Raw genomic sequence first — 56702 nt, 5'->3', positions numbered from 1 at the left:
GGTCCTTTTCGCTAAGCAGGATGCCGTCGATGTTGTAGGACAGCAGATTGATGATCTGTTCCTCTTCCACCTGCTTATCGTAGTTGTAGTTAGCGATCAGCGTCTGATAGCGCCCCTCTTTGGTCGCCGCTTCAATACCGCTGAGCAGGTCGGCGAATATCTGGTTTTTAAACGAGGGGATCAGCACGCCCAGCGTGTAGCTCTTCGCGTTGAGCAGCATCTCCGGCGCGCGGTTGGGAATGTAGTTAATCTCTTCAATGATCTGGGCAATTTTCGCCCGGGTTTCCGGCGCAACGCGTTCTGGCGTCCGCAGATAGCGGCTTACCGTCATCCGGGTTACGCCAGCCAGCGTGGCGATGTCCTGTAACGATATGCGGTGCGATCTCATAGGCTTCCATGGAATCAGATAAAAGTAAAAAGGGCCAGGCAAGCCTGGCCCTTACGGGGCGACGACGGAAGTCACCGGCCGTCTGACAGATTAGTGAATAATGGCGTTCAGAATCAAGACGCCCGCCAGGCCGAGGAAGGAAATCAGCGTTTCCATCACCGTCCAGGTCTTCAGCGTTTCAATCACGCTGAGGTTGAAGTAGCCCTTGAACAGCCAGAAGCCAGGGTCGTTAACGTGTGACGCTATCACACTACCGGAACCCACTGCCAGCACCATCAGCGCCGGGTCAGCGTGGGTGATAGCAATAATTGGCGTAACGATACCAGCGGTGGTGATTGCCGCAACGGTCGCAGAACCCAGCGCGATACGCAGCATGGCTGCCACGGTCCAGCACATCAGCAGCGGAGACAGCGATGAGCCTTTCATCATATTCGCGATGTAGTCACCCACGCCGCTGTCCACCAGCACCTGCTTAAAGGCACCGCCACCGGCGATAATGAACACGATCATCGCAATCGCGCCGATGGAGGAGCTGCACATCTCCATCACCTCGTCCATCTTACGGCCGTTGCGCAGGCCCAGGGTGAACACCGCAATCACTACCGAGATAAACAGCGCCACCGCCGGGTTACCGACAAATTCAAAGAACTGACGCAGCACATTTTCTTTCGGCGTGGTCAGCTCAAATACCGCCGCCACCGCCATCAGGATCACCGGGATAACCGCCGCGAAAATACTGGTCCAGAAGCCCGGCATTTCATGGTCTTCAAACACTTTCGGGTTATAGAGCCCTTCCGGCGGTGATTTTTCGAAGTTTTTCAGGAATTTCGAGAACACCGGCCCGGCAATAATGACCGTCGGGATAGTGATGATCATGCCGTACAGCAGCGTAGTTCCGAGGTTAGCACCAAAGATAATGGCGATAGCGGTCGGGCCCGGGTGCGGCGGCAGGAAGCAGTGGGTCACCGACAGCGCGGCCACCATCGGCACGCCGACGTACAGCAGCGGCAGGCGAGCGGCGGCCACTACAGTAAACACCAGCGGCAGCAGCAGCACGAAGCCGATTTCATAGAACATCGCCAGGCCAACAACCAGACCGGTGACCATCAGCGCCCACTGCACACGCTGTTTACCGAAGGCGGCAATCAGCGTGGTGGCTACGCGCTGCGCGGCCCCGGTGTCGGACACCAGCTTGCCGAGCATGGCACCGAAGCCGAGGATTAGCGCCAGCCCACCGAGCGTGCCGCCAACCCCTTTCTGGATCGAAGCGATAACCGCCAGCGGCGTCATCCCTTCGGCCACGCCGACCACGGCAGAGACAAAAATCAGAGCGATGAAGCCGTTGACCTTAAATACGATCATCAGCACCAGAAGCAGAATGACCCCAAAGGCTATTATTGTAATGGGCATAGAAATTCCTGTGTTTTAAAAGGTCCGGTGTCTTAAGGTGTAGCCGCTTACACTGCTACGCGCATCCCGCCGTCGACAAAAAGCAGGTGCCCGTTCACAAAATCAGAGGCTTTTGAAGCAAGGAACACCGCAGCACCGATCAGCTCTTCCGGGTTGCCCCAGCGCGCGGCCGGTGTGCGTTTACACAACCATGAGGTGAAGGCTTCATCATCCGCCAGCGCCTGGGTCATTTCGGTTTTAAAGTAGCCCGGCGCAATGCCGTTTACCTGAATGTTGTAGCGCGCCAGCTCAACGCACATGCCGCGCGTCAGCATGGTCACCGCGCCTTTTGACGCAGCGTATGGGGTGATGGTGTCGCGGCCCAGCTCGCTCTGCATCGAGCCGATATTGATGATTTTACCCTGCTTGCGGGTCACCATCTGGCGTGCCACCGCCTGAGAAACCAGGAATACCGCAGTCTGGTTAACGGCGATAACGTCGTTCCAGTCCTGCTCCGGGAACTCCAGGAACGGGCGACGGCGTTGAATACCGGCGTTGTTCACCAGCACGTCGATCGGCCCGATCTCGCTCTCAATTTTTTCCACTGCCGCATTCACTGCCGCTGACTGAGTAACGTCAAACGCTACCGCGTGTGCCTTAAAGCCCTGCTGCTGCAGCGCAGCGGCGGCTTTATCCGCACCTTCCTGCGTGGTGGCGTTGATGATCACTTCGGCACCGGCCTCGGCCAGCCCTTTCGCCATCAGAAAACCAATACCGCGGCCGGAACCGGTGATCAGTACACGTTTGTTAGCGAGTGAGAAAAGCGTTGTCATGATTTGTCCTTAAAAAGTCAGCTGCACTTTGGCGGCTTTTTGTTTATCACCGGCAAACACCAGTGCAGCATCGATATTCTGATAGTCGTATTCACCGCTGAACAGCGGCAGCGGGTTCACCGTACCGTTACCCAGCCACTCCACCGCCGTATTGAACTCGGTGGTAAAGCGGAAGGAACCGACCAGTTTTATTTCTTTGGCGATCAGCATCATGATCGGGAAGCCCGGCACGTCGCCGCCCATACCTACCTGCACCAGCGTGCCTTTTGCACGGGTCACTTCCAGGCAGCGGGTCAGAGAAGAAGGATGACCGGAGGCTTCAAACGACACGTCGAAGTAGCCTTTCTCCGCCAGATAAGGGGTGAAGTCGCCGTTGGCCGCGTGAATGGTGTCGGTTGCACCCATCGCCACTGCCATCGCCAGCGAGCGCTCGCTGATATCGGCACAGACCACTTCCGCCGCGCCCTTGGCTTTAGCCGCCGCCGCGATCAGGCAGCCGATAGGACCCACGCCGGAGATAAAGACTTTTTTGCCCTGAAGATCGCCGCCCTGATTGGCCGCGTGGATGCACACCGCCAGCGGTTCGGCAAATACCATCACCTTCTCATCGGCCTGGTTGTCGAAAGGAATACACTGGCTGCTGTCGACCACTTTGTACTGAGTGAAGCCGCCGTCAACGTGTGGGAAGTACATCGCGCTGCCGAAGAAACGCATGCCGGTACACTGGTTCTCTTCCTGCGCTTCGCAGTACTTGCAGTGGCCGCAGGGCTTGGACGGGTTCACCGCCACTTTTTGATTCTCTTTCAGCGCCGGGTTATCACTTTTCACCACGTAGCCAATCACTTCATGACCGAGGATCATCGGCATTTTCACCGCAAAGTTGCCGACTTTGCCGTGCTGATAGTAGTGCAGATCGGAACCGCAAATGCCGCCGCGCGTGATGCGCACCAGCGTGCCTTCGCCCTGGTAATCCACCTGCTGGCTGACAACCTCGACCTGCTCTTTACCGTTGATCATGCAGGACTGCGTGGTAGTACTCATGAGAAACCTCTAATACGTATTCATTGAGGCGCCTATGAGAACGATTTTACAGATGCAAAACTGTGAACAAGATCACTAAAAATCATGTTACTAAACTCATGTTACGCATAACGTGACGCTGCTACCCTTTCGGAGAAACCTTAATCAGTGGCATACATCACAAAGCCAATAACTGTACTTTCGTCGCGGTCATATGATCGCTACAGTTAACTCATCCGACCACTTCCGGGATTTACGATGAGCGTGTCACTGTTCTCTCCGCTGGACCTGGGTTTTACCCAGCTCAAAAACCGTTTTCTGATGGGTTCCATGCATACCGGGCTGGAAGAGCATCCGCAGGGTGCCGAACGGCTGGCGGCGTTTTACGCCGAGCGCGCGCGGGCCGGAGTGGCGCTGATTGTCACCGGCGGCATCGCCCCCACGCCGGAGGGCGTGGTCAGCCCCGGTGCTTCGGTGCTGAACGATGAGTCGCAGCTGGCACACCACCGCCGGGTCACCGACGCCGTGCATCAGGCAGGCGGCAAAATTGCCATGCAGATCCTGCACACCGGCCGCTATAGCTATCAGCCCGGCCTGGTTGCCCCTTCGGCGATTCAGGCTCCCATCAATCCCTTTACCCCACGTGCGCTCAGCCACGAAGAGATCCTGGCGCTGATCGCCGCCTATGCCCGCTGCGCGCGTCTGGCACAGCAGGCCGGTTACGACGGCGTAGAGATCATGGCGTCCGAAGGCTATCTGATTAACCAGTTTCTGGTGACCCACGCCAATCAGCGCGACGATGAATGGGGTGGCGATGACGTGCGCCGCCGCCGCTTTGCGCTGGATATTCTGCGCGCGGTACGGGCGGCGGTAGGCGACGAATTCATTATTATTTTCCGCCTGTCGATGCTGGACCTGGTGGACCAGGGCGGCACGCTGGAGCAAACCATCACTCTGGCGAAAGAGGTGGAACAGGCCGGTGCCACGCTGATCAATACCGGTATTGGCTGGCACGAGGCGCGTATTCCGACCATTGCCACCGCCGTGCCGCGTGCCGCTTTCGCCTGGGTGACGCAGGCGCTGAAGCAGCATCTGCGCATCCCACTGATCGCCACCAATCGCATCAATCACCCGGATGTGGCGCAGGCGGTGCTGGATGACGGCTGTGCCGATATGGTGTCGATGGCGCGGCCGTTCCTGGCCGATGCCGAATTTGTGCTGAAGGCGCAGCAGGGGCGCAGCGATGAGATCAACACCTGCATCGGCTGCAATCAGGCCTGTCTGGATCAGATTTTTGTCGGCAAGCTCACCTCCTGCCTGGTCAATCCCCGCGCCTGCCACGAAACCACTCTGCCGCTGATCCCCGCAGCCGTGCGGAAAAACCTCGCGGTGGTCGGTGCCGGGCCAGCCGGTCTGGCGTTCGCGGTGAATGCCGCCGCGCGCGGGCATCAGGTGACGCTGTTTGACGCGCTGCCCGAAGTGGGCGGGCAGTTCAATATCGCCCGGCAGATCCCGGGGAAGGCGGAGTTCAGCGAAACCCTGCGCTATTTCCGCCGCCAGCTGGATATCCACGGCGTGACCCTGCGGCTCAATCAGTACGTCAGCGCCGCTCAACTGGCCGACTTTGATGAAGTGGTACTGGCTACCGGCATTGAGCCACGAACACCGGCCATCCCGGGTATCGATCATCCTTCGGTTCTCAGCTATCTGGACGTGATCCGCGATAAAAAACCGGTCGGCCTGCGGGTGGCGATTATCGGCGCGGGCGGCATCGGTTTTGATACCGCAGAATATCTGGTGCAGCCTGAAACCGCCGCGCCGCAGGATATCGCCGACTTCTGCGAAGAATGGGGCATCGACCGCACGCTGACCCGGCCCGGAGGCCTGACGCGCCCGGTCGCGCCTCACAGCGCCCGCCAGGTCTGGCTGCTTCAGCGCAAACCCGGTAAGCCCGGTGCAGGGCTGGCGAAAACCACCGGCTGGATACATCGTGCCAGCCTGCAAATGCACGGCGTGCAGATGTGGGGCAGCGTTGAATATCAGCGAATTGATGATGACGGGCTGCATATTCTGCGCGATGGTGAAGCGCAGCTGCTGGCGGTGGATAATATTATTATCTGCGCCGGACAGGAGCCAAGGCGGGAACTGGAAACGCAGCTCCTCGCCCAGGGCAAGCCGCTGCATATTATCGGTGGCGCAGATATAGCCCAGGAGCTGGATGCCCGCCGGGCTATTGCGCAGGGAACTAAACTGGGGCTGGGGATTTAGCCTCAGCGCCCGGCGGAGGTGGCAAGGCGCTCTTCGGCATCCCGGGCGCGGGTTATGCGGTTACGCAGATCGCGGCGGAATATTTCAATCGTCCACATCCAGAGGATATGGCCGAAGATTTCGGACAGGATTTCATCGCCGGGAAGATCTCCGCCAGCAGTGCGGCAGAATAACGGCGATACGATTTATTGGTCATGCGGTAAAGCTCTCCATGCAAAAAAATCCTTTAAATTCCCGGAAATACCGTTCCGGTGATGCAGCATAACCTTTTTTGTACCCGGAAGAGTGTTATTGCAGGCGGCAAGGTAAACCCGCAGCATCAATCCAGGCACGGCCAGCGAAAATATTTTGGCAAAATGTCGTAAAACGTTAGCCTCGAAGGCGTATAAAAAATCTGTCGCCCGTCCCTTAAGGAGCATTTTGATGTCGTATTCCTGGCGTTCCTCGCTACTTTCCCGCTTCGACTGGCTCGATCACGCCTTTTTACCCGCCGGAGAACGGCCCCCGGTAGAGACGATTTACAACCAGCAGCGGCACAGCGCCCGCGTGGTGCCGAGCGCAACGGCGCTACCGGTAAAAAGCGTGGAGGCCGACGGGCTAATCGCCAGCGATAACCGCCCCGTTGCGGTCTACACCGCGGACTGTCTGCCGATCCTGCTGGTAGACGCTAAACAACACCAGGCGGCGGCGGTACACGGTGGGCTGAAGGGTATTCTCGGTGGCGTGCTGGCTAATGCCATCCGCCAGCTGTGCCAGAACGGCAGCGCGCCGGCGGATCTGTTTATCGCCATCGGCCCGTCGATTGGCCCCTGCTGCTACGAGCTGGGAAAGGACTTAATTGCTCGCGCGGAGCAGGACGACCCGCACCACCTGGCACCGTTAATGGCATGGTCTGAGCAGCCGTCGATAAATCCGGCGGCAGTCCGCCCGCAGGCGCAGGGAACGACCGATGGCGTATGGTTTGATTTGCCGCTGTTGGCAAAACGCATCGCGCTGAGGGAGGGGGTTCCGGAGGGGCAAATTGAGCTCAGCGGGATCTGCACCTACTGCATGGCGGAAGAGCAGGCCAGCTACCGGCGCAACACGCACCGCCAGCACGGCTACCAGCAGCGTTTTTCGTGGATCCGCGTAAAAAATTAACGCGCGTCGGTAAGCCTCGCAGCACATCCATCCCAGCCGCGGAGTGGTATGCACGCGGTGTGCGGCATGGCTGCCGCACCGCTGGCGATCAGCGCATTTTCACCGAGCGCAGGATCACAAACTTCTGATTGGTGGCGACGGTGGTGCAGTTGCCAAACAGCTTCTTCATTTTGTGGTAGTAATCCAGGTGGCGGTTGCCGACGATGCGCAGTTCGCCGCCGTACTGCAGGCAGCGGCGGGCATCGCGAAACATCTGCCAGGCGATATGATCGGTGACCGCGTTCTGCTGATGGAACGGCGGATTGCACAGTACCGCGTGCAGACGGTCGGACGGATAGCCCGCCAGCACGTTATTCACGCGAAACTCGCAGCGCGCTAAGTCGTCCGGGCAGTTTGACTCCACGTTCAGGCGGCTGGATGCCACTGCCATATAGGACTCATCCACAAAGTGAACCTGCGCCAGCGGGTTCTGGCGCAGCGCCGTCAGGCCAATCACGCCGTTGCCGCAGCCCAGGTCAACGATCTCACCGTCAATATCTTCCGGCAGGTGCTGCATAAAGAAGCGTGCGCCGATATCCAGCCCGCCACGGGCGAATACGTTGGCATGGTTGTGAATCAGGTAATCGGTGCCGTCCAGCGGCCACGTGGCGATCACATCGCTGTCCGCCAGCTTCGGAGCGCTGAACGTGGTGTAAATCAACCGTGCCTTTTTCCATGCCAGCGAGGTGGTGGTTGGACCAAGAATTTTCTCAAACAGCTGTAGCGTGGAAGTATGGATATCCTTCGCCTTGCCGGCGGCGATAATCTGCGTCTGCGGCGTGACGACTTTACGCAGCGCACGCAGCTGCTGCTCTAATAGCGCCAGGGTTTTCGGCACCTTGATCAGCACCCGCGTTGGAGCCGCAGGAAGCGGTGCCAGGCTGTCCAGCAGCTGTACATCACACTCGTCCAGCTCGTTCAGCGCCAGGTTCTGCCGGGTCGCCTGCTGGTTAAGCCAGGAATCGCTGATGCTGTAGACGCACTCGCCCGCGACCGCGCAGGCCAGTGCCCCAAAGGTGTCATTGAAAATCAGCGTGGGTCCGCCGGTCACTTCATCGCCGATGTGTTTCAGCAGATATTCATCGGCCGAATCCCAGGCCTGCAACGGGCTTTCTTCGCGCATTTGGGGAAAACGATGCAGCGTCAGCATACGGTTGCTTAGTTCAAGTTGGCTCATGGGAACACCTTAGTGGTAAAATTTCCGCGTTTTATCCCCTAAAATGAGCGAACAGTAAACGTTTTTCTTAAAATTACCCGTAATGGATATCGCGTATCGGGTAATACAGCGAAAATTAATCAGAGAGTTATGACAACATTACGCTATCTCAATGGCTATCCTACTGAACTGATTGCCCGCGTGCAGCAGCTGTCCGATCGCGGCCAGCTGGCAACATGGGTAGAGAAGAAGTATCCCGGCCAGCACAGTATTCAGGACGATAAATCGCTTTATCAGTACGTCGGCGGGCTGAAGCAGCGCTATCTGAAGAACGCCCCAGCGCTATCGAAAGTGATGTTTGATAATAAGCAGAATCCCGTGAAGGGCACGCTGGGCACAAACACCTTTGTTTCCCGCGTGCAGGGCGGCAAGCTGAAAAGTAATAACGAGATCCGCATCGCCACGCTGTTTCGCGACGGGCCGGAAGAGTTTCTCAAAATGATCGTCGTGCACGAGCTGGCGCATCTGAAAGAGAAGGATCACAACAAAGCGTTCTACCAGCTGTGCTGCCATATGGAACCGGACTATCACCAGCTGGAGTTTGATATGCGCATCTGGCTGAACTTCCGCGACCTGAAATAGCCCTGAAGCCCAAACATTGGCTAACCTTTGACCAAAATAGTTAGTTGACGTGATATTTTCACTGATTTATTAAGCGAAATATTGCGAAGCAGATCAAATAAAAATTCCATAAAGCTCCATATCGGAAAATAAATTCTATAAGTTGCATTGACGACTTTACCGATAACATGATCTCTGGAGCTGGCTATGCCTGTATTCATTGTCGCGATAGGAATCGCAATATTACTGATACTCATCATGGCGTTAAAATGGAATACCTTTGTTTCGCTGGTCATCGTCTCGTTTCTGGTGGCGCTATTTCTGGGAATGGACCCGACGCAGATTGCGCTAACGATTGAGAAAGGGATTGGCGCACAGCTGGGCCACCTGGCGCTGGTGTTTGGTTTTGGTGCCATGCTGGGCCGCCTGGTGGCCGATGCCGGAGGCGGCTACCGCATTGCCGCCACGCTGATCGCCGTCTTTGGCAAAAAGAACACTCAGGTGGCCGTGGTGATTGCCTCGTTTACCGTGGGTATCGCGCTGTTCTTCGAAGTGGGTCTGATCCTGCTGCTGCCCATTATTTACGCCATCGCCCGCGAGCTGAAGCTGCCGTTTCTGTATCTTGGCATTCCGATGGCCGCCGCGCTGAACGTCACCCACGGTTTCCTGCCGCCTCATCCGGCCCCCACGGCGATCTCGCTGGCCTACAGCGCCGATATCGGTCACGTGCTGCTGCTCGGTATTGCGGTCGGCATCCCTACCACCATTGTTTGTGGACCGCTGTTTAATAAGGTGCTTTATCGTCTGGCTCCGGCGGTGTACCAGGGGCAGAGCGACCTCAGCGCCTTCGGCGAACAGAAAAGCTATCGTCTGGAAGAGACGCCGGGGTTCCTCTCCAGCGTGCTGACCTCGCTGGCACCGGTGCTGTTTATGGCGCTGGCGACGGTGGTCGATCTGCTGTTCCCCGGCAGTGAATCCGCAGCGGTGAAAGCGGTGAAGTTTGTCGGCACGCCGGCGATGGCAATGCTGATTTCGCTGATTATCGCCTTCTGGACCATGGGCTTTGCTCGCGGCCGCAGCGCGGAAGAGATTGGCAAAACGCTAACCAGCGCCATTGCGCAAATCTCTATGATGCTGCTGATTATCGGCGGCGGCGGTGCCTTTAAGCAGGTGATCGTTGACGGCGGCGTGGGCGACTATGTCGCCGGGCTATTTGCCGCCTCCACCCTGTCACCGCTGATTATCGCCTGGTCGATTGCCGCGATGCTGCGCGTCTGTTTAGGTTCGGCCACCGTTGCAGCATTAACGACCTCCGGCATTGTAGCGCCGATGCTGCCGATGTTTCACATCGATCCAGCGCTGATTGTGCTGGCGACGGGCGCAGGCAGCGTGATTGCCTGCCACGTTAACGATGCCGGATTCTGGATGGTGAAAGAGAGCTTCGGCCTGACCATGAAGCAAACCTTCTGTACCTGGACGGTGCTGACTACCGTGCTGTCGGTTTCCGGGCTGATCTTTATTCTGATTGCGGAAAGGCTGTTCTACTGAGGCAGCCGTTCGTCTGAGGAACATGCTGAGGGGATTGTGCTGCAGGCCAACCGGCCTGCAGCGGGTGCTGAACATCACGGCAGCGCGTAAGCCACCGGGGTGATCGCATTACGGTCGAGGTTTTTACTCAATGCTTTCACGGCGGAACGCATCGGGCACAGCGTACCCACGTCGGTTACCCGGCAGTCCGGCTGACGCCACTCCTCACGCAACAGCGGATGTTTGCCATCCACCTGCTGTAAATTGCGCAGGTCGTCCAGGCTCTGCCCCTGGAAGTAGACATGCAGGAAACGCTCTCCGGTTTTGCTGTCACGCCAGCGCTCCAGCACCAGGCTGCTGCCCGGCGGGATATTGCCGCGCGTGTAGCCGGGCAGCGTCCAGCTGAAATCCATCAGCGTGCGTACCATCGCGATGTTGGTGTCATGCGCCACCAGCAGCAGCCAGCGCGTATCCGGCATGTTATCCGTCGGCTTATTTACGCCCTGCTCAACGCCCTGCAGCATGGCGTTAAGCAGAATGGAACCGCGCTTCTGCGCGGTATAAAGCACGTCGTTGCTGAGATAGTAATTAGCCGTTAACAGCGGTAAAACGGCGGTGATCTGCGCCGATGAGGTGATATTGCCCGATGCAAGTTGGGCAACCGGCAGGTTTTCATTCCAGCCAAGGCGCAGCGTTTCCACCATATTGGCCAGCACGCTCAGGCCATCAACGTAGGCTTTACCGCTTTTACTCTGTTTAATCTGCCAGGGCTTTTCAAAGAAGGTGCAGGAGGCATCGTCCCGGCACACCGCTTTTTTCAGCGCCTGAACCGCAGGCTGTAACGCCTGCTGACGGGCCGCCAGATCGCCCGCCGTCTCTTTGACCTTCACCAGTTGCGTTGCCGGATCGGTGTTGGTCGCCGGGAACGCCTCGGTCTGGAACAGCGGATCGTGGTCACCCTCAACCCGATGAACGGCTACGCCACAGCCGGGAAATGCACCGTCCACCAGCGCAGCGGCGGTTGCCCGGGTGCGCTGTAGCGGGCTGGCCCGCACATAGACGTCCTGCGGCTGCGGGCAGCCCGCAGTGAGCAGCCCCAGCTGCCGATAATGTTCGCCCTGCCAGCGCCCTTTGTTCACCACCGCCGCATAGCCGTGGCCGGTCAGCTCGCCGTCGGCGGTATTCCACTGCGTCCAGGGACGGTTGGTTGCGGCCTCAATATCCGTGCGGTTGCCAGGCGTCGGCGGCCGGATGCCGTGGCGGCTAAGCTCCACCACTTTTTCCAGCTCATAGGTGGCCTCCGCATGTGCCTGAGCGGCGCTGAACCACAGCGTTCCGGCGATAAACAGGCGTGCAGCAGCCTGATGTCTTTTTGCCATCATTGTGTCTTCCTTCTGTTGAGGTAATTAAGATGAAAACAGGGTGCGGCGCTCGCTGGCGTTGCGTCTTGCCACCATCACGGCGGTAACAAAGCACAACAGCGCAGAGATAAGACCGGCTGCCACCCAGAACTGGGACAACGTGTGGAAATCGTAGAGTTTGATGCCATTTTCCATCACCGACGTTTTATCGATGATGATACCCGTCAGGAATTCACCGAATCCGGCCCCGGCGTAGCTGACAATGCCGATGGTCCCGAGCGCCGCCCCGGCCGCTTTCCGCGAGGAGATATCCACCGCCAGCAGGCCACCGAGGAAACAGGTCAGTGCGCCGATAGTCGCGCCGAAGATAACCATCGACAGAATATCGGTGTAGTAATTGCGCGGCAGCCACAGCATCAGCGCGAATCCGGCAGTATTCAGCAGGCTGATAAATCCGGCCATAATGCTGCGATTGCGCGAGAAGAAGCGGTCGGAGAGCATGCCCGCCACGATGGTGCCAACAATCCCGGCAACGGCATTCACGCCGATAATCGCCGAGGCTTCAACCGTGCTGTAGCCCTTCCCCTGCTGCAAAAAGAAGATGCCCCACGAATTTACGCCATAGCGGTCGATGTACATAAACGCCGAGGCCAGCGCCAGCGTCCACAGCGCCGGGTTGCGCAGCGCCATCAGCTGATTGCTAAACACCGATCCTTTGGCCTCTTCTTCTTCCTGCGGTTCGTTGCTGATGTCATGAATCGACGGGAAGCCGCTGCTTTGCGGTGAGTCACGCATAAACAGCAGCATCAGCACCACGCCCGCCGCGCCCAGCGCTGCGGTAGAGAGGTAGCCCATATGCCAGCCGTAGCCCGCAATCACCGCCGCGATCACGATGTAGGTCAGCGCCTCGCCGATGTTATGCGCCGTCGACCAGATGGAGTAGAAAGTGCCGCGCTCTTTGGTGCCGTACCAGCGCGCGAGGGAAACGGCACAAGGCCCTACTCCCATCGACTGCGCCCAGCCGTTGATGCCCCAGAAAATGGCCAGCATCATCGCGTTGGTGGTCATCCCCATCATCAGGTTCATCCCCGCGCTGAGCAGCAGCCCGAGGCTCATAAAGCGCACCACGTTGGCGTGATCGGCCAAAAACCCGTTAACCAGTTTGCCGATGGCGTAGCTGAAAAACAGCGCCGAGCCGATCATCCCCAGCTCAGAGGGAGAAATACCCAGCTCCACCAGCGCGGTTTTCGCCACGGTGAACGAGAGCCGACAGACGTAAAACGTTACGTAGGCCAGCGTCATCGCCAGAAACGTTTGCCAGCGCACGCTGCGGAAGCGCTGTTCATTGAATACGGCGGTAGTTTTCGCCGGGCTGGCCCGGAAAAAACGGATTAATCCAGACATCATCTTGTCTCCGTAGGGCGGAGGCGGTGCTGATTGATTTTGTCTTCGTCCCTGAAGGCTGTTTCCGTGTTATGTAGAGTACGCAATCAGATGCCAGACCCGTGCAGGTTAGTTTAAGGGTTGAACAACCCATTGTTTTAATTGTGGATAGAGCGTTTTACTGGCCAGCAGCACCGGATTGCCTTGCGCAATGCCGTCCGCCGCCAGGTAATCGTTGGTGGCCCCGCCCGCTTCGCGCATCAGCACGATCCCCGGCAGGCCATCCCACGGATTCATATGCGGTTCGTAATAGCCAATCAGGCGGCCGGCGGCGGCCCAGGCGCTCATCAGCGCGCCGGAACCGTTGCGGACAAACATGCCGCCGTGCTGCAACAGCTGGTCGAGAAACGGCAGGAAATCGGCCGCCGTCACGCGATGCGAGGTCCCGACGCCCATAACGCCACCGGCAACCGTTTCTGCCGGATGCGGCGCGATTCTCCGATCGTTGAGCCAGGCCCCTTCCCCTTTCAGGGCATGGAAGAGCTCCTGGTGATTGGGGTCATACACCACGCCAATCACCGGTTCACCGTCAACCACCACCGCCAGCGACAGGCACCAGGTGTACAGGCCGTTGAGGAAACAGCTGGTGCCATCGATCGGGTCAACGACCCACAGCACGCGCTGGTGCGCATCGGACGTGCCGCTCTCCTCGCCCAGAAATCCGTCTTCCGGGAACGCCTCTGCGATGCGTGATTTGACAAAGGACTCCACCTCGCGGTCGGCCAGGCTAACCACATCCTGCGCATCGCTGCCCTTGTGTTCGACCCGCAGGCTGTCGCGCTGCTGATAGAAGCCATAAGCCAGTTTTCCCCCGGACTCAGCAAGACTGCAGGCGAAGCGGTAGCGCGCCAAAAGCGAATCGTTTTCTCGGGTTGTCATAACATCTCCTGAAAATGCACACGTGTGCATTTGTTAACAAAAAATAAGCCCCGTAGGGCAAAAGAGAGTGTGACGGCAGTTCACAGAATAATCTGTGAGCTACCGCATAAAATTAATTTTTCATTACGCGCTCTGGCGAATGATTAATTTCACCGGCACGGCACGATGGCGGGAAGGAAGATCGAACTGGGCAATACGGGTCATCAAAAGATCCACCGCCTGCTGCGCCAGCCCTTCAGTATCCTGTTGAATTGTCGTCAAATGATAGGGGTCCCAGCCCGCCTGGGGAATATCATCAAAGCCCATGACGGCGGGTAGCGGATCGTCGCCGTTGAGCGTTCGCAGGCCGTCGATCGCGCCTAATGCCAGCATATCCGTGGCGCAAAGCAGCACCTGGCAGGAACGTAATTCAAGCGCCGCCGCCTTGCCGGCCGCATAGCCGCCGCCGGGAATAAACCGCGTGGCAATAGTCAGGTCCGGCGCGCAGGCCAGCAGCGCCTGATAGCGATCTTCCGTACTGAAATTACGCCGCTCTTCGCCGATAAACCCAACGTGTTTCCAGCCGCGCTGGCGGCAGTAATCCGCCATCAGCTGCATACCCTGAGCGTTATCGCTGGCGACACGATCGCAGCCTGCCAGATCGGCATCCCGGTTGATTAAGGTCACCGGGATCTTACGCTCCAGATACTCTTCGGCCAGCGACAGCGGCGGCGCGCCGGAGGTGATAATCACCCCGGCCACGTGGTAGCTGAGCAGCTGTTTCAGTGAGGGAGCCAGCTGTTCCGGATCGTCGGCATTCATCAGCAGCGGCATAAAACCGTGCAGCGCCAGCTGATGAACCAGCGGCGACAGCAGCTTGCTGCGGAAGGGGTTATCGAAACCGGCGGTGACGATGCCGATAAAGTTGCTGCTGCCGGTGATCATCGTGCGGGCGATGATATTGACCTGGTAACCCAGCGTTTCCGCTGCGGCGAGGACTTTTTTCCGCGTTTTTTCCGCCACGGAGGCACCCGGGGTAAACGTGCGGGAAACCGCAGAGCGTGATACCCCTGCCAGGCGGGCGACATCTTCGGCATTGACCCAGTTTTTTTTCTTCTCGCTCATGCTCACTCTGCGCAGGTTACGGTGTGCGTGAGCCTATGTTAACCTCCCCGCACCGATCCGCGCCACACCACATCGGCCTGATACACCAGGCTGTCGTGCTGCTGCTCGCTCTGCGGGGTAAAGCCGTTTTCCGCCTGCTCGGTCTGGATCAGCCACTGCACCGCGTCGCGGGCAAAGCGCTCTACCGGCTGGGCAAAAGTGGTCAGATTGAAGGATGACCACCCGGCCTGCACGATATTATCGAATCCTATCAGGCAGATATCCTCCGGCACGCTGACCGCAAAGCGGTGTCGTGCTTCATCCATAAAGCCGCAGGCCACCAGATCGGTGACGCAAAATACCGCATCCGGGCGCTGCTGGCGGGTCAGCAGGCGGTGCGCCAGAATCTGGCCGCTTTCATAGGACGTGGAACCAAAACGCTCAACGGTGACCGCTAATCCGGCCTGCTCCGCCACCGCGACAAACGCGGCTTCGCGCTTCATCAGGCTGGGCGTTCCGGCCAGCGAGTTGGCAAACGCCAGATGCCGACAGCCCGCGCGCTGAAAGGCCATCACCGCCGTTTCGGCCGCCGATTGTGCATCCAGATTAATACTCAGCGAGCCGGGGAGCGACTCATCGCGGTTAATCAGAATAATGCGCTGCCCGTGCTTATAGCACTGCCGGGTGATGGCGCGGTCCGGCATGCCGGAAAGGATAATCGAGGCGTCGGCGCGGAAATTAATCGCCTGCTGCAGCGCCGCCGAGACGCTGTTGTCCGAGCGGTCGGTGTTGATCAGCATCGCCACTTTTCCCACCTCCTGTAGAAACTGGGTCAGCCAGCGCACCAGCATCGCGCGATAGGGGGTAGCGATTTCAGACACCACCAGGCAGACAATGCCGCTGCGGTTGCGCACCAGCCCGCGCGCCAGATGATTGACGTGATAGCCCAGTTCCTCCGCCGCTTTCATCACCCGCGCACGGGTCGTTTCCGACACGCTGGCCCCCGGCGTATAGGTCCGCGACACCGCAGAACGCGAAACCCCTGCGCGGTCGGCCACGTCCTGCGCACTCACTACCGCTTTCTCATTTTGCATGCTGCTCTCCATCAAAATCCCGGCTGAGATTGAGTCTGCCTCAGATTGCAAAGCTGTGCAAACTGACCGACATCACAATTGTTATATTTTTGTGACAAAGGCTGCTAATTCGGCAGCAAGCCATTTGACAGTTTATTTCTTGTTCATTATTACTTTGCACACACGTGCAAAATCAGGTGCCAGTGAAGCACCACCCTACAAACCCAGGAGATCATCATGCGATATACCTCAATGGCCATCGCGCTATCCCTCTGTTGCACTGCTTTACCGTTTGCCGCTTCGGCAGCGGGCAATCTGAATATGGTCTGCTCGGCGGATGTGGTGGTGTGCGAGCATATGACGCGTATTTTTAGCCAGTCTCATCCGGATATCAAAGTCAGCATGGTCCGCCTGTCGGCGGGCGAGGCCTATGCGCGGCTGCGCAGCGAGGCGCGCAATCCGCGCACCGATATCTGGTGGGCGGGCACCGGCGATCCGCATATGCAGGCAGCGGATGAAGGGCTGACCCAGGTGTATAAATCACCGCTGCTGACCGAACAGCAGGACTGGGCACAGAAGCAGGCTGAAAACTCCGGCTATCGCACGGTCGGCATCTACGCCGGCGCGCTCGGCTGGGGTTACAACACCAAACTGCTGGCCGACAAAAAACTGAAGGAGCCGACCTGCTGGGCCGATCTGCTCGATCCGGGCTTCAAGGGTGAGATCCAAATCGCCAACCCGAACTCGTCCGGCACCGCCTACAACACCCTGGCCACGCTGGTGCAAATCATGGGCGAAGATAAAGCCTTCGATTATCTGAAAAAGCTCAACGCCAATGTTTCCCAGTACACCAAGTCCGGTTCCGCACCGGTGAAATCCGCCGCGCGCGGGGAAACCACGGTCGGTATCGTGTTTATGCACGATGCCGTGGCGATGCAGGTGGATGGCTTCCCGATCAAGACCGTTGCACCGTGTGAAGGCACCGGCTACGAAATTGGCTCAATGTCGATCGTCAAAGGCGCGCGTAACCTCGCCAACGCCAAAGTCTGGTACGACTGGGCGCTGAGCGCGGAAGCTCAGTCACATATGAAAGAGGCCAAATCCTTCCAGCTGCCGTCCAACCGCAACGCCGAGATTTCCGAATATGCGCCGCGCTTTGAGAACATCAAGCTGATCGACTACGACTTCAAAACCTACGGCGATTCCGCCAAACGCAAAGCGCTGCTGAGCCGCTGGGACAAAGAGATCGGTGCCAGCGCGCAGTAATCCCCGCCGTTTTGTGATGCTGATACGCGGTGGCTTCGGCCTGATGTCCGCTTCAGCCTGGTTTTCAGGTCGAGGTATGTCATGAATGCAAATAATCGTCGTCTGACCGGCGCGCTGATAATGGGCGCGGCGGCTTTGCTGCTGCTGCCGTGGTACAGCCTTGAGGCCGGTTTCTTTGACGGCGGCTGGCTGATAAGCCTGTGGAGCGATGCCGCGACGGCCCCGGCGCTCTGGCAGCTGGGCGAACATCCGTGGCTGGCAATAGCGGTAGCGCTGTTTGCGCTGTGCGGCGGCTGCGGCCTGCTGCCGTCGGGCGCGCGTAGCCGGTTGCTGCTGCTGTTCAGCACCCTCGGCGTGCTGTTTTTAATCATTGAAGGCCATGCGATTGGCTACAGCGGCTGGAGCTGGCTGTGGCTGGAAAACCGCTTTGGCGCGCTGGAATCCGGCCAGCCGGCGATGGGTGCCGGCGCGCTGCTGCTGCTGACCACCTTTCTGCTGCTGTTCTCCTTCGCGCTGGCCGAACGCGGCGTGATGAAGGGCGATGCCTTTGTGGTGGCCTCGCTGGTGCTGCTGACGGCGCTGGTCAGCATCTTTGTGCTTTATCCGGTGCTGAGCATGTTCGTGGTGTCGGTGCAGGATGTGGACGGCAGCTTCCAGCCCGCGGGCTTAATTAGCAATATTCAGGACCCGGCCATCTGGAGCCTCTCCTGCTTAAACGGCGGCACCTGCGGCACGGCCTGGCGCACGCTGTGGCTGGCGCTGATGACCGCCACGGGATCGACACTGCTGGGGCTGGCGTTTGCCCTTGCCGCCACGCGTACCCCGCTGCCGTGCAAAAAAGCGCTGCGGATGCTGACCATCCTGCCGATCATTACCCCGCCGTTTGTGATCGGCCTGGCGCTGATCCTGCTGTTTGGCCGCTCCGGCGTGGTAACCGAGCATCTGGCGGCGCTGTTTGGCATCGAGCCGGGCCGCTGGCTGTATGGTTTAACCGGCATCTGGATTGCTCAGGTGCTGTCGTTTACACCGATCGCCTTCCTGGTGCTGATTGGTGTGGTAGAGGGCGTCAGCCCTTCGCTGGAGGAAGCTTCGCAGACGCTGCGCGCCAACCGCTGGCGCACCTTCAGCCGCGTGTCGCTACCGCTGATGGCCCCCGGGCTGGCGAACGCCTTCCTGATTAGCTTTATCGAAAGCATGGCCGACTTCGGCAACCCGATGGTGCTCGGCGGCAGCCACGGCGTGCTGTCTACCGAAATCTTCTTCTCGGTGGTCGGGGCGCAAAACGATCCAAGCCGCGCGGCGGTGCTGGCGATGATCCTGCTGTGCTTTACTCTGGCGGCGTTTATTCTGCAGCGGCTGTGGCTGGGCGGCAAGAACTTCGCCACGGTCACCGGTAAAGGCGACGGCGGCCAGCACGGCCAGCTGCCGCGCGCGCTGCGTTTTGGCGTGTACGGCATGGTGATCCCGTGGGGGCTGTTCACCCTGGTGATCTACGGCATGATTGTGGTGGGCGGCTTTGTGCAGTCGTGGGGGCTGGACAGTTCCCTGACCCTCAATCACTACGTCCGTGCCTTCGGCATCAGCTTTAGCGAGGGGCATCTGTTGTGGAGCGGTGTGGCGTGGAACTCGTTCTGGACCACGCTGGAGATCGCACTGATCGCCGCGCCGCTGACGGCGATCGTCGGGCTGCTCACCGCCTGGCTGATCGTGCGGCAGAAGTTTGCCGGTCGCCAGACCTTTGAGTTCCTGCTGATGCTCAGCTTCGCCATTCCCGGCACGGTCATCGGCGTCAGCTACGTGATGGCCTACAACCTGCCGCCGCTGGAGATTACCGGCACCGCGCTGATTCTGGTGGCCTGCTTTGTCTTCCGTAATATGCCGGTAGGCGTTCGCGGCGGCATCGCAGCAATGAGCCAGCTGGATAAAAGCCTGGATGAAGCCTCTCTGACCCTTGGTGCTAACAGCTTCCGCACGCTGCGTAAGGTGGTGCTGCCGCTGCTGAAACCGGCGATCAGCGCCGCACTGGTGTATGCCTTTGTGCGGGCGATCACCTCGATCAGCGCGGTGATCTTCCTTGTGAGCGCGCAGTACAACATGGCGACGTCCTACATCGTCGGACTGGTAGAAAACGGCGAATACGGCGTGGCGATCGCCTACTCCACGGTGCTGATCGTGGTGATGCTGCTGATTATCGGCGTATTCCAGTGGCTGGTCGGGGAACGGCGGCTGCGTCGCGTTGCCCGTCCGGTAGATGTGCCTGCACCGCCCGCTTCCACCTCTTTAACCCAGGAGAATGCCGTATGACAACCCTGAATGCCGGTTCCGTGGTGTTTGAGCACGTTTCAAAACGCTTCGCGGGCTTTAACGCCCTGCCCGACCTGTCGCTGACGGTGGAGCCGGGTACGCTGGTCACGCTGCTTGGCCCATCCGGCTGCGGTAAAACCACCACGCTGCGGCTGCTGGCCGGGCTGGAGCACCCGACATCCGGGCGCATTCTGATTGGCGGTAAAGACGTCACTCACCTGCCGGCCAACGAACGCGATGTGGCGATGGTGTTTCAGTCCTACGCGCTGTTTCCGCATATGAGCGCGCTCGATAATATTATGTACGGCCTGCAATCCTCCGGCATCAGCAAGCGCGAAGCACAGGACCGGGCGCGCGAGGGGCTGAAGCTGGTGGGGTTAGAGAACCAGGGCCAGCGGCTGCCGTCCGAACTTTCCGGCGGCCAGCAGCAGCGTATCGCCGTGGCGCGCGCGCTGGTGCTGGAACCGCAGGTGCTGCTGCTGGACGAGCCGCTGTCCAATCTTGATGAGCGCCTGCGCCGCCGCGTGCGTACCGACATCCGCGACCTGCAACAGCGGCTCGGCTTCACTGCGGTGTATGTCACCCACGATCAGGAAGAAGCGCTGGCGGTGTCCGATAAGATTATCGTGATGAAAGAAGGCAATATCGCCCAGCAGGGCGCGCCGGAAAGCCTCTATCGCGCGCCGAATTCGGTGTTTATCGCCGACTTTATGGGCGAGGCCAATATTCTGCCGTGCGAAGTGGAGCAGATTGAGGGCGCAGAGGCGCTGGTACGGCTCGGCAACCAGCGCTATCGCGTGCGCGGCAACGGCGTGAAAACCGGCGCGGCTCAGCTCTCCGTCAGGCCGCAGTTCATTACCCTGCGCGATGATGGTGTTGGCGCGCTGCCGGGGGAAGTGACGCACAGCACCTGGCTGGGCGATCACATTGAATATGAGGTGGCAACCGAGCTGGGGCCGCTGTTTATTGTCGATGCGCAGATGGAACAGCAGCGGCCGCTGGCTTCACGCGTGGCGATTGATTTTAAACCGCAGGGCCTGGCCCTGATTGCTGGCTAATTTAAGGATAGATAATGAGTGAATCAGTAAACCATGATGCACTGCTGGCGCGGCTGGCGCTGGCGGAAAAAGTGGCGCGTGCCGGGGGAGAAAAGGCGCTGGCGTATTTCCATCAGCGCGACAGCCTGGTGGTGGAAACCAAACATGATTTGCAGGACGTGGTGTCCAAAGCGGATCGCGAAGTTGAGCAGATGATCGACCAGCAGATCCGCGCTCAGTACCCGGACGACGGTTTTCTGGGGGAAGAGTATGGCCTTCAGGCGGGGTCGTCGGGCTATACCTGGGTGGTCGATCCGATCGACGGCACCAGCCCGTTCCTCAACGGCATGCCCAATTGGTGCGTGTCGGTGGCGGTATTGCAGGACGGCGTGCCGGTAATTGGGGTGATTTATGCCCCTTACTATCAGGAGTGCTACGTCGCTGCGCTGGGCCACGGGGCTACGCTGAACGGCAAGCGTTTACAGGTTGATCCTGCCCGCACGCTGCAAAACCACGTCACCGGCTTTGGTGCCAACAGCTACGTCAGCCCGGATGAAGTGGGGAAAATTCTGGCCTCGCTGCTGGATGCGGGCGGCAACTTTATCCGCATCGGTTCCGGCGCGCTGATGCTGGCCTGGGTGGCCGCGGGCCGCGTGGTGGGCTACTACGAACCTTATATGCACGCCTGGGACTGCCTGGCCGGTTATTGCCTGGTAAAAGAGGCGGGCGGCTGGTATCACCCGTTTAATATCGAAGGCGATCGCCTGCTGAAGGGCGCGCAGGTGCTGGCCGTTGCACCGGGTGCGGAAGCGGATCTGCGGCGCATTGCCGGGCTGTAGCTCCGGGCGCAGCGCGGACCTGAAGCGCATTGCCAGACCGTAACGCAGGCGAAAAACCAGCAAGCAACGGACTCTACACCCACTTAGTACAGACCAAACGCCTTACCTGCTTCCAGCGGGTAAGGCCCCTCCTTAGCTATTGTTATGCTGACGAAACTCCTGGTCAGCCACACAGCAGATACCCTCAGTTCACCCATGTTCTCAATGCTGCATGACGAATGTTTTCCGCTTGGCTTTTATCAGATAAAGTCCTTTGCCTTCTGGATCAGGCTGGTTTTGGTCAGCGCACCAACGTATTTGCGCTCCTGCGGATTATTCAGCACCGGCAGGCGCTCCAGCGTGATGCGGGCAAACGCCTCCCAGCCTTCCCGAATGGTCTGGTTTTCAAAGATGGTCGGGAAGCTGGAATCCATCACGCAGCTCACCGGCGAGGTCAGAGTGATCTCCTTATCCAGCACCTTGTGCGAGATATCGTGAATCGAAACCGCGCCGAGGAAGGTGCCTTTATGGTCGATGACGTAAACAAAGCGCTCGCGCTTTAGCGAACTGACCGCCAGCGCTTTACCCACAGAATCCTCCGGCGTCAGCGCCGCGCCGGAGACGATAAACTGCGAGATAATGCCGTTATCAAAATCGAACTTGGCATCAGAACGGCTGAAGTGGCTGTTGACCACCGAATAGGTGCTGCCCGACTGCAGGCGATAGGCCAGCATCGACGCCAGCACGCAGGCGATCATCGTGGGGAACAGCAGGCTGCTGTTGAGCGTCATTTCCAGCACCATCAGCATCGCCATCAGCGGTGCCTGGCTTACCGAGGACAGCACCGCGCCCATGCCGACGGCGGCAAACACTTCGGCGTTGCTGACCGGCACGCCCGCCATGATCGCCACCAGCGCCACCAGCTGCCCCATCAGCGCGCCAATCAGCAGCGCCGGGGTGAACAGGCCGCCTACCGCACTGGAGCCGACCGAGATCGCCGTTGCCAACATTTTTAGCAGCAGCAGGGCCGCCAGCATCGGCAGCAGGAAGCTGCCCGCCATAATGCGCACGATCACTTCATAGCCGTTGCCGAGGATCTGCGTGCTGCCGATCGCCAGCGCGCCCACCAGCACGCCACCCAGCCCCAGCCGCAGCGGCAGGCTGCCGATACGGCCGAACTGCCGCTTGCTCTGACCAATCAGCCAGATCATCGCCCAGCCAAACAGCCCGGCCAGCAGACCAATCCCCACCGTCAGCAGGATGCTGTCCGGCGTCAGCTCAAACTGCGCGTGGGAAAAGGGATAAATCGCCGAGCGATAGCCCAGCGACCACATGGTCAGCACCGCAACGCCGGAGGAGATTATCAGCGGGATCAGCCGCTGCATGGCCGAAATGCCGAAGGCGATTTCCGCCACGAAGATCGCCGACGCCAGCGGCGCATGATAAACCGACGACAGACCGGCGGCAGCGGCCATCGCTACCACGTCGCTGTTTTTCAGCGGCAGGGATTTAAACAGCCAGCGCCCCATCAGGCTGCCGCTCAGCGCAGATAATTGCACCATCGGCCCTTCCCGGCCGATGGAGGCACCGCTGCTGATACTGGCCAGCGAGGAGAGGCCGCGAAACAGCGAGGTGCGGGTCGGCACGCTATCCAGCCGGGCGTTGATCACGTCCAGATAGTCGGTGCGAATAGTCTCCTTTTGTTCTAATGCCGTGGCGTAGCGCAGAAAAAATCCGGCAATCAGCCCGCCGACGCCGACGATTAGCGGCCAAAAATACCAGGGGTAAACGTGCATAGCTTCGGTGATGTCCTGCTCCCCACTGAACACCAGCCCGTCGATCAGCTCGATCAGTTTACGAAAACCCAACGTGACCAGCGACGCCACCAGCCCGACCGGGATCGCTACCAGAATGCTGGTCCAGTTAAGTGCATGTTTAGTGCCAATGGACATCGTTTTACCCCGAAATTCTTTTCTCTATCGTGCGAGAGCCGCTGCGAAAAATCAAATCGTGACCGCTGCGGCGACAGGGCGTTTTTAGCCATTGCGCCAGCGTCATCGCATGTTAATCTGCTTTTTCCCTTTTTGGCCGCTACCGCCCCGGTGCGCCCGGCCATCCCAGAGAACGGACTATACTATGATTCGCTTTGCCGTCGTTGGAACCAACTGGATCACCCGTCAGTTTGTCGATGCCGCTCATGAAACGGGTAAATTTAAGCTGACCGCCGTCTATTCACGTACGCTGGAACAGGCACAGACTTTCGCCAACGATTACCCGGTAGAACAACTTTTTGACTCGCTGGAAGCGATGGCCCAGTCCGATCTGATCGATGCCGTTTATATTGCCAGCCCGAACGCCCTGCACTGCCCGCAGTCGCTGCTGTTCCTGCGTCATCGCAAGCACGTCATCTGCGAAAAACCGCTGGCGTCAAACCTGCGTGAAGTGGAAGAGATGGTCGCCTGTGCGCGGGAACATCAGGTGGTGCTGTTCGAGGCGTTCAAAACCGCCAGCCTGCCGAACTTCCAGGTTTTACAACAGTCGCTGCCGAAGATCGGCGTGCTGCGTAAGGCGCTGATTAATTACTGCCAGTATTCATCCCGCTACCAGCGCTACCTTGACGGTGAAAACCCGAATACCTTTAATCCGCGCTGGTCGAACGGCTCGATTATGGATATTGGCTACTACTGCCTGGGCACCGCAGTCAGCCTGTGGGGTGAGCCGCAGAAGGTCACCGCCAGCGCCACGCGGCTGGAAAGCGGCGTGGATGGTGCAGGCACCGTGCTGCTGGACTACGGCAGCTTTGACGTGACCGTGCAGCATTCCAAAATCAGCCAGTCGGTGATGCCGAGCGAGATCCAGGGGGAGGCTGGTTCACTGGTCATCGAGCACGTTTCTGAATGCCAGAACGTCAGTTTCGTGGCGCGCGGCGCGAAGCCGCAGGACCTCACTCAGCCGCAGCATATCAATACCATGCTGTATGAGGCGGAAACCTTTGCACGCCTGATTGAAACCAATGAGATTAATCACCCCGGCCTGAACTACTCGTTAAGCGTGGCGCGGCTGCTGACGGAAATCCGCCGCCAGACCGGCGTGGTATTCCCGGCCGATGCTCAGGAACCCGCTTCAGACCGCTAATCTTCCCAATTACGTAATGCTGCGGGCCTCTCCTGCCGCAGCACTGCTTTATGCCGACCGATAGCGGCTAATTCCGAATTTTCGCTTCCCCTGACAGAACATTTCCTTATACTTCCCTGCGCAAACACACATAAGCCGCCGCAATGTAGTGCCGTGCGGCAGAACTATAGATAACGACAGTGATTTAAAATTATGAGTAGAGAAAACAGCGGGCGCGGAGTCATCCAGCGCCTGATGCAGGGAAGCCTGGTAACACAAATCATGATCGGACTGCTGGCGGGTATCGCGCTGGCCTGGTTCTCAAAAAGCAATGCGCTGGCCGTGGGCCTGCTGGGCGAGCTGTTCGTTAGCGCCCTGAAAGCCGTTGCGCCTGTTCTGGTTCTGGTGCTGGTGATTGCATCTATCGCCAGCCATCAGCAGGGGCAGAAAACCAATATTCGCCCGATCGTTATGCTGTATCTGCTCAGCACCTTCTGCGCCGCCGTGGTGGCAGTAATCGCCAGCCACCTGCTGCCGCAGAGCCTGACGCTGCGCGCGGCGAGTACCGAAATCACCCCGCCTTCCGGCATTCTGGAAGTGCTCGACGGCCTGCTGATGAGCATGGTGGCCAACCCGATTGAAGCGCTGATGAAAGCCAACTACATCGGCATTCTGGTATGGGGTATCGGCCTGGGCCTGGCGTTCCGCCACAGCAGCGCCACCACCCGCGCCTTCCTCAGCGATGCGTCTGATGCCGTGACCCGCCTGGTACGCGTAGTGATCCGCTTTGCGCCGATCGGTATCTTCGGCCTGGTCGGTTCGATTCTGGCCTCAACCGGCTTTGAAGCGCTGTGGGATTACGCGCATCTGCTGGGCCTGCTGCTGGGCTGTATGCTACTGATGGCGCTGGTATTTAACCCGATTCTGGTGTGGTGGCAGATCCGTCGCAACCCGTATCCGCTGGTGTTTACCTGCCTGCGTGAAAGCGGCGTGACCGCCTTCTTTACCCGCAGCTCGGCGGCGAATATCCCGGTGAATATGGCGCTGGCGAAAAAACTGAATCTGGATGAAGACACCTACTCCGTCTCGATCCCGATCGGGGCCAATATCAGTATGGCCGGGGCATCAATTACCATTACCGTGCTGACGCTGGCGGCGGTGAATACGCTGGGGATTCATGTCGATGTCGGCACGGCCATTCTGCTGAGCCTGGTGGCGTCGATCTGTGCCTGCGGTGCCTCCGGCGTGGCCGGCGGCTCGCTGCTGCTGATCCCGGTGGCCTGTAATATGTTCGGTATTCCGAATGAGGTTGCGATGCAGGTCGTGGCGGTCGGCTTTATTATCGGCGTGCTGCAGGATTCTGCGGAAACCGCTCTTAACTCATCGGCGGATATTCTGTTTACCGCAGCGGCCTGTATGGCGGAAGATCGCCGCGTGGCGAAATCACAGACTCAAGAGTAGTCCTGACTGGCCTGGTTTCCCTCTCAGCGGGAAACCAGGCCGCAACGCCCGCAACAGGCAGCGTACAAGTTTAATCGGCTATCAATGCTGAACTCACCGCAGACCGTCAATGCCTCCTGCCACAGTCCGCAGTATCCCTCCTTCAGCCTTACAGCGTCACACCACTTTTAAAGATTGCCAGCTCGCGGAATTCATTCACTTCATTGCGCGCCGGTCGCCCGTTAGCAATCTCAACGATGGTATCCACAAAGCTCGCCAGCAGTTCCGGCATTTCGGTACCATGAATCAGCTGACCGGCATCGAAGTCGATCCAGTGCGGCTTCTTCTTTGCCAGCTCGCTGTTGGTCGCCAGTTTTACCGTCGGCACAAATCCGCCGTACGGCGTGCCGCGCCCGGTACTGAACAGCACCATATGGCAGCCTGCACCGGCCAGTGCGCTGGTCGCTACCGCATCGTTACCCGGTGCGCTCAGCAGGTTCAGGCCTGGCTCCTTCAGCCGCTCGCCGTACTTCAGCACGTCCACCACCTGGCTCTGCCCGGCTTTTTGCGTGCAGCCCAGCGACTTCTCTTCCAGCGTGGTGATACCGCCCGCTTTGTTGCCCGGTGACGGGTTTTCATAGATCGGCTGGTTGTGGGCGATAAAGTATTTCTTAAAGTCGTTGACCATGCTGACGGTTTTGTCGAAGGTCGCTTCATCGCGGCAGCGGCTCATCAGAATACGTTCCGCACCAAACATTTCCGGTACCTCGGTCAGCACCGTGGTGCCGCCGTTGGCGATCATCTGGTCCGAGAAGCGGCCCAGCAGCGGGTTGGCGGTGATGCCGGACAGGCCGTCCGAGCCGCCGCACTCCAGGCCGAACTTCAGCTCGCTGAGTTTGCCCGGCTGGCGCTGGTCGTGCCGCATCATTTCGTACAGCGCGTGCAGCTGCTCCAGCCCCGCTTCCACTTCATCATCCTGCTGCTGGCAAATCATGTAGCGCACGCGGCTGTCGTCATACGCGCCCAGCGTCTGGCGGAACTCGTCCACCTGGTTATTTTCGCAGCCGAGGCCGATCACCAGCACCGCACCGGCGTTCGGATGGCGCACCATGTTTTGCAGCATGGTTCGGGTGTTTTCATGGTCCTGCCCCAGCTGTGAACATCCAAAGGTATGGCTGAACAGATGCACGCCGTCGATGCCTTCCGCCTGGTTGGTCTCCTTCAGGAATCGCTGCAGGATCTGCCGGGCGATACCGTTGACGCAGCCAACCGTTGGCAGTATCCACAGTTCGTTGCGGATGCCGACATCACCATTATCCCGGCGGAAGATCTGCACCTCGCGGTCCGCAGCCTGCGGCGGCACGGTAGCGAAGTCAGGCAGATATTCATATTCATCCAGATCGCTCAAATTTGTACGCGCGTTCTGTGAGTGGATGATTTCGCCGGGCGCTACGGAGCGGGTAGCGTGCCCGATCGGCAGGCCATACTTCATCACCAAATCGCCGGTTTCCAGCGGCTGAAGGGCAAATTTGTGCCCGCGCCCCACCGGCTGGGCCAGCACGACGGAATGCTGGCCAATAGTGACCTCCTCACCCTCTTCCAGGTCGCGCAGCGCGACGGCAACATTATCCAGATCGTGAATTTTTATCAGACTTTGCATCGCGAATACCTTACTTAATCTGCGCCAGCGCGGCGCGCATACCAACGGTAATAATCTGCTCCAGCTGAGCGGTCACGCTCGCCGTCAGGCCCGGAAGACGATTCAGATCCTGCCCCCAGTGGGCTGCATCGGACAGCACGTCGTTGACCAGCTGGCTGAGGGGAATGTCGTGTGCCTCCGCCAGCTGCCACAGCGTAGCGAAGCGCTCCAGCCAGTGGGCATCGTCCTGCAGCGCGTAGCGGGTGCCGTTGCGCTCGCCGCGGTAGTACGCCAGCAGTGCCGCAAAGGCAAAGCTCAGGCGCGGAGACGGAGCGCCCTGCTGTTCAACCTGCGTCAGCAGCGCGGGCAGCAGTCGGGTGCGGAACTTAGTCATGCCGTTTAACGCTATCGCGCTGAGCTGGTGGCGGATAAACGGGTTACGGAAACGGTTGAGCACCGCATCGGCAAAGGCATTCAGCTCTTCCGGGGACTGCTCCAGCGTTGGGATAATCTCCTGGCGCAGCGTGGCATCAATAAAGGCGGCCACCTCCGCGTCGTCCATTGCTTCACCGACGGTATCCAGTCCGGCGAGAAACGCCACCGGCACCATCGCAGTGTGTGCGCCGTTGAGGATCGCCACTTTGCGCGCCTTATACGGGGCAATATCGTCAACCATGCGAATATTCAGCGGCAGCTGGTCCAGGTGCAATGCCTGGGCCACCCATTCCGGCCCTTCAATAATCAGCTGGTAGTAAACTTCACCCGCCACCAGATAGTCGTCGCGATAGCCCAGCTCAGCGTGCAGATCGGCGGCATTGTCGGGGTAGCCGGTTACGATGCGGTCCACCAGCGTTGAGCAGAAGGTATTGTTCTGCTCAATCCACTGAGTGAACGCCGCCGGCAGCTGCCACTCGCGAGCCAGCCGCAGCACCAGCTCACGCAGCGCGGCACCGTTATCGTCGATCAGTTCGCAGGGCAGGATCACCCAGCCTTTATCGGCCGCACCATCAAAATGCTGCCAGCGCTCCAGCAGCAGTTGGGTCAGCTTGGCCGGGAAGCTGATCGGGGGAGCGCTGTCCCGCGTGTCGGCAGCATCCAGGCTGATGCCCGCTTCGGTGGTATTGGAGAAGACAAACTTCATCTCCGGATTACGCGCCAGCGCCAGGAACTCGTCGTAGTCATCGACCGGATGAATTTCGCGATTAACCGAGCGGATCAGCCGCGCTTCGCTGACCACCTTCCCCTCGTCGTTAATGCCGCGGATCAGCGTGGTATACAGCCCCTGCTGGCCGTTCAGGCTGCGCTTAGCCGCGCTGTTACGCGGCCTGACCACCACCACGCCAGCATCAAGTCCGGTATGCTCGTTTAACAGGTCTAACTGCCAGTCGATAAAGGCGCGAAGAAAATTGCCCTCACCGAACTGGATCACGCGTTCGGCATCCTGGCGGCCGGGAAAATTATCACGGTTCAGCGTCTGCATCTGGTATCCCCTGGAAAGTTCTGTGTTTCAATACCAGCAAAGTTATCATACCAATTGTGCCAGGCGCTGAATAAATAGTGAGAAACAGATCACAAAAAACACTATTAACTGCGGGTGATTAGCGTCTACCAATTACAATTATAAATATAACTACATGTTTTACATGAAAATATAAAAATATTGATGATGACTTCATTCTGAGTATCGCGGTCTTAATCTCAGATAAAAAGGTATAACATCTTTAAAACCCGTTCAGTACCATACAGAGTATTCGGTGGTTCAAGACCTTAACGAGCGTCTGTTTTTTTAACACGGGGAAAGTGGTATAACAGGTTTCAGCAAATCATTGTGTATCGGAGCGTGAACCATGCAACAGATCGACTCACGTCGTCTCTATCAGCAGCTGGCAGCTGAGTTAAAACTGCGCCTTGAACAGGGCCAGTATCAGATTGGCGACAAGCTGCCCGCCGAGCGCTTTATTGCGGAAGAGATGAGCGTCAGCCGGACCGTGGTGCGCGAGGCGATCATCATGCTGGAAGTGGAAGGCTATGTAGAAGTGCGTAAAGGTTCCGGCATACATGTGGTGTCACAGCAGCAAAAGAAAAGCGTAACCACTAATAGCCAGCTGGAGTTTGCCAGCTTCGGTCCCTTTGAGCTGCTGCAGGCCCGTCAGCTGATAGAAAGCAACGTTGCCGAGTTTGCCGCCACCCAGGTGACCCGCCAGGATATCGTGCAACTGATGTCTATTCAGGAGCAGGCGCGGCAGGAAGATCGCTTCCGTGACTCCGAGTGGGATATGAAATTCCACGTGCAGATTGCGCTCTCTACGCAGAACAGCGCGCTGGCGGCAATTGTTGAAAAAATGTGGTTGCATCGATTGTACAACCCGTACTGGCTAAAACTGCATGAACATATCGACGAGCGCTCGATAGAGAGCTGGTGCGAAGATCACGATAACATCCTCAAGGCGCTGATCCGCAAGGACCCGGCAGGGAGCAAGCTGGCAATGTGGCAACACCTGGAGAATACCCGCCAGATGCTGTTCAACGCCACGACAGATGACTTTGAATTTAACGTAGACCGCTACATGTTTGCTGAAAATCCGGTTATCGCTCTGGATAGCATCGCCAACGACGAAAAGTAGGTCTTTCTTAATAGATTGAGTCAGCTTTCGTTCACTTATGTCAGCCAGTGTAAAACTCCTTCACGCCGGACCGCTGCAACGGTAAAACATCCCTGGTCCGGTGTTTCTTCCTGTCCAGACCTGCTTAACTTTGTTACAGTTATCTTCTTTTTTTACCCTTTGTAAAAAGCTTTAAGCTTTCGATGCTTTTTCTGGCCACGCTGTTCAGCCGCCCGCAGCATCTGCATCACTAAAACGATGAATTCAGCATGTAGAATTGCGTTAAATCGGGCCAACTATGATGTTCAGGACTATTGATGGATATTTTTAAAGATTTAATCCACGCCTTATGGCAGCAAGATTACGTCACGCTGGCCGACCCGACGCTGGTCTGGGCGCTTTACTTCATCCTGTTTATGATTCTGTTTCTGGAAAATGGCCTGCTTCCGGCGGCGTTCCTGCCCGGTGACAGCCTGCTGATTCTGGTCGGCGTGCTGATAGCGAAAGGCACGATGAATTTTCCACTCACGCTGTTTATCCTTACCACCGCCGCCAGCCTGGGCTGCTGGGTCAGTTACATTCAGGGCAAGTGGCTCGGCAATACGCCGCTGGTACAAAAATGGCTTTCACATCTTCCCGCTCAGTACCATCAGCGTGCGCACCAGCTGTTTCACCGCCACGGCCTGTCGGCACTACTGATTGGACGCTTTATCGCATTTGTTCGCACGCTGTTACCCACCATCGCCGGGCTTTCCGGCCTCAGCAATGCGCGCTTCCAGTTCTTTAACTGGATGAGCGGTCTGCTGTGGGTGCTGATTCTGACCGTGCTGGGCTTTGCGCTGGGCAAAACGCCGCTGTTCCGTAAATATGAAGATCAGCTGATGTTTTGCCTGATGCTGCTGCCGCTGGTGCTGCTGGTCTTCGGCCTTTGCGGCTCGTTGTATGTACTGTGGCGGAAAAAAACGTCGCAGGGAGGCCAGTAACCATGTCCTCTCTGTTCAAACTTCCGGCCAGACTTTTACGCATCGTGCCCTGGCTGGGGTTGTTGGCCGCTTCTCTGTTGACGCTGACGCTGGTCGTTACGCTGCTGCCCGCGCTGTTTCGCAGTGAAGCCGCACTGCAGATCCGCACTCTGCGCCAGGGCAACAGCCTGCCCGACGGCTTTTATGTCTATCAGTCGCTCACCGCCCAGGGGATTCGCATTAAAAGTATTACCCCAGACCACGATTCACTGGTAATTAGATTCGACTCACAGGAGCAAAGCGACGCGGCGGAAAAAGTGCTCCGCGAGCTGCTGCCGTATGGTTTCGATATTGCCCGTCAGGAAGGCCACGGCGCGGCAAACTGGGTGAATCGCATCAGTCTGCGAACGTAATTGCCCCTCGCCCCTCAGAACGGTGAGGGGAATTTCCCGTTCTGTTTTGAGCTTTTCTCGTTTTCTGTCTATGCTTAAAAATCCCTAAATCACCCTGTGTCCAGGAACCCGACAGCCCAGACGGCTGTCATTGCAAAGGAAGGTCGCCATTCTATGAAATACCGCTTAACACTCGCTCTGGCTCTGATGACTGTGGCCTCACTGGCTCAGGCAGGACCGCTTTGCCAGCAAAAAGAACAGGCTATTCAGAAAGAAATCGATTTCGCCCGCCAGCATAATAACCAGCGCCAGATTAATGGCCTGGAGCGTGCGCTGACCGAAACGCGCGCTAACTGCTCGGATGAAAACGTACGCAAAGCCCATCAGGAAAAGATTCAGCAGCATCAGAAAAAAGTGACCGAGCGGGAACAGGAACTGCAGCAGGAGCGAAACAAGGGTGGCGACAGCAAAAAAATCGCTAAACGGGAAAAGAAACTGGCTGACGCTCAACGTGAGCTGAAGGAAGTGCAGGCTGCGCCCTACTGAGGTCGGCAGTTTGCCATGACATTCAACACAAGTAAGGAGTTCTCCATGTCTAAAGATACCACGTCAGAACATCTGCGCGCTGAGCTGAAAACCCTCGCCGATACGCTGGAAGAAGTGCTGAGTACCTCCAGTGAAAAGTCGAAAACTGAACTGGAAAAACTGCACAGCAAAGCGCAAAGCGCGCTGAAAAATACCCGTGCCCGCCTGGGTGATTCCGGTGAGCGCATTGCACAGACCACCCGTGAAGCAGCGGACCGCGCTGACGTTTACGTCCGTGACAACCCGTGGACCAGCGTGGGTATCGGTGCAGCGGTCGGTGTGGTACTGGGCGTTCTGCTGACCCGTCGCTAATATGGCCGATAATCAGCAAAATCATGGCCCCGGCAAAGGGGTCATTAACATCGGACAGCGCATCATCACCACGCTGGTGGGCATTGTTGAAACCCGCGTGCGGCTGGCGGTGGTTGAGCTGGAAGCGGAAAAAGCCAACCTGATTCAGATGATGATCATGGTCGGCCTGACCCTGCTGTTCACCGCATTTGGCCTGATGAGCCTGATGGTTCTGGTTATCTGGGCGGTTGATGCGCAATACCGTCTGATGGCGATGGCCATCACCACCGGCGTTCTGTTTGCGCTGGCGCTGATTTTCGGCCTGTGGACGCTGGCAAAATCGCGGCGCTCCACTCTGCTCAGCGCCACCCGTAAGGAACTTGCCAGCGATCGCCAGCTGCTGGAGGATGAGTAATGAGCCGTCGCGACCGTGAAAAACGTACCGCCGATTTGTTGCGCCTTATTCAACAGCAGCGTCTGGATTTAAGCGCCGGGCGTAAAGACTGGCTGGAGGCTACCGATCGTTACGATCGGGGCTGGCTGAGCCTGGTTAATGCCAAACGCTATCTGGCGATTGGCAGCGGCGTTTTTGCCATCTGGTCGGTGCGCAACCCGCGCTTTTTGACCCGCTGGGCGAAGCGCGGTATCGGTGCATGGAGCACCTGGCGCATGGTGCGTAACGCCCTGCCAAAACGGTAAATTCTGGCCGCATCGCCCTTTGCGGCCATCCTTTCCAATTTTCTTGAACAACTTCGACAGATTATCTCGCTTACAATAGCCAGACTCCCCGTCTATTATCTCCAGCAACGAACGGCACTGAGCGCTAAAGCAGCGTCAGGCCACGGTAAAACAGGGTCCGCCTGATAGCACGGCCCATAAAATTCTTGTTGGGGATGATTATGAAAAAATTAGAAGATACCGGTTTCTTAGTGGCTCGCATCCTGATGCCAATTCTGTTTATCGTTGCAGGCTGGGGAAAAATCACCGGTTACGCCGGTACGCAGCAGTATATGGAAGCGATGGGCGTGCCGGGCTTCTTCCTGCCGCTGACCATTCTGCTGGAGTTCGGCGGCGGTCTGGCCATTCTTTTCGGCTTCCTGACCCGCTTCACCGCGCTGTTCACTGCCGCCTTTACGCTGCTCACGGCGTTTATCTTCCACACTAACTTTGCGGAAGGCCCGAACTCCATTATGTTTATGAAAAACCTGTCAATCTCCGGCGGCTACCTGCTGCTGGGCCTGGTGGGACCTGGCGCATACAGCATCGACCGTCTGCTGGGTAAAAAGTGGTAATTCCACTACACTTATAACAGTGAAGAATCCGGGGCGAGGAGCATATCCTCGCCCTTTCATTTTTAGGGAGGAACGATGGGACAGCTAATTGATGGCGTATGGCACGATAACTGGTACGACACCAAGTCTACCGGCGGCCGCTTTAAACGTTCAGAAGCGGTATTCCGCAACTGGGTCACGGCCGACGGCAGCGCCGGTCCACACGGTAAAGGTGGCTTCCGCGCCGAAGCCGACCGCTACCATTTATACGTATCCCTCGCCTGCCCGTGGGCACACCGCACGCTGATTATGCGCCAGCTGAAAGGGCTGGAGTCGATGATTTCAGTTTCGGTTGTTCATCCACTGATGCTGGAGAACGGCTGGACGTTTGACGAAGATTTCCCCGATGTCACCGGCGACAGCCTGTATCAGAACGAATATCTCTATCAGCTGTATCTGCATGCCGACCCGACCTACACCGGCCGCGTTACGGTGCCGGTTCTGTGGGACAAACATCAGCACACCATCGTCAGTAATGAATCCGCCGACATTATTCGCATGTTTAACAGCGCGTTCGACGGCGTTGGCGCCCGCGCCGGGGATTATTACCCGGCTGAACTGCGCGATGAGATCGATGAACTGAACGGCTGGATCTACGATACGGTAAACAACGGCGTGTATAAGTCGGGTTTTGCCACCAGTCAGCCGGCCTATGATGAAGCGGTGACGGCGCTTTTCAGCTCGCTGGATCGTCTGGAGCAGATTCTGGGGCAACGGCGCTATCTGACCGGCAATCGTCTGACCGAAGCCGATTTACGCCTGTGGACCACGCTGGTACGCTTCGATCCGGTGTATGTCACGCATTTTAAATGCGATAAGCACCGCATTGGCGACTACCTCAATCTGAGCGGCTTCCTGCGCGAGATTTATCAGCTGCCGGGCATTGCTGACACGGTAAACCTGCCTCACATTCGCCACCACTACTACTGCAGCCATAAAACCATCAACCCGAGTGGGGTGATTTCGATAGGCCCGGCATTTAACTGGGACGAACCGCACGGACGCGACGAACGCTTTCCCTGATCCCGCACATTAACATCCGGGGCGATTTTCTTTTCGCCCCCGATGTTCAACATCCTTTATTGATCTGGAACAAATTCTCCCAATTCGCACTTACGTATCTTTACTGATGTGAACGCAAATGCGGATTAACCGGAAGCCAACTTCCTGGAGTGAAACCATGATCAAGACTCTCTCTTTCTGCCTCGCCGCCGTGATGCTGTGCTATGTTGCCTTCGTGGGTCACTACTACTACGAAACGTTCTCAACATTTAATGGCATTGAGCATTCTCAGGAAAGCTCGGCTACGCCTGCACCGTAAAGGAATACCGTGCCTGCGGACTTTATCCCTGGCGCTTCGCCAGCAGCTTCGGGATTTCCCGCAGGCACCAGGCCTTGGCTTCCCCCATACTGTCGCGCCGCCAGGCCATAATAATATCCACTTCACGGGTATATTCCGGGCTGACCACGCGCAGACGCCCTTCGGCAATATCCTGCTCAACCATGCTGTAAGGCATGGTGCCGACGCCCAGGCCCGCCAGTAAAGCACGGTGTTTATCTTCAATGGTACTGACGGTCAGGCGCTGCTGTTTATCCAGCAGGGTCACGGTTAATACCGGCCTTTCACGCGCGGTATCCGCCACCGCAATACCGCGATATTTCACCCGGGTGGTTTCGGAAAGCGGCTCCGGCTCCTGATGAATCGGATGATCGGGGCTGGCAACGTAGACGCTCATCAGTGAATAAAGCTTGCGGGTGTTGATCTCGGAAGAGGCGCGGAAATGCATATCGGGCGCAATCACAATATCGGCGCGCCCCTGCTCAAGCCGTTCCCACGCCCCGGCCAGCACCTCGGTCATCAGCGAAACCTGAGTGTTGGCTTTATCTGCCAGTTTTTCCACCAGCGGGAATAGCAGCTCGGTGGACACCAGCGCTTCGGTGGCAATCGTCAGATGCGTTTCCCAGCCGCGAGCCAGCGCTTCCGCATCGGTAGTCAGCTTGTCGGCGGCTTCCAGCAGCACGCGCCCGCGTTCAAGCAGCATCCTCCCGACGTTGGTAAATTTGGTGCGATGACCGGACCGGTCAAACAACACCACGTCCAGCTCCTCTTCCAGTTTCTGCATGGTGTAGCTCAACGCAGAGGGGACGCGGCCCAGCTCATCTGCTGCGGCAGCAAAACTGCCGCGGCGATCGATGGCATCCATTACACGTAGCGCTTCAAGCGTCAGAGCACGATCTTTAGCCATAGCTTTTCTCTGTCAGGAAATTTGAATATGCCGAGCAGATTAACTGGCTGGCATTCACCAGTCCAGAAACTTACCATAACCGAATAATAAATGGTCGGGCCAGCCCCGATTTACTAAGGAGAACAGCATGATCGTTAGTCGTACAGCGCAACAGTGTGGCAAAGCCGATTATGGCTGGCTTCAGGCTCGCTATACTTTCTCCTTCGGTCACTATTTCGATCCCAAATTACTGGGGTACGCTTCACTTCGCGTACTCAACCAGGAAGTGCTGGCACCAGGGGCTTCCTTTCAACCCAGAACCTATCCGAAAGTCGACGTGCTGAACCTGATATTGCAGGGTGAAGCCGAATATCGCGACAGCGAAGGCAATCACGAAACAGCGCGTGCCGGTGAGGCGCTGCTGCTGGCCACCCAGCCGGGGATCAGCTACAGCGAGCACAATATTAGCAAAGAGAGCAGCCTGACGCGGCTTCAGCTGTGGCTGGATGCCTGCCCGGAAAGAGAAAATAATCGCGTACAGCGGATTGCAGTACCGGAAGATAAAACCTGCACCCTGCTGGCTTCCCCCGACGGTAGCGAAGGCAGCCTGCAGCTCCGGCAGCAGGTGTGGATTCACCAGGTGGTATTACAGCCGGGTGAAAGCTATCAGGTTCTCCTGCACGGGCCACGCGCCTATTTACAGTCGATCCACGGCGCCTTTACGGCAGTTACCCACTCGCACGAGCAGGAAGCCCTCACCTGCGGGGATGGCGCATTTCTGCGGGAAGAAGAGAGCGTTCTGCTGACGGCAGAAACGCCGCTGCGGGCGCTGGTGATTGATCTACCGATATAAATTCTGTAGAGGGTAAGCAAAAAACCCACCGAAGCGGGTCTTTATCGAATGAGTTGAAGCTGACCGTTAAGCCGGGTTCTGTCGTGGACAGTCATTCATCTAGGCCAGCAATCGCTCACTGGCTCAAGCAGCCTACCCGGGTTCAGTACGGGCCGTACCTTATGAACCCCTATTTGGCCTTGCTCCGGGTGGAGTTTACCGTGCCGCGAACTGTTACCAGCCGCGCGGTGCGCTCTTACCGCACCCTTTCACCCTTACCTGATCCCACTTGCGTGGGCCATCGGCGGTTTGCTCTCTGTTGCACTGGTCGTGGGCTTGCGCCCCCCAGGCGTTACCTGGCACCCTGCCCTATGGAGCCCGGACTTTCCTCCCCTCTGTCTGTCTCCCCCGAGGGGGGACGGCAACAAAGCGGCGACTGTCTGGTCAGCTTCGGCGCGCAGTGTATAGCGTTTTCTATGAGTTGTCACTCACCCTGCTGCTCAAGGGCGTACTTATACAGGGCATTTTTTTTCACCCCGTGAATTTCGGCGGTCAGCGCTGCGGCTTTTTTCAGCGGCAGTTCGGCCTGCAGCAGCGCCAGCGTGCGCAGCGCTTCCGGCGGCAGTGCATCCTCTTCGGCGTGATAACCTTCCACGATCAGCACCATTTCGCCTTTGCGGCGGTTCTCATCTTCCAGCACCCACGCCAGCAGCTCGCCCACCGGCGCGCCCTGAATCGACTCCCAGGTTTTGGTGATTTCACGCGCCAGCACCACATAACGGTCTGGCCCCAGTACCGTCACCATATCCTGCAAACTATCGATTAAACGGTGGGTGGATTCATAAAAAATCAGCGTGCGCGGCTCCTGCTCCAGCGCGCGCAGGGTATCGCAGCGACCTTTGCTTTTGGCGGGCAGAAAACCTTCGTAACAGAATCGATCGGACGGTAACCCCGCCGCACTTAATGCTGTTACCGCAGCACAGGCACCCGGCAGCGGCACCACGCGGATCCCCGCTTCGCGGCATAAACGCACCAGATGATAGCCCGGATCGTTGATCAGCGGCGTGCCGGCATCGGAAACTAAGGCTATGCTTTGTCCCTCACGGAGCTTCGCCAGCAGCGATTCTGCTTTCTGCTGTTCGTTATGGTCGTGCAATGCGAAGAGCCGCGCATTGATGGCGAAATGTTGTAGCAACAGTCCGGTATGACGTGTATCTTCCGCAGCGATCAGATCGACGCTCGCAAGCACCGTCAGTGCCCGCTGGGTGATATCGCCCAGGTTACCAATCGGTGTTGGAACGATATAGAGCGTGCTGGCAGAAATATCTGCCCGATCGTGTTGTTTCATTGTTTGATCCGAATAGCCGATTTAATATTGAGCATCTTGAAAAAAACATCACTGGATACAGTATGCTTCCTTCGAAAGTAGTTCGTAGCAAAGCCGGGCGCAGCCTGCCGCTTCTGCTGGCCGCCCTGATTTTTGCCGGATGTACCGGCCAGGCACCGCAAACGCCACCGGCGAATGTCCAGGGCGCTGCCACCGGCACCTCTGACTATTATCTGCAGCAGATGCAGCAAAGTTCAGATGATAACAAGGTTGGCTGGCAATTACTCGCAATCAGAGCACTGTTGAATGAAGGCAAACTGCCGCAGGCTAATCAGCAGCTCTCCCAGCTGCCGCAGCAGCTTGATGCCACCCAGAGCCAGGAACAGCTGCTGTTGCAGGCGCAGCTGCACGTGATTGAGCAGAATTTCCCGCTGGCGGCCGACAGGCTGAAGCAGGTTGATGTCGCATCGCTCTCGAAAGATCAGCAGGCCCGCTACTACCAGTTACAGATCGCGATTGGCCAGGGCCGCCCGACGCTGGACGTGCTGCGTGCCTATATTGCTCAGGAACCGCTGCTCGCCAACCCGGCTGAGAAGCAGGCAAATATCGATGCCACCTGGCAGGCACTGAGTCAGATGACGCAGGATCAGCTGAACAACGTGACCATCAATGCAAACGAGAACGTGCTGCAAGGGTGGCTGGATCTGCTGGGCGTGTATAAAGCCAACAGCAACGATCCTGATATGCTGAAGGCCGGTATCAGTGACTGGCAGAACCGCTATCCGTACAACCCGGCGGCAAAAATGCTGCCGTCGGCGTTAAGCCAGGTAAAGAACTTCCAGCAGGGGTCGACCGGTAAAATCGCTCTGCTGCTGCCGCTGAGCGGCCAGGCGCAGGTCTTTGCCAACGCCATCCAGCAGGGTTTTAACGACGCGAAGAACGGTACGCTGATGCAGTCCGCTGCGCCTGCGGCGCCGATTCAGGCACCTGATGCCACAGCCAATCCTGACGCTGCGGCGACCGATGCCAATGCGGTGGTCAGTCCGTCAGCCGCACCGACGGACGGCACGACTCAACCGGATGCCGCACAGCCACAGCCGGTGGCGTCCAGCAGCGTGGAAACAGCAGCCCCGTCAGGCAGCACCCAGGTTCAGGTTTATGACACCAGCACCCAGCCGGTGGATCAGCTGCTGACCCAGGCACAGAACGACGGTGCCACGCTGGTTGTGGGTCCGCTGCTGAAAAATCAGGTTGAGCAGGTGGTCGCCAGCCCGACAGCGCTTAACGTGCTGGCGCTTAACGAGCCGGAAACGATCCAGAACCGTCCGAATATTTGCTACTTTGCGCTTTCTCCTGAAGACGAAGCGCGCGATGCCGCGCATCATATGTGGGATCAGGGCAAGCGCTCGCCGCTGCTGCTGGTACCGCGCAGCTCGCTGGGCGACCGCGTCATCAAAGCCTTCGCTACCGAGTGGCAGCAGCTGGGTGGCGGCACTGTACTGCAGCAGCAGTTTGGTTCTACCGCTGAACTGAAACAGGGCATCAACAGCGGCGCGGGTATTCGCCTGAGCGGCACCCCGGTTAACGTGCAGCCAGCCCAGCCTCAGGGCGTGACTATTGCCGGTCTGAACATTCCGGCTCCGGTGAGCGATGCCCCGGCTGCGGATACCGCCAGCTCCGGCGGCAGCGTGGACTCTGTCTATATTATCGCCACGCAGAGCGAGCTGACGCTGATTAAGCCAATGATCGCGATGCGCGTCAGCAGCCGTGATAACGTCAGCCTGTATGCGAGTTCGCGCAGCAACCAGGCCGGTGCCGGCCCGGACTATCGTCTGGAGCTGGACGGCCTGCAATTCAGCGATGTTCCGCTGCTCTCCGGCGCAAACACCGCGCTGATGCAGCAGGCGGCGAAGAAGTTTAACAATGACTACTCACTGGTTCGCCTGTATGCGATGGGCATTGATGCCTGGTCTCTGGCCAACCACTTCAGTGAAATGCGCCAGCTGCCGGGCTTCCAGCTGAAAGGCAATACCGGCAATCTGAGCGCAACACAGGACTGCGTGATTAACAGGAAGTTAGCATGGAGCCAGTATCGTCAGGGGCAAATCGTTCCGGCATCCTGAGTCGACAGCAGCAGGGGGCGATGCGTGAAAAACAGGCGCGCCGCCTGCTGGAAACAGCCGGTCTGCGCTTTGTCGCCGCGAATGTTCGCTACCGATCGGGGGAACTCGATCTGATTATGCGTGACCGGCAAATATGGGTTTTTGTTGAGGTTCGCTATCGCCGTTCTGACCATTTTGGTGGGGCGGTAGCCAGCATCACCCGCAGTAAACAACAAAAACTATTGCGAGCGGCAGCACTTTGGCTGCATAGCCGTGGTCAAAGCTTTGACACGGTCGACTGCCGTTTTGATGTGGTCGCCATTACCGGGGAACGGGTTGAATGGCTGCCCAATGCGTTTACCGCTGAGTAACGGCGCTGAATGACAGGTCGAAGACCGCGAAAACTAACCAGGTGAATGACGTGCTGGAAAGAATTAAAGTCTGTTTTACTGAGAGTATTCAAACACAAATCGCCGCAGCGGAAGCGCTTCCCGATGCGATTTCCCGCGCTGCGATGACCATCGTGCAGTCGCTGTTGAATGGGAACAAAATCCTGAGTTGTGGCAACGGAACCTCCAGTGCCAATGCCCAGCATTTTGCTGCCAGTATGATCAACCGTTTTGAGACCGAACGCCCGAGCCTGCCTGCAATTGCCCTCAGCGCCGATAATGTGCTGCTAACGGCGATTGGTAACGATCGTCTGCACGACGAGATTTACGCCAAGCAGGTTCGTGCACTGGGCCATGCAGGGGACATCCTGCTGGCCATTTCAACCCGCGGCAACAGCCGCGATATCGTGAAAGCAGTAGAAGCCGCGGTAACGCGCGATATGACTATCATCGCGCTTACCGGTTACGATGGCGGAGAGCTCGCCGGTTTACTGGGCCCGCAGGATGTGGAGATCCGTATTCCCTCGCATCGCAGCGCCAGGATTCAGGAGATGCATATGCTGACCGTGAATTGCCTGTGCGATTTGATAGATAACACTTTATTTCCCCACCAGGATGTCTAAAGGAGCTTAAATGAAGGCATTATCTGCAACGGCAGTTATTCTCACCGCATTGATGTTACAGGGCTGCGTCGCCGCAGTCGTGGGTAGCGCCGCCGTCGCGACTAAGAGCGCCACGGACCCGCGTACCGTTGGTACTCAGGTGGATGACGGCACGCTGGAACTGCGCGTCAGCAATGCGCTGTCGAAAGATGAACAGATCAAACAGAACACCCATATCGTAGCCACCGCTTACCAGGGCAAAGTGCTGCTGACCGGCCAGTCGCCAAACGCAGAGCTGGCCACGCGGGCTAAACAGATCGCCGTAGGCGTTGATGGCGCAACCGAGGTCTATAACGAGATCCGTACCGGCAATAAAGTCAGCTTTGGCACCGCTTCTTCCGATACCTGGATCACCACCAAAGTGCGTTCTCAGCTGCTGGGCAGCGACCAGGTAAAATCATCTAACGTGAAGGTGACCACTGAGAACGGCGAGGTGTTCCTGCTGGGTCTGGTGACGAACGAAGAAGCAAAAGCGGCAGCGGATATCGCCAGCCGGGTGAGCGGCGTTAAGCACGTGACCACGGCATTTACGATTCTGAAGTAAAGTCCGTATTGAGAACGTGATTGAAGGCGGGAAGGAACCCGCCGCAGTTTTCATAGCACGACTCTGGAACCCTCCGGGCTCTGCCGTTCAGCGGATTCAGCGTGACAATCTGTCGTTCACCCGCTGGCGGGTGGCAAATTCCTGCCCTTCCCGCTTTTTCTACAAGCGGCTCAAACAGTCCATCGCCACCGCTTTAAAACTGTCAAAATCCTTGCTGTCCCGCAGCCGCGTCATTGCACGTTCACGCATAAACGTCACGAACAGATCGTAGATCGCCATCGCCTCTTCATACTCACTTTTGCTGATCGCCAGCAGGAAAATGACATAGGCGGTTTCATCGCCCCATTTAATCCCCTGTGGAGCCAGCACCGTATAAACGCAGGTCTTCTTCGATAGCAGGCCAAGAGAGTGCGGCAGCGCAATCCCCTCACCCAGCATGGTGCTGACAATCGCCTCACGCTCCTCGACAGACGGGTAAAATGTCTCGTCGACGATCCCTTCATTCTCCAGCCGATCGCACAGCTGGCGGAACAGCTCGGAACGCTCGATCTCACGATCGATAATGCAGAAGTGGCTGGCGTCAAAAAACTTCTCCAGCATGTAAGGACGGGTGCGATCCAGCAGCACCTGCTTGCCCAGCTGTTCGAGCTGAAAATCGGTGGGGAACGGCGACATCACCACCACCGGCTTATCTTTATCGCTGAGCCGTGCGGTGGAAATCACGAAGTCTTCTTCCACGCCTGCCAGCTGCTCGTATTCACGCAGGGAAATGATGCGGCGCACTTCAATCTGCGGGTATTTACGCATCAGCATCGCCTGGATCATCCGTACCGTCGAATTGCCGGTATCGCAGACCAGCAGCACCAGCGGATAGCGCTGATAGCCAACGTTATAGTGGCGCTCCAGCCCGACGCCGATATGCAGCACCAGGAATCCCACTTCGTTTTCGCTGATGGCATAGGGGGTATATTTACCCCAGCTGGAGACCGCCGCCAGCGTGACATCGTACGCCATCGGATAGTGCTGTTTGATATTCGCCAGCAGCGGATTGGGGATATTAATCTGGTAGCGCACCCGGGTAATCATGGTTTTAATATGCGTCAGCAGATCGGCACGCAGCTGCGGGTCGTTTTGCAGATTAAAACCGTAATGGCTGTTGATGTAGTTGAGGATGTAATCCACCAGCGATTCGCCATCGTCCGGGCTGATGGCGCTGGGTGCGGATTCTTCAATGCGCCTGGCGGCAATATGCACCTGTAGCCAGGCCTCTTCCGCCGGAGAGATACTTTTACCGGTAATCGGTCGCATCAGGTTAATAATGTGGCGAGCTGCGTCGCGCACGTCGTCGGCGACGTCTGCGGCAATAAAATCAGACAGCGGATAACCCTCGGCGATGCGGCGCACCGCCACCGCGCAGTAGAGGCGCAGATACAACTCGGCATCGTCGGCCAGGCGAATATTAAAGCGCGACAGGCAATCCAGCAGCATCGGTTGCAGCGTGGTCAGCATACCCCGGTTCAGCGCTTCCAGCTTTAGCAACGGGCTGTCGGCATCCTCCTGCGCCAGCTGATAGAGCAGATCGGTCAGGCAGGTACGCATCGCCGCTTCACTGCCGAACAGCTTCATGCCGTAACGTGGCCGGGTTTCAATCTCCAGGCCGTAACGGCTTAGCCATTCTCTCACCTCTGCCATATCACCTTGCAGCGTGGTGCGGCTGACAAACCATTCATCTGCCAGGTCTTCCAGCTTGAGGGAAAAAGCCGAGGTCAGAAAACGGATTAACAGGTAATGGACCCGTTCCGTTGAGGTTCGCGGCACACGCAGGCTCGATGTTGACTGTTGCAGCAGGCGGTCATAGCGCCCGGCATCATCAATCTTTAACTGGTAGCCTTCGCCGCGACTAAGGACAAAACTGGCGCCGTGGTCGGCCAGCAGTTCATTGAGGGCGGTAACGTCGGTGCGTACAGTGCGGGTGGAAACGGCCAGTCGGCGCGCCAGTTCATCCTGCGGCAGGATTTCATTTTGCAGAAGGTCAAACAGCTGTGCCAGTCGTTGGTTGGGGAATCTCACGGGGTACCATTATCATCAAATTGAAGCGTTTTATGGGTTGTTTTTATACTCAGCCTACCTTTATTCGCGCCGAAAAAATAGCGTAGCAGCCTCTGCCAATTTTCATTTGACAGATATCGCAATTTATTCAAAAAGTGCGAGATTTTGTTTCGGAAAGAATAGATTTTTCCCCGCCGTTGTATGATCAAAACGATCGTCCAACGGCGGGAAATCCGGCTTACGCCATCACTTTGCGGGTGATCGCCATCAGCGTGGCGACATCCGCCGGACGGGTCAGCCCGGTGGCTTTATCAATGATCGAGCTGTAGATGTGCGGAATCACTTTGCTTACCCCGGCATCCAGCGCAATGCGCAGGATCGTCTCGTAGTTGTTCAGATCGATGCCGCCGGTTGGCTCCAGCCAAAAGTCGTTCGCGGCGCAGGCTTCGGCCAGCGCGCGGAACTCGTTAATATCCACCATCTTATCCATCGGGAAGAACTTGACCGAGCTGCCGCCCATATCTTTCAGCATCGCGATCGCCGTAGCGACCGGCACAATGCCGTCTTCCGCTTTGCAGCTCAGCGGACCGGTAGAGATTTTTACCATACCGGGACGCCCGGTTGGCGATGCCAGACCGTTGACCACGGTTTCCGTCTGGCCCAGCAGTGCGCGGCTGGTACCCACGCCGGTGAACACCTGGTTCACGTGCTGCGGCTGAACCTGTGCCGAAATCGCACTAACCATCGCTGACTGGTTCGGATCGCCCGCGCCCAGCCCGACGGAAAGCGCGTTGTCGATCAGCGCCGCATACTCGCGCATATCTTTTACCGCGCTGTCCACGCTGTCGTAGTTTTTTGACAGGACGCCGACCAGCACGTGGCCTTCAGCGGCTTCCCAGATATCACGGGCGTTCTGTTTAGAACCGGCCAGTACGTTAAGACATACGCGGTCACGATAGAATTTTGGTGTCAGTTTCATGCCTGTTTTCCCCTGGCTAATAAATCCTGAATAGCGGTAAAAATCTGGTGCAGCTGCCCGGCGGAGACGCTGCGTACGTCAACTTCAACAATACCTTCGTTGGCCTTATAGCCACGGAAATAGATCGCCTGCTCACCGGTCTTCAGCGCCTGTACCATCTCGCCGGTGCTCATGCCGATGCACGACTCATCGAAGTGGATTTCCGCACGGGCAATATCGCGCCCGGCGGCATCCCACACCACGCGCGCCTGAATGCCATTCAGGCCGTTGAGATTGGTGATAAACGGCGTCATTTTCTCAACCATCTGCGCGCCGCTGGTTTTTTCCTGCACCAGATAGTTTTCAATCGCCTGGGTCAGGCCAAGAATGCCCTCTTTACCCACCTTCATCGCCCGGCCAATGCCCAGCGACTGGCGCTTAACCCACTCAACCTGCTGCTTTTTGCCGATCACCAGCCCGCTGGTTGGGCCTTCGATCGCTTTAGCACCGCTGTAGATCACCAGATCCGCACCCAGCACGGTGTAGGCCAGCAGATCCTCTTCCGCTGCGGCATCCACAATCAGTGGAACACCGTGCTTGCGTGCCACGGCCACGGCCTGTTCCACGCTCAAATGGCTTTTCTGCACGCTGTGGTGAGATTTGATATAGAGGATCGCCGCCGTGTCTGGCGTGACCGCCGCCGACAGCTGCTCCGGTGAGCATTCATTGGCGTAACCCGCTTCAACCAGACGACCGCCGCCCAGCGTCACCATGGTGCCGACCGGCGCACCGAAGTTCACGTTGTGACCTTTTGGCAGCACAATATCGTGCGGCACGTTCAGCGGCGCGGCGTGCAGGTTTTCCAGCAGCCAGTCGTTGTCCTTAACGATCACGCCAGCCACGGACTGCGCAATACCGGCGGAGGCGCAGGAAACCACTACCGCCGCTTCGCAGTTCAGCAGCCCGGCGATGTACGCGCCGGTTTTGTTGACCAGGTCTTTCATCTCAAAGTAGTGGTTAAGACCGTATTTTACCGTCTCCACCACGTCTGCCGCCGGGGTGGAAACACCCAGAATGGTCATGCGGCCCGAGGCATTAATCACCTGTTTCAGGCCATATTTCTCATAAACTGAAGTCATTACGTTTTTTCCCTTCATCGGTGAGGAATCCCTGCCCGCCTACCATCGCGGCAAGCGGTACCAGCTGCGTTTCACCAGCCAGCGTGTGGCCGTCAGAGTCGGTAAACACGCACGGCTGCTGCTGCAGGTCAAAAATGGTCAGATCGGCATCGCATCCCACTTCCAGACGACCTTTGCCCTGAAGCTTCAGTCCGTCTGCGGCGTGAACGGTCACGCAGTCGATCACCTGCGGCAGCGTCATGCCGACGTGCAGGAACTTCGACATCACGTGCGCCAGGCTGTGTACCGGGCCGTTAATGCGGTTACGGCAGTAAATATCGGAACTGATGGTCTGCGGCAGAATGCCCTGAGCAATGGCTACCCGCGCCACCTCAAAGCTGAAGCTGGCGGTGCCGTGCCCCACATCCAGCCGCACGCCGCGCTGGATCGCCCGGCTGACCGACGCCCGCAGCTGGCCTTCCGGCGTCAGAATGCGGTTGGGCTTGCCGTTATAGCAGTGGGTAATGATGTCGCCGGAAGTCAGCAGATCGGCAATTTCATCCAGATTCGGTGGGTTATTGCCGATGTGAACCATCAGAGGCAGATCGCCGTTCTCTTTTTGCAGCGCTTTGGCCCGCTCCAGCGGTTTAATGCCGTTTTGCTCAACCACGCTGCTGCTGATGCGCGCCTTCAGGCCGACGATAAAGTCCGGGCGCCGCTGTAATGCGGCTTTCAGCGCCGGGCCATCGATCCTCGCCATATCGGCCAGCTCGTTCTGGGTCAGGATGCCGCTGCGAGCGATGTTCAGCAGCGCATAAACGCGGGTGGTGCAGTCGCGCGTGAGCTGCCAGAAATCATCCACGTCGTCGGCACCGGTGCTGCCCGCATCGATCACCGTGGTGACACCGGTATCAACGCCGATGCGATCGGCTTCATCGTGGTAGATCGGTGATTTGGGATAGCAGTGGACGTGTGAATCAATCCAGCCCGCGCTCAGCCAGTAGCGCCCGGCCAGATCCCACTCCCGCGCTGCCGGGCCGGTGACGGCGCCCACGGCGGCAATTTTCCCCGCCTGTAACGCCACATCGCTTAACGAACCGCCGCTGAGGCGGGCATTGCGGATAATCAGGTCATACATGGTGAACCTCCGGATCGTGGCGGCGCTGGCCGCCACGTTGAGTGATTACAGGGCGATCGGGAAGATGGCACCCAGCACCATCGCACCGAGAATAGCCCCGCCGGTAATCGGTTTACCCCAAAGGTAAAACAGCAGTGAACCCACCAGCGAACCCAGACCAATCGGAATCGATGCGGTCATCGCGGAGAGGATAATCAACGGCCCGAGGAAGCGACCTGAGGTATTACCCGCGCCCATCATCACATCCGCACCGTAGGTGGAGTCGCTGTTATTGATGGTGAATTTACGTGCCAGAATAATGACGTAGCCCACCGCCAGACCGAGTATTAACCCGGTGGCCAGTGAAGCGGCAAAGTTCGCTACGGGGAAAACGAAGCCCGCACCCAGCAGTAGCGCGGGAACACCCAGGCCAATACCTGTCTGGATCGCGCCGCCGATATCAAGAATCCCCACCAGCGAGCCTTCAATGATGCGGGCAAACAGGAAGCTGGCACCAAAGGCCGCTACCGCACCATAAACGCCGGTTTCCATGCCCGAACGCAGCATCGAAACAAAGGCCACTTCGTTAAAGGCACCCAGGCCATAGACGTAATACATGTGTGTACCGGCGAACACCCCGGCAGAAAGCAGGCCGACAAAGATCGGGAATGACCAGTCGTCGTACCAAAAACCGCGTTTTGACTCTTCCATTGCCATCGTCCTCTTATTTGCCGCTCAGGGAGTTGTGGATCATCTCCAGCCAGCCCGGTACGCCGAGCTGGAAGGATTCCAGCATCTTCATATCGAAACCACGGAAGAAACCGCTCAGCACGAACAGCAGCACAATGGCGACCATCATCACTTTGGTGACGCGGTTCCAGCCCGCCTCTTCCACCCCTTTACCAATCAAGATACCCAGCACCAGGCCCGGAACGGCGTTGCCCATGATCAGCTGCGCCAGGCCGCCGAAAATGGTTGCCCAGAAACCGGATTTCTTACCGGCATCGATTGCCGCCAGCCAGAAGATCACCGGCATGACGGTGTTCACCAGCAGGTTTGCGGCCGGAACCAGTACTTTAACCGCCGTGACCTGTAGCGCTGCCGGTACGGCTGAGGCGGTCGAATTGAGGAAAGCGACGACGATCATGCCGATGATGCCGCAGGCAATTGCCATTTTTTTCGGGTTATGCAGCGTTTCCGCCACGTTGCGGTTCTTCACCATCAGCGCGGCCGCCCCCCAGTTCGGGATAATGCGGTGGTCCACGTCCTGGGTGAAGGAGCCGGCGGCAACCGATGACGCCCAGGCGTTAAAGAAGAAGCCCAGTCCGAACGAGAAGTGAGAGGCCGGATCGCCTTCACAGGAGTTCAGCTCACCCAGTGTACGAAATGCGCCCATTCCCTGAGACGTCGGGGCGTGAAACATGCGGGCGGCACCGGCACCAACGCCGACCCCAACCAGCCCGCCGATAATCAGCGATTTAAATAAAATGATTAAAAACATTAGCTTTTCCTTTAGTTTTATTGCCCAACGTTTTTAGCTTTTCGAGGAGAAATCCACCTGCTCGGCATCAATCACCGAGACATTGACGGTAATCGCCAGATCCACGCTGTACAGCCGTCGTTCGCGCGCGAGGAAGAAGAACAAAAACTTCTCGGTTTTAACGCTCTGCGTGGCCCGCAGCACCTGAACATCAACCGGTTCAATGCGCAGCAGGATTTTGCTGGTGGATTTCAGTACCGTGTTTTGTACCCGGCTGAGGGCATCAGCAAAGGCTTTGCCCTTGCTGTCGCCTTTACCGCTGACGGTCACCGTCGTGGTGAATTGCTCTTTCATCAGCCGTGCTTCTTCTGCCAGGCCAGAACAAGACGCTCGCCCAGCTCTTCTTTATCCATAAAGCCGAAGCCCAGCACGTTCGCCCCCTCGTTGATGGCGGTAACGCCCTCATCTACGGAACGCATGCCGTATTTCGCTTTATAGCCATACTTGGTCTGCGCGGTGATCGCACCGGCACCGCCGCTGCCGCAGAACGAGATGCCGAAGGTGGCATTTTCCGCTTTCATCACGTCGCCCAGCTTCATATCTGCCGCTACGCCCGGTACCACAATGGCTTTACCGCCGGCTTTCTCGACGCCCGCAGCAACTTTCTGGCCTTTACCTAAACGATCGCCGATCACTACAATAATTTGAGACATGCTGTGTTCCTTAAATTGAATGAGTTACTACGCGTAACCTCGGTGGTGCAGTCAGTTTCCCAACCCAAAAATGACAAGCAAACCGGGCTTATCAGGCGTTTTCTTTCGCCACTTCAAAATGTACGGAGAGGAGCCAGGCTTCCTCTTTGGGCAGGTTGCCAAACAGATCCACCACCTGCTGCGCCAGCGTCATCGACTCTGCTGAAATATCTTCAAACAGTTCTGCTTCCACCTCCGGCAGCGGTTCGCCGGTGAGCGAGCGCAGTGCCATCGCCTTAACGTGCGAAGTCAGCATCTGCTGCTGAACCGCGTTAGGCACAATGGCGCGCTCTGCAAACAGTCCGCCAATCTGTACCATCACCTGCTCTGCTAAAGCCTGAATTTCGTCGCTGCGTTCTGTGGCCGACAACGTTCCATTACTCACATCGATCCCCCTGTGTTACGTTTCGGCTAATACCAGAAACCTTTTTGCTGATGCGAATAAAGTACCGCCGGAGCGCTTTTCTGTGGAGAACGACTTTTTCCACTTCGAAACGGAAATAATGCCAACAAGAGCGATCCGGCTCGCAAAAACATTAATTCGTGCATTTTTAATTTAAGTATGAAAATTACGGCGCATTATCAGTAATCCGCTGCGCAATCCATGCGTTACAGGAATAAAAGCGACACGTTCGTGGGAAGACTTTAGTAAAAGAAGAAGAAAAACTTATGGCGGAAAAAAGGCCCACTGCGGGGCCCTGTTTTTATTTACGATGGTGAATAACGCCAGCGATTAGCGAAATTTCTTATGGCCTTCGTCACGGGTTGCGGCAAATTGCTTCGCCTGTTCCTTTGCTCCGGCTAAATCGCCGGCATTCGCCAGTTTCAGGCTATCGTCAATCTGGCCAATCAGCTTATCCAGTTCGGCATGATAGTCCTTCACCTGCGCGCTGTCGGCGGGCTGGCCCTCCAGCTTATCCGGGGTACGGGTTTTCGCATCGCTGGCAGCGGTGCGCATATCGCTTAAGGCACGAACCATCTCTGCCTTATCATCGGTTTTCTGTACCGTCCGTAAGGCACCTTTCAAAACGTCCATGTCACCTTCAAGATCCTGCGCCAGCAGCGGGGTGGCGGTGCACAACAGGGCAGAGCTCAACATTGCAATCAATAATTTACGCATATCAGATCCTATTTTTATAAACGGGTATCATGCTGCAAAAAAAAAGGCGACTTTGCAGTCGCCTTCTATATTACGCGTAAATTGTTAAATTATTGTCCGGCAATATTCATTTCTGGTAACAAAACGGAACCGCACTGAATATTGCTGCGGGTTTCAATATCGCTACCGACGCTGACCATATTGCGCCACATATCTTTTAAATTGCCGGCGATGGTAATTTCACTGACCGGATACTGAATCACGCCGTTTTCAACCCAGAAGCCCGAGGCACCGCGCGAGTAGTCACCGGTGATGCCGCTCACCGCCTGCCCCATCAGCTCGGTTACCAGCAGACCGGTGCCCAGCTGCTTCAGCATCTGCTCAAAATTGTGGCCCTGCCCGGCAATACGCCAGTTGTGAATACCGCCCGCATGGCCGGTGCTTTTCAGCCCCAGTTTGCGCGCGGAGTAACTGGTCAGCAGCCAGGTTTGCAGCACGCCGTCTTTGATGATGTCGCGCTGCTGAGTACGAATACCTTCGCTGTCGAACGGCGTGGAGGCCAGCCCTTTCAGCAAATGCGGCTGTTCCTGGATCGTCAGCCAGTCCGGCAGGATCTGCTGGCCGAGCGAGTCCAGCAGGAAGGTCGATTTACGGTAGACGCTGCCGCCGCTGATTGCCCCGACCAGGTGACCAAACAAGCCGGTCGCCACTTCGGCGGCGAACAGCACCGGCGCTTTCATGGTGGAAAGTTTGCGTGGAGACAGGCGCGACAGCGTCCGGCGGGCGCACTCTTCACCAACGGATTCCGGTGAACTCAGATCGGTAATCGCCCGTCCGATGGTGTAAGCGTAATCACGCTCCATATCGCCGTTCTCTTCGGCAATCACGCAGCTGGAAAGGGAGTGGCGGCTGGAGCAGTAGCCCTGCAGCATGCCGTGGCTGTTGCCAAAGACTTTAATGCCCACGTGGCTGTTGAAGCTGCCACCTTCGGTATTGGTAATACGTTTGTCGACGTTCAGGGAAGCCTGTTCCGCACGAGCGGCCAGCTCAATAGCGCGATCCGCATCGATCTCGGCGGGGTGGAACAGATCCAGATCCGGCGCCTCAAACGCCAGCAGATCGCGGTCGGCAACGCCCGCATACGGGTCAGCCGAAGTGTAACGGGCGATATCGATCGCCGCCTGAACGGTGCGTTTAATCGCTTCAGGGCTAAGGTCGGTCGATGAGGCGCTACCTTTGCAATTCTGATGATAAACGGTAATGCCCAGCGCACCGTCGCTGTTGAATTCAACGTTTTCCACTTCACCATAGCGCGTGCTCACGCTGATGCCGGTAGTTTTGCTTACCGCGACTTCCGCCCCATCAGAACCGGCTTTTGCCAGTTCGAGTGCCGTCGCGACCGCCTGTTCCAGGATTTTTCGCTGTTCTGCAACTTGGGAGAGTAATTTCATCGACCTGCCGTATAATTAACAGTGCGGTTTCCCTGTGGCCTAACTCGTTCATATCCTGAGCTTTAAACCACCTGCAAAACCGCGCATGGGTGATAAGGGTTAATTTGAGTCTAACAGACTCAGAGAACAATTTCGCAGTAGCCGGCGTTTCCTGATAGCATTAGCCTCTTTTTCTGGAGCCTAACCATGACCAAGCAGCCCGAAGACTGGCTCGATGACGTACCCGATAACGAAGAAGAAGAAGACGAAGAGATTATCTGGGTCAGTAAAAGTGAAATTAAACGCGACGCCGAAGAGCTGAAACGCCTCGGTGCCGAGCTGGTAGAGCTGGGGAAAAACTCCCTGGACCGTATCCCGCTGGATGAAGATCTGCGCGCCGCAATCGAACTGGCGCAGAAGATCAAAAAAGAGGGCCGTCGCCGTCAGCTGCAGCTGATCGGCAAGATGCTGCGCTCACGCGATGAAGAACCGATCCGCACCGCGCTGGACAAGCTGAAAAATCGCCACAACCAGCAGGTTGCGCTGTTCCATAAACTGGAAGTGCTGCGCGATCGACTGGTTGAGAAAGGCGATGATGCCGTACCGGATGTGCTGAACCTGTACCCGGATGCGGACCGCCAGCAGCTGCGCACGATGATTCGTAACGCGCAGAAAGAGAAAGCGGATAACAAGCCGCCTAAAGCCTATCGTCAAATCTTCCAGTATTTGCGCGAGCTGGCCGAAGCGTAAACGGTATGGACAGGGATGCAACTCGTGCACCCTGTCCTGATATCTCCAGGCGCAGCGTTTCCCGCCCCACCTTAACCAATCCCTTTCAGGCTGTGCTTCGCGATTTAACTCAGCGGCACCGGTGTCCCGCTGATGAACCCGACACGGGCTACAAACGCGTTTACGGACTCCGGCCCGTTGCTTTCGCAATGCGACCGTCCCCCCGGGTTACTTTTCCACTTTAGCCAGACGATCCAGCAGCTTCTGGTGAATACCGCCAAATCCGCCGTTACTCATGACCAGGATGTAGTCGCCCGGCTGAGCTTTTTTGGCAATCATCTCAACCAGCGTATCGACATCCGCGCTCCACTGCGCAGGCTGCACGCAGGCCTCTGCCACTTCAACTACCTGCCACGGAATGTGGTGCGGCTGGAAGAGGAATACTTCGTCGGCACGGCCGAGCGCCGGAGCCAGATCGTCCTTGCTGATACCCATTTTCATGGTGTTGGAACGCGGCTCCAGCACGGCGAGAATGCGTGCGGTACCGCCAACCTTGCTGCGCAGCGCCGCCAGCGTAGCAAGGATCGCCGTAGGGTGATGGGCAAAATCGTCATAGACTTTAACGCCGTTGCTTTCACCACGCAGTTCCAGGCGGCGACGGGCGTTGATAAAGTCGTTAAGCGCGCGGCCGGCATCTTCCGGTTTCACGCCGACGTGTCGCGCAGCGGCAATTGCCATCATGCCGTTATGCATGTTGTGCTCGCCCACCAGCGACCAGTTCACCTCAGCAACGCGTTCACCGTCCAGATAGACTTCCCAGTGGGAAGCGTCCGGCGTCAGTTTTTTCACCTGCCAGTGGCCGTTATCACCGACGATTTCCTGCTCGCTCCAGCAGCCCATCGCCATCACCTGCTTCAGATTGGCATCGTTCTCCGGCAGGATGATTTTCCCCTGACCCGGCACGATGCGCACCAGATGATGGAACTGCTTTTGGATCGCCCGCAGATCGTCAAAGATGTCCGCATGATCGAATTCGAGGTTGTTGAGGATCAGCGTGCGCGGGCAGTAGTGAACAAATTTAGATCGCTTGTCAAAAAACGCACAGTCGTACTCGTCCGCTTCAATAACAAAAAATGGGCTTTTTCCTAAATTTGCAGAAACTTCAAAATTGCCCGGCACCCCACCGATCACAAAGCCCGGTTCATAGCCGCAGGCCTGTAAAATCCACGCTGTCATGCCCGCCGTGGTGGTTTTTCCGTGGGTTCCTGCTACCGCAATGACCCAGCGGTCACGCAGCACAAAATCATGCAGCCACTGAGGTCCGGACAGGTACGGAATATTACGTTCCAGCACCGCTTCAACACAGGGATTTCCCCGGCTCATCGCGTTGCCGATGATCACCAGATCCGGTGCCGGATCGAGCTGTGATGCATCATAACCCTGAATTAAATCAATGCCCTGCTTCTCCAGCAGTGTGCTCATTGGCGGATAGACGTTAGCATCAGAGCCGGTGACGTCGTGCCCCAGCGAACGGGCCAGCATCGCCAGGCCGCCCATGAAGGTGCCACAGATACCGAGAATGTGAATACGCATAGAAGGTCTGTTCCTTATTAGTTCGTCGCACAGTGTAACGCCCCCATCGTGCGGAAGAAACGGATTTACCCTATGTTCTTTACCGTTCAATCGGCTAAACTGCGTACGCATACGTTGCAGTTTGTAAAACAGGCTGCTACTCAACCGCAGATTCAGGGATTGTGTTATGAAAACGTTAGGCGAATTTATCGTCGAGAAGCAACACGACTTTCCGCACGCAACGGGTGAACTGACCTCATTGATCTCCGCGATCAAGCTGGGCGCAAAAATCATCCACCGCGATATCAACAAAGCAGGCCTGGTTGATATTCTTGGCGCAAGCGGCGCTGAAAATGTGCAGGGCGAGCAACAAATGAAGCTCGATCTGTACGCGAACGAAAAACTGAAAGCCGCACTGAAGGCCAGGGGTATCGTTGCCGGTATCGCATCTGAAGAAGAAGACGAGATCGTTATCTTTGAAGGTGTGGAAAACGGTAAGTACGTGGTCCTGATGGACCCTCTCGACGGTTCTTCAAATATCGATGTAAACGTTTCCGTCGGAACCATCTTCTCTATTTACCGCCGTATTACCCCTCCGGGTACGCCGGTAACCGAAGAAGACTTCCTGCAGCCGGGTAGCCAGCAGGTCGCAGCAGGCTACGTGGTTTACGGTTCGTCCACCATGCTGGTGTACACCACCGGCTATGGCGTTCACGCCTTTACCTACGATCCGTCACTGGGCGTATTCTGCCTCAGCGCGGAAAAAATGACCTTCCCGGAGAAGGGTTACACCTACTCCATTAACGAAGGTAACTACATTAAATTCCCACAGGGCGTGAAGAAGTACCTCAAGTTCTGTCAGGAAGAGGATCTGGATACCCACCGTCCTTACACCTCGCGCTATATCGGTTCTCTGGTGGCGGACTTCCACCGCAACCTGCTGAAAGGCGGAATTTATCTGTACCCAAGCACGGCCAGCCACCCGAAAGGCAAGCTGCGCCTGCTGTATGAGTGCAACCCGATGGCCTTCCTCGCTGAACAGGCGGGCGGCAAGGCCAGCGACGGTAAAAACCGCATTCTGGATCTGATTCCAGAAACGCTGCACCAGCGTTCACCGTTCTTCGTCGGCAACGACCATATGGTGGATGATACCGAACGTTTCCTGCGTGAATTCCCGGATAACTAACGGTTAAGCAGGGCGGTCAGACGACCGCCCTGCTCGGAACAGTCTGCTATTGCTCCGACGTATTCTTAAACGCTGAAAAAGGGCAGGACTTTAAAGTTGACCTGGCTATAATAGCCGGCACTCAACCTAATATGATTTAAGGAACTCAGAATGAGCCTGAACCATGTGCCTGCGGGCAAAGACCTGCCAGACGATATCTACGTTGTTATTGAGATCCCGGCTAACGCCTCTCCGATCAAATACGAAGTAGACAAAGAGTCTGGCGCTCTGTTCGTTGACCGCTTTATGGCGACAGCAATGTTCTATCCGTGCAACTACGGCTACATCAACAACACCCTATCTCTGGATGGGGACCCGGTTGACGTGCTGGTACCGACCCCGTACCCACTGCAGCCTGGTTCAGTGATTCGCTGCCGTCCGGTTGGCGTGCTGAAAATGACCGACGAGTCTGGTGAAGATGCCAAAGTTGTTGCAGTACCACACAGCAAGCTGAGCAAAGAATACGAGCACATCCAGGATGTGAACGACCTGCCTGAGCTGCTGCGCGGCCAGATCACCCACTTCTTCGAGCAGTATAAAGCGCTGGAAAAAGGCAAATGGGTTAAAGTTGACGGTTGGGAAGGCGTTGAAGCCGCTAAAGCTGAGATCGTCTCTTCTTTCGAGCGTGCTGCTAAGAAGTAATTATTGCGCGCTTTAAAGTAAAAAAACACCGCTCACTGAGCGGTGTTTTTGTTTTCAGGAAAGAGCGGTTATTCACCGTCCTCTCTTTGCAGCCAGTCACCGCTAACGATGCGCTTTCTGCCTGAGACGGAACGCTGATACACGTACAGCCACGCACTGCCGTACGGGGTTTGTAGCAGCTCGCGCTTGTACTCCCCGCCGGTTTCTCTCAGAGCATCCAGCTCCCCCAGGGTTGAGGCATCGATCCGATAAACTTCACAATAGACCTGTCCCTCACCCGGGACCACGCCCGGGTAATGGCCAAGGCTGTAGAGCTCATAGCCGTCGATCAGATGATCGCCCAGCCACTGCCCGTTCGTCATCCAGTGACTGTTACCTTGCTTGCGTCGCAGACTGCCGTAGACAATTATTCGCATTGCTAGAACTCAAACTGATAAAGCACATCCAG

The 56702-nt window shown here is 57.4% G+C and carries 57 protein-coding genes and 1 other RNA gene (2 of these 58 cut by a window edge); 28 read left to right on the top strand and 30 right to left on the bottom strand.

All coding sequences use genetic code 11. From position 1 onward, the window contains the following. The 4 genes from IBT46_RS01790 to idnD all read right to left on the bottom strand — a co-directional run. On the bottom strand, window positions 1-388 hold the 5' portion of the coding sequence (locus IBT46_RS01790) for a LacI family DNA-binding transcriptional regulator (RefSeq protein ID WP_105592569.1). 608 nt of this gene lie to the left of the window's left edge; 388 of the gene's 996 nt are visible here — the first part of the coding sequence; the start codon lies at window positions 386-388; the stop codon falls past the left edge of the window. Between the two features lie 90 nt (window positions 389-478). Further along, the gene (locus IBT46_RS01785; RefSeq protein WP_200543469.1) at window positions 479-1798 is read right to left on the bottom strand and encodes a gluconate:H+ symporter; all 1320 of its coding nucleotides are present in this window, start codon (window positions 1796-1798) and stop codon (window positions 479-481) included. A gap of 47 nt (window positions 1799-1845) precedes the next feature. Next, entirely contained in the window at window positions 1846-2610 is a 765-nt protein-coding gene (gene idnO / locus IBT46_RS01780) for a gluconate 5-dehydrogenase (RefSeq protein ID WP_105592571.1), read from the bottom strand. A gap of 9 nt (window positions 2611-2619) precedes the next feature. Next, window positions 2620-3651 carry an L-idonate 5-dehydrogenase gene (gene idnD / locus IBT46_RS01775; protein ID WP_105592572.1) on the bottom strand — a complete coding sequence of 344 codons (1032 nt, stop codon included), beginning with the start codon at window positions 3649-3651 and terminating at the stop codon, window positions 2620-2622. A 237-nt stretch (window positions 3652-3888) separates the two neighbouring features. Here idnD and IBT46_RS01770 point away from each other — a divergent pair, with 237 nt between their 5' ends. Both IBT46_RS01770 and IBT46_RS01760 read left to right on the top strand, forming a co-directional pair. Further along, window positions 3889-5898 (top strand): NADPH-dependent 2,4-dienoyl-CoA reductase, encoded by a 2010-nt coding sequence (locus tag IBT46_RS01770; protein ID WP_200543467.1) that lies wholly within the window; start codon window positions 3889-3891, stop codon window positions 5896-5898. Between the two features lie 423 nt (window positions 5899-6321). Continuing rightward, a complete protein-coding gene (locus IBT46_RS01760) occupies window positions 6322-7038 on the top strand; it encodes a polyphenol oxidase family protein (protein WP_200543466.1) in 717 nt (238 codons plus the stop codon). 88 nt (window positions 7039-7126) lie between these two features. Here IBT46_RS01760 and rlmG read toward each other — a convergent pair whose 3' ends face one another. Then, window positions 7127-8254 (bottom strand): 23S rRNA (guanine(1835)-N(2))-methyltransferase RlmG, encoded by a 1128-nt coding sequence (rlmG, locus tag IBT46_RS01755; protein ID WP_200543465.1) that lies wholly within the window; start codon window positions 8252-8254, stop codon window positions 7127-7129. A 129-nt stretch (window positions 8255-8383) separates the two neighbouring features. Between rlmG and IBT46_RS01750 the strand changes: the two genes are divergently transcribed. Both IBT46_RS01750 and IBT46_RS01745 read left to right on the top strand, forming a co-directional pair. Next, window positions 8384-8875, top strand: a complete 492-nt coding sequence (locus IBT46_RS01750; protein WP_105592578.1) for a M48 family metallopeptidase — start codon at window positions 8384-8386, stop codon at window positions 8873-8875. Window positions 8876-9061: 186 nt separating this feature from the next. Then, window positions 9062-10402: a gluconate:H+ symporter gene (locus tag IBT46_RS01745; protein WP_200543463.1), complete on the top strand. Its 1341-nt coding sequence runs from the start codon at window positions 9062-9064 to the stop codon at window positions 10400-10402. Window positions 10403-10476: 74 nt separating this feature from the next. Here IBT46_RS01745 and IBT46_RS01740 read toward each other — a convergent pair whose 3' ends face one another. The 5 genes from IBT46_RS01740 to IBT46_RS01720 all read right to left on the bottom strand — a co-directional run bounded on the left by IBT46_RS01740 (window position 10477) and on the right by IBT46_RS01720 (window position 16241). Beyond that, window positions 10477-11763, bottom strand: coding sequence for a histidine-type phosphatase (locus IBT46_RS01740; protein ID WP_200543461.1), 1287 nt, complete (start codon window positions 11761-11763; stop codon window positions 10477-10479). A gap of 24 nt (window positions 11764-11787) precedes the next feature. Next, on the bottom strand, window positions 11788-13146 hold the full coding sequence (locus IBT46_RS01735) for an MFS transporter (RefSeq protein ID WP_105592607.1): 1359 nt from the start codon (window positions 13144-13146) through the stop codon (window positions 11788-11790). A gap of 108 nt (window positions 13147-13254) precedes the next feature. Beyond that, entirely contained in the window at window positions 13255-14064 is an 810-nt protein-coding gene (locus tag IBT46_RS01730; protein WP_200543459.1) for an inositol monophosphatase, read from the bottom strand. Between the two features lie 123 nt (window positions 14065-14187). Then, window positions 14188-15168, bottom strand: a complete 981-nt coding sequence (locus IBT46_RS01725; protein ID WP_200543457.1) for a LacI family DNA-binding transcriptional regulator — start codon at window positions 15166-15168, stop codon at window positions 14188-14190. A gap of 38 nt (window positions 15169-15206) precedes the next feature. Continuing rightward, the gene (locus tag IBT46_RS01720; protein WP_200543455.1) at window positions 15207-16241 is read right to left on the bottom strand and encodes a LacI family DNA-binding transcriptional regulator; all 1035 of its coding nucleotides are present in this window, start codon (window positions 16239-16241) and stop codon (window positions 15207-15209) included. Window positions 16242-16457: 216 nt separating this feature from the next. Between IBT46_RS01720 and IBT46_RS01715 the strand changes: the two genes are divergently transcribed. The 4 genes from IBT46_RS01715 to IBT46_RS01700 all read left to right on the top strand — a co-directional run bounded on the left by IBT46_RS01715 (window position 16458) and on the right by IBT46_RS01700 (window position 21666). After that, a complete protein-coding gene (locus IBT46_RS01715) occupies window positions 16458-17486 on the top strand; it encodes an ABC transporter substrate-binding protein (RefSeq protein WP_200543453.1) in 1029 nt (342 codons plus the stop codon). An 81-nt stretch (window positions 17487-17567) separates the two neighbouring features. Further along, window positions 17568-19790, top strand: coding sequence for an iron ABC transporter permease (locus IBT46_RS01710; protein WP_200543451.1), 2223 nt, complete (start codon window positions 17568-17570; stop codon window positions 19788-19790). Then, the gene (locus tag IBT46_RS01705; RefSeq protein WP_200543449.1) at window positions 19787-20848 is read left to right on the top strand and encodes an ABC transporter ATP-binding protein; all 1062 of its coding nucleotides are present in this window, start codon (window positions 19787-19789) and stop codon (window positions 20846-20848) included. Before IBT46_RS01710 ends, IBT46_RS01705 begins: the two co-directional genes overlap by 4 nt. Before the next feature lie 14 nt (window positions 20849-20862). Further along, the gene (locus IBT46_RS01700) at window positions 20863-21666 is read left to right on the top strand and encodes an inositol monophosphatase family protein (protein WP_200543447.1); all 804 of its coding nucleotides are present in this window, start codon (window positions 20863-20865) and stop codon (window positions 21664-21666) included. A gap of 239 nt (window positions 21667-21905) precedes the next feature. Here the strand turns inward: IBT46_RS01700 and IBT46_RS01695 are convergent, their stop codons facing one another. After that, entirely contained in the window at window positions 21906-23597 is a 1692-nt protein-coding gene (locus tag IBT46_RS01695; protein WP_200543445.1) for a chloride channel protein, read from the bottom strand. 184 nt (window positions 23598-23781) lie between these two features. Between IBT46_RS01695 and IBT46_RS01690 the strand changes: the two genes are divergently transcribed. Both IBT46_RS01690 and sstT read left to right on the top strand, forming a co-directional pair. After that, entirely contained in the window at window positions 23782-24780 is a 999-nt protein-coding gene (locus tag IBT46_RS01690) for a Gfo/Idh/MocA family protein (RefSeq protein ID WP_200543443.1), read from the top strand. A 192-nt stretch (window positions 24781-24972) separates the two neighbouring features. Further along, window positions 24973-26220 carry a serine/threonine transporter SstT gene (sstT, locus tag IBT46_RS01685; RefSeq protein WP_200543441.1) on the top strand — a complete coding sequence of 416 codons (1248 nt, stop codon included), beginning with the start codon at window positions 24973-24975 and terminating at the stop codon, window positions 26218-26220. Window positions 26221-26368: 148 nt separating this feature from the next. On the opposite strand, the gene IBT46_RS01680 is transcribed toward sstT, so the two are convergent. Together IBT46_RS01680 and IBT46_RS01675 are read right to left on the bottom strand one after the other, a co-directional pair. After that, window positions 26369-27859: a UxaA family hydrolase gene (locus IBT46_RS01680; RefSeq protein WP_200543439.1), complete on the bottom strand. Its 1491-nt coding sequence runs from the start codon at window positions 27857-27859 to the stop codon at window positions 26369-26371. Between the two features lie 10 nt (window positions 27860-27869). Then, the gene (locus tag IBT46_RS01675; RefSeq protein WP_200543438.1) at window positions 27870-29318 is read right to left on the bottom strand and encodes a tagaturonate reductase; all 1449 of its coding nucleotides are present in this window, start codon (window positions 29316-29318) and stop codon (window positions 27870-27872) included. Between the two features lie 367 nt (window positions 29319-29685). On the opposite strand from IBT46_RS01675, the gene exuR reads away from it, so the two are divergent. The 10 genes from exuR (at window position 29686) to IBT46_RS01625 (ending at window position 35323) form a co-directional block, all read left to right on the top strand. Then, entirely contained in the window at window positions 29686-30462 is a 777-nt protein-coding gene (gene exuR / locus IBT46_RS01670; RefSeq protein WP_105592036.1) for a transcriptional regulator ExuR, read from the top strand. Window positions 30463-30758: 296 nt separating this feature from the next. Continuing rightward, window positions 30759-31424, top strand: a complete 666-nt coding sequence (locus IBT46_RS01665) for a DedA family protein (RefSeq protein WP_200543436.1) — start codon at window positions 30759-30761, stop codon at window positions 31422-31424. A gap of 2 nt (window positions 31425-31426) precedes the next feature. Next, entirely contained in the window at window positions 31427-31816 is a 390-nt protein-coding gene (gene mzrA, locus IBT46_RS01660; protein ID WP_200543434.1) for an EnvZ/OmpR regulon moderator MzrA, read from the top strand. A 153-nt stretch (window positions 31817-31969) separates the two neighbouring features. Then, window positions 31970-32341 carry a DUF1090 domain-containing protein gene (locus IBT46_RS01655; RefSeq protein WP_200543431.1) on the top strand — a complete coding sequence of 124 codons (372 nt, stop codon included), beginning with the start codon at window positions 31970-31972 and terminating at the stop codon, window positions 32339-32341. Window positions 32342-32386: 45 nt separating this feature from the next. Next, window positions 32387-32692 carry a YqjD family protein gene (locus tag IBT46_RS01650; protein WP_200543429.1) on the top strand — a complete coding sequence of 102 codons (306 nt, stop codon included), beginning with the start codon at window positions 32387-32389 and terminating at the stop codon, window positions 32690-32692. Window position 32693: 1 nt separating this feature from the next. After that, entirely contained in the window at window positions 32694-33086 is a 393-nt protein-coding gene (locus IBT46_RS01645; protein ID WP_200543427.1) for a phage holin family protein, read from the top strand. Beyond that, a complete protein-coding gene (locus IBT46_RS01640) occupies window positions 33086-33370 on the top strand; it encodes a YqjK-like family protein (protein ID WP_200543425.1) in 285 nt (94 codons plus the stop codon). Before IBT46_RS01645 ends, IBT46_RS01640 begins: the two co-directional genes overlap by 1 nt. 200 nt (window positions 33371-33570) lie before the next feature. Further along, the gene (locus IBT46_RS01635; RefSeq protein ID WP_105592318.1) at window positions 33571-33963 is read left to right on the top strand and encodes a DoxX family protein; all 393 of its coding nucleotides are present in this window, start codon (window positions 33571-33573) and stop codon (window positions 33961-33963) included. 75 nt (window positions 33964-34038) lie between these two features. Next, a complete protein-coding gene (locus IBT46_RS01630) occupies window positions 34039-35025 on the top strand; it encodes a glutathione S-transferase family protein (RefSeq protein WP_200543423.1) in 987 nt (328 codons plus the stop codon). Between the two features lie 157 nt (window positions 35026-35182). Further along, the gene (locus tag IBT46_RS01625; protein ID WP_200543421.1) at window positions 35183-35323 is read left to right on the top strand and encodes a hypothetical protein; all 141 of its coding nucleotides are present in this window, start codon (window positions 35183-35185) and stop codon (window positions 35321-35323) included. 22 nt (window positions 35324-35345) lie between these two features. On the opposite strand, the gene IBT46_RS01620 is transcribed toward IBT46_RS01625, so the two are convergent. Beyond that, a complete protein-coding gene (locus IBT46_RS01620) occupies window positions 35346-36248 on the bottom strand; it encodes a LysR family transcriptional regulator (protein WP_105592044.1) in 903 nt (300 codons plus the stop codon). Window positions 36249-36375: 127 nt separating this feature from the next. Between IBT46_RS01620 and IBT46_RS01615 the strand changes: the two genes are divergently transcribed. Continuing rightward, window positions 36376-37080, top strand: a complete 705-nt coding sequence (locus IBT46_RS01615; RefSeq protein WP_200543419.1) for a pirin family protein — start codon at window positions 36376-36378, stop codon at window positions 37078-37080. Between the two features lie 51 nt (window positions 37081-37131). Here the strand turns inward: IBT46_RS01615 and rnpB are convergent. Both rnpB and rsmI read right to left on the bottom strand, forming a co-directional pair. Next, an RNA gene (gene rnpB, locus IBT46_RS01610) (RNase P RNA component class A) lies at window positions 37132-37511 on the bottom strand. A 32-nt stretch (window positions 37512-37543) separates the two neighbouring features. Beyond that, a complete protein-coding gene (gene rsmI / locus IBT46_RS01605) occupies window positions 37544-38407 on the bottom strand; it encodes a 16S rRNA (cytidine(1402)-2'-O)-methyltransferase (protein WP_200543418.1) in 864 nt (287 codons plus the stop codon). A gap of 62 nt (window positions 38408-38469) precedes the next feature. Between rsmI and IBT46_RS01600 the strand changes: the two genes are divergently transcribed. The 4 genes from IBT46_RS01600 to dolP are packed head-to-tail and all read left to right on the top strand — an operon-like array spanning window position 38470 to window position 42083. After that, entirely contained in the window at window positions 38470-40509 is a 2040-nt protein-coding gene (locus tag IBT46_RS01600; protein WP_200543416.1) for a penicillin-binding protein activator, read from the top strand. Beyond that, a complete protein-coding gene (locus tag IBT46_RS01595; RefSeq protein ID WP_200543414.1) occupies window positions 40467-40859 on the top strand; it encodes a YraN family protein in 393 nt (130 codons plus the stop codon). Before IBT46_RS01600 ends, IBT46_RS01595 begins: the two co-directional genes overlap by 43 nt. A gap of 50 nt (window positions 40860-40909) precedes the next feature. Continuing rightward, window positions 40910-41500, top strand: a complete 591-nt coding sequence (gene diaA, locus IBT46_RS01590) for a DnaA initiator-associating protein DiaA (protein WP_105592050.1) — start codon at window positions 40910-40912, stop codon at window positions 41498-41500. 10 nt (window positions 41501-41510) lie between these two features. Continuing rightward, window positions 41511-42083: a division/outer membrane stress-associated lipid-binding lipoprotein gene (gene dolP, locus IBT46_RS01585; protein ID WP_200543412.1), complete on the top strand. Its 573-nt coding sequence runs from the start codon at window positions 41511-41513 to the stop codon at window positions 42081-42083. Window positions 42084-42242: 159 nt separating this feature from the next. Here the strand turns inward: dolP and IBT46_RS01580 are convergent, their stop codons facing one another. From IBT46_RS01580 to pmbA, 11 genes are all read right to left on the bottom strand, one after another. After that, window positions 42243-44153: a PRD domain-containing protein gene (locus IBT46_RS01580; protein WP_200543410.1), complete on the bottom strand. Its 1911-nt coding sequence runs from the start codon at window positions 44151-44153 to the stop codon at window positions 42243-42245. Between the two features lie 217 nt (window positions 44154-44370). Further along, window positions 44371-45111, bottom strand: coding sequence for a KDGP aldolase family protein (locus IBT46_RS01575; RefSeq protein WP_200543408.1), 741 nt, complete (start codon window positions 45109-45111; stop codon window positions 44371-44373). Continuing rightward, complete coding sequence (locus tag IBT46_RS01570) at window positions 45108-46229, bottom strand: DgaE family pyridoxal phosphate-dependent ammonia lyase (protein WP_200543406.1); 1122 nt, start codon at window positions 46227-46229, stop codon at window positions 45108-45110. The genes IBT46_RS01575 and IBT46_RS01570 overlap by 4 nt, the downstream gene beginning before the upstream one ends. Continuing rightward, window positions 46213-47346 carry an amidohydrolase/deacetylase family metallohydrolase gene (locus IBT46_RS01565; protein ID WP_200543404.1) on the bottom strand — a complete coding sequence of 378 codons (1134 nt, stop codon included), beginning with the start codon at window positions 47344-47346 and terminating at the stop codon, window positions 46213-46215. Before IBT46_RS01565 ends, IBT46_RS01570 begins: the two co-directional genes overlap by 17 nt. A gap of 45 nt (window positions 47347-47391) precedes the next feature. Beyond that, window positions 47392-48036 carry a DUF4310 family protein gene (locus IBT46_RS01560; RefSeq protein WP_200543402.1) on the bottom strand — a complete coding sequence of 215 codons (645 nt, stop codon included), beginning with the start codon at window positions 48034-48036 and terminating at the stop codon, window positions 47392-47394. Between the two features lie 13 nt (window positions 48037-48049). Next, window positions 48050-48826, bottom strand: a complete 777-nt coding sequence (locus IBT46_RS01555; protein WP_105592056.1) for a DUF4311 domain-containing protein — start codon at window positions 48824-48826, stop codon at window positions 48050-48052. Between the two features lie 33 nt (window positions 48827-48859). Continuing rightward, the gene (locus tag IBT46_RS01550) at window positions 48860-49159 is read right to left on the bottom strand and encodes a DUF4312 family protein (RefSeq protein WP_105592057.1); all 300 of its coding nucleotides are present in this window, start codon (window positions 49157-49159) and stop codon (window positions 48860-48862) included. Beyond that, window positions 49159-49518 (bottom strand): SFCGS family glycine-rich protein, encoded by a 360-nt coding sequence (locus IBT46_RS01545; protein ID WP_200543400.1) that lies wholly within the window; start codon window positions 49516-49518, stop codon window positions 49159-49161. The genes IBT46_RS01550 and IBT46_RS01545 overlap by 1 nt, the downstream gene beginning before the upstream one ends. A gap of 91 nt (window positions 49519-49609) precedes the next feature. Further along, window positions 49610-49942, bottom strand: coding sequence for a glycine dehydrogenase (locus tag IBT46_RS01540; protein WP_370569368.1), 333 nt, complete (start codon window positions 49940-49942; stop codon window positions 49610-49612). Between the two features lie 348 nt (window positions 49943-50290). Further along, window positions 50291-50677 carry a cytochrome b562 gene (cybC, locus tag IBT46_RS01535; protein ID WP_200543398.1) on the bottom strand — a complete coding sequence of 129 codons (387 nt, stop codon included), beginning with the start codon at window positions 50675-50677 and terminating at the stop codon, window positions 50291-50293. Between the two features lie 89 nt (window positions 50678-50766). Then, window positions 50767-52107 carry a metalloprotease PmbA gene (gene pmbA / locus IBT46_RS01530; RefSeq protein ID WP_200543396.1) on the bottom strand — a complete coding sequence of 447 codons (1341 nt, stop codon included), beginning with the start codon at window positions 52105-52107 and terminating at the stop codon, window positions 50767-50769. Window positions 52108-52293: 186 nt separating this feature from the next. On the opposite strand from pmbA, the gene yjgA reads away from it, so the two are divergent. Then, a complete protein-coding gene (gene yjgA, locus IBT46_RS01525; protein ID WP_200543394.1) occupies window positions 52294-52836 on the top strand; it encodes a ribosome biogenesis factor YjgA in 543 nt (180 codons plus the stop codon). A 207-nt stretch (window positions 52837-53043) separates the two neighbouring features. Here yjgA and mpl read toward each other — a convergent pair whose 3' ends face one another. Next, on the bottom strand, window positions 53044-54408 hold the full coding sequence (gene mpl, locus IBT46_RS01520) for a UDP-N-acetylmuramate:L-alanyl-gamma-D-glutamyl-meso-diaminopimelate ligase (protein WP_200543392.1): 1365 nt from the start codon (window positions 54406-54408) through the stop codon (window positions 53044-53046). Window positions 54409-54574: 166 nt separating this feature from the next. Here mpl and fbp point away from each other — a divergent pair, with 166 nt between their 5' ends. Both fbp and ppa read left to right on the top strand, forming a co-directional pair. Beyond that, window positions 54575-55573 (top strand): class 1 fructose-bisphosphatase, encoded by a 999-nt coding sequence (gene fbp, locus IBT46_RS01515; RefSeq protein ID WP_200543390.1) that lies wholly within the window; start codon window positions 54575-54577, stop codon window positions 55571-55573. A 150-nt stretch (window positions 55574-55723) separates the two neighbouring features. Next, a complete protein-coding gene (gene ppa, locus IBT46_RS01510) occupies window positions 55724-56254 on the top strand; it encodes an inorganic diphosphatase (protein WP_105592067.1) in 531 nt (176 codons plus the stop codon). Window positions 56255-56322: 68 nt separating this feature from the next. Here the strand turns inward: ppa and IBT46_RS01505 are convergent, their stop codons facing one another. Beyond that, the gene (locus IBT46_RS01505; protein ID WP_200543388.1) at window positions 56323-56670 is read right to left on the bottom strand and encodes a gamma-glutamylcyclotransferase; all 348 of its coding nucleotides are present in this window, start codon (window positions 56668-56670) and stop codon (window positions 56323-56325) included. A 2-nt stretch (window positions 56671-56672) separates the two neighbouring features. Further along, window positions 56673-56702, bottom strand: the final stretch of a protein-coding gene (locus IBT46_RS01500) for a translocation/assembly module TamB domain-containing protein (protein ID WP_200543386.1). Its footprint extends 3744 nt past the window's final position; 30 of the gene's 3774 nt are visible here — the last part of the coding sequence; the start codon falls outside the window, past its right edge — the gene reads right to left on this strand; it ends in the stop codon at window positions 56673-56675.

It is taken from the genome of Erwinia sp. S38, assembly GCF_016624545.1.
Lineage (GTDB): Bacteria > Pseudomonadota > Gammaproteobacteria > Enterobacterales > Enterobacteriaceae > Erwinia > Erwinia coffeiphila.
This window is presented reverse-complemented; position numbering and strand designations above follow the sequence as displayed.

Coding starts and splice junctions, on each gene's coding strand:
- IBT46_RS01720 (WP_200543455.1), bottom strand. CDS start 16,241: ATGCAAAATGAGAAAGCGGTAGTGAGTGCGCAGGACGTGGCCGACCGC.
- IBT46_RS01635 (WP_105592318.1), top strand. CDS start 33,571: ATGAAAAAATTAGAAGATACCGGTTTCTTAGTGGCTCGCATCCTGATG.
- IBT46_RS01680 (WP_200543439.1), bottom strand. CDS start 27,859: ATGCAAAGTCTGATAAAAATTCACGATCTGGATAATGTTGCCGTCGCG.
- IBT46_RS01760 (WP_200543466.1), top strand. CDS start 6,322: ATGTCGTATTCCTGGCGTTCCTCGCTACTTTCCCGCTTCGACTGGCTC.
- IBT46_RS01620 (WP_105592044.1), bottom strand. CDS start 36,248: ATGGCTAAAGATCGTGCTCTGACGCTTGAAGCGCTACGTGTAATGGAT.
- IBT46_RS01770 (WP_200543467.1), top strand. CDS start 3,889: ATGAGCGTGTCACTGTTCTCTCCGCTGGACCTGGGTTTTACCCAGCTC.
- IBT46_RS01725 (WP_200543457.1), bottom strand. CDS start 15,168: ATGAGCGAGAAGAAAAAAAACTGGGTCAATGCCGAAGATGTCGCCCGC.
- fbp (WP_200543390.1), top strand. CDS start 54,575: ATGAAAACGTTAGGCGAATTTATCGTCGAGAAGCAACACGACTTTCCG.
- IBT46_RS01730 (WP_200543459.1), bottom strand. CDS start 14,064: ATGACAACCCGAGAAAACGATTCGCTTTTGGCGCGCTACCGCTTCGCC.
- IBT46_RS01675 (WP_200543438.1), bottom strand. CDS start 29,318: ATGCAGACGCTGAACCGTGATAATTTTCCCGGCCGCCAGGATGCCGAA.
- IBT46_RS01655 (WP_200543431.1), top strand. CDS start 31,970: ATGAAATACCGCTTAACACTCGCTCTGGCTCTGATGACTGTGGCCTCA.
- exuR (WP_105592036.1), top strand. CDS start 29,686: ATGCAACAGATCGACTCACGTCGTCTCTATCAGCAGCTGGCAGCTGAG.
- ppa (WP_105592067.1), top strand. CDS start 55,724: ATGAGCCTGAACCATGTGCCTGCGGGCAAAGACCTGCCAGACGATATC.
- IBT46_RS01750 (WP_105592578.1), top strand. CDS start 8,384: ATGACAACATTACGCTATCTCAATGGCTATCCTACTGAACTGATTGCC.
- IBT46_RS01565 (WP_200543404.1), bottom strand. CDS start 47,346: ATGTATGACCTGATTATCCGCAATGCCCGCCTCAGCGGCGGTTCGTTA.
- IBT46_RS01575 (WP_200543408.1), bottom strand. CDS start 45,111: ATGAAACTGACACCAAAATTCTATCGTGACCGCGTATGTCTTAACGTA.
- IBT46_RS01550 (WP_105592057.1), bottom strand. CDS start 49,159: ATGAAAGAGCAATTCACCACGACGGTGACCGTCAGCGGTAAAGGCGAC.
- pmbA (WP_200543396.1), bottom strand. CDS start 52,107: ATGAAATTACTCTCCCAAGTTGCAGAACAGCGAAAAATCCTGGAACAG.
- IBT46_RS01695 (WP_200543445.1), bottom strand. CDS start 23,597: ATGTCCATTGGCACTAAACATGCACTTAACTGGACCAGCATTCTGGTA.
- IBT46_RS01640 (WP_200543425.1), top strand. CDS start 33,086: ATGAGCCGTCGCGACCGTGAAAAACGTACCGCCGATTTGTTGCGCCTT.
- IBT46_RS01555 (WP_105592056.1), bottom strand. CDS start 48,826: ATGTTTTTAATCATTTTATTTAAATCGCTGATTATCGGCGGGCTGGTT.
- IBT46_RS01715 (WP_200543453.1), top strand. CDS start 16,458: ATGCGATATACCTCAATGGCCATCGCGCTATCCCTCTGTTGCACTGCT.
- IBT46_RS01710 (WP_200543451.1), top strand. CDS start 17,568: ATGAATGCAAATAATCGTCGTCTGACCGGCGCGCTGATAATGGGCGCG.
- yjgA (WP_200543394.1), top strand. CDS start 52,294: ATGACCAAGCAGCCCGAAGACTGGCTCGATGACGTACCCGATAACGAA.
- IBT46_RS01735 (WP_105592607.1), bottom strand. CDS start 13,146: ATGTCTGGATTAATCCGTTTTTTCCGGGCCAGCCCGGCGAAAACTACC.
- IBT46_RS01595 (WP_200543414.1), top strand. CDS start 40,467: ATGGAGCCAGTATCGTCAGGGGCAAATCGTTCCGGCATCCTGAGTCGA.
- IBT46_RS01740 (WP_200543461.1), bottom strand. CDS start 11,763: ATGATGGCAAAAAGACATCAGGCTGCTGCACGCCTGTTTATCGCCGGA.
- IBT46_RS01690 (WP_200543443.1), top strand. CDS start 23,782: ATGATTCGCTTTGCCGTCGTTGGAACCAACTGGATCACCCGTCAGTTT.
- IBT46_RS01645 (WP_200543427.1), top strand. CDS start 32,694: ATGGCCGATAATCAGCAAAATCATGGCCCCGGCAAAGGGGTCATTAAC.
- mpl (WP_200543392.1), bottom strand. CDS start 54,408: ATGCGTATTCACATTCTCGGTATCTGTGGCACCTTCATGGGCGGCCTG.
- IBT46_RS01665 (WP_200543436.1), top strand. CDS start 30,759: ATGGATATTTTTAAAGATTTAATCCACGCCTTATGGCAGCAAGATTAC.
- mzrA (WP_200543434.1), top strand. CDS start 31,427: ATGTCCTCTCTGTTCAAACTTCCGGCCAGACTTTTACGCATCGTGCCC.
- IBT46_RS01705 (WP_200543449.1), top strand. CDS start 19,787: ATGACAACCCTGAATGCCGGTTCCGTGGTGTTTGAGCACGTTTCAAAA.
- IBT46_RS01700 (WP_200543447.1), top strand. CDS start 20,863: ATGAGTGAATCAGTAAACCATGATGCACTGCTGGCGCGGCTGGCGCTG.
- IBT46_RS01650 (WP_200543429.1), top strand. CDS start 32,387: ATGTCTAAAGATACCACGTCAGAACATCTGCGCGCTGAGCTGAAAACC.
- idnD (WP_105592572.1), bottom strand. CDS start 3,651: ATGAGTACTACCACGCAGTCCTGCATGATCAACGGTAAAGAGCAGGTC.
- rsmI (WP_200543418.1), bottom strand. CDS start 38,407: ATGAAACAACACGATCGGGCAGATATTTCTGCCAGCACGCTCTATATC.
- IBT46_RS01615 (WP_200543419.1), top strand. CDS start 36,376: ATGATCGTTAGTCGTACAGCGCAACAGTGTGGCAAAGCCGATTATGGC.
- idnO (WP_105592571.1), bottom strand. CDS start 2,610: ATGACAACGCTTTTCTCACTCGCTAACAAACGTGTACTGATCACCGGT.
- IBT46_RS01570 (WP_200543406.1), bottom strand. CDS start 46,229: ATGACTTCAGTTTATGAGAAATATGGCCTGAAACAGGTGATTAATGCC.
- IBT46_RS01545 (WP_200543400.1), bottom strand. CDS start 49,518: ATGTCTCAAATTATTGTAGTGATCGGCGATCGTTTAGGTAAAGGCCAG.
- IBT46_RS01505 (WP_200543388.1), bottom strand. CDS start 56,670: ATGCGAATAATTGTCTACGGCAGTCTGCGACGCAAGCAAGGTAACAGT.
- cybC (WP_200543398.1), bottom strand. CDS start 50,677: ATGCGTAAATTATTGATTGCAATGTTGAGCTCTGCCCTGTTGTGCACC.
- IBT46_RS01560 (WP_200543402.1), bottom strand. CDS start 48,036: ATGGAAGAGTCAAAACGCGGTTTTTGGTACGACGACTGGTCATTCCCG.
- IBT46_RS01745 (WP_200543463.1), top strand. CDS start 9,062: ATGCCTGTATTCATTGTCGCGATAGGAATCGCAATATTACTGATACTC.
- sstT (WP_200543441.1), top strand. CDS start 24,973: ATGAGTAGAGAAAACAGCGGGCGCGGAGTCATCCAGCGCCTGATGCAG.
- dolP (WP_200543412.1), top strand. CDS start 41,511: ATGAAGGCATTATCTGCAACGGCAGTTATTCTCACCGCATTGATGTTA.
- IBT46_RS01600 (WP_200543416.1), top strand. CDS start 38,470: ATGCTTCCTTCGAAAGTAGTTCGTAGCAAAGCCGGGCGCAGCCTGCCG.
- IBT46_RS01785 (WP_200543469.1), bottom strand. CDS start 1,798: ATGCCCATTACAATAATAGCCTTTGGGGTCATTCTGCTTCTGGTGCTG.
- IBT46_RS01630 (WP_200543423.1), top strand. CDS start 34,039: ATGGGACAGCTAATTGATGGCGTATGGCACGATAACTGGTACGACACC.
- rlmG (WP_200543465.1), bottom strand. CDS start 8,254: ATGAGCCAACTTGAACTAAGCAACCGTATGCTGACGCTGCATCGTTTT.
- IBT46_RS01625 (WP_200543421.1), top strand. CDS start 35,183: ATGATCAAGACTCTCTCTTTCTGCCTCGCCGCCGTGATGCTGTGCTAT.